Genomic DNA, 56922 nt, shown 5'->3' with positions numbered 1-56922 from the left:
AGCCTGCGAGGCGCTGTTCAAGCAGCACGTCGGGCTCCTTCGAGACGACACGTACGGTGTACTTGTCCACCGGTTCAATGTGGCTGATGGTCAGCATGAAGCGCTTGGCGGCGCCGATCAGCGGGTCGTAGCCATGGCCGCGGCCGGCACTGAATGAAAAAACCACGTCATCCGAGGTCAGTTCCGAGCCGTCATGGAACTTGACGCCCTCGCGCAGTTTCAACTCGAGCGTCCGGTCGTCGATCCGGGTCCAACTTTCGGCCAGACCCGGCACGAGTTTGGATGCGCTTCCGGAACCGTCGGCGAGGAAATCGCGGCGGATCAGGCTGTCGAACATCGAGTAAGAGATCCGTACGGCAACATTGCCCATCTCCTCGATACCTTCCAAGCTGCCGGGAAGGTCATTGACGGCTACCGTAAGGTCGGGGCGCTCGTCCTGTGCCGCGACCGGAAGGGCCGCCGACAGCGAGACGAAAGCCGCTGCTAAATATGTCTTGAAGCTTTTCAGCATCGGGTTTCTCCGGGTTGTGGCTTGCGGCCGAGCCGCGCAACCCACGACTTTCATCCGAATGAATCTCCGACGTGTATGCGATGCGAACTTTTTGCGCAGGATTTGTCACAATATGACGACGCCCGATGTTCCGTCACGGGTCGAGTAATACAGGCGGTGTAGGGTCCGCGAGCAGGTCCAAGAGTAAATCCTGGAAGAGGCTGAGCCCTCCAACCTGGCAGTGGATAGGAGCCGAAACCGTGATCTCTTCCTTTTCAGAACAGTTTGCATGGCACGGCCAGGAAACCACTCGCACATCGAGATGAGAATGGTGCGGATCGTTCAACCATCGCTGCCATGCCGTTTGGAAGCGTTGCAAGATGCTTTGAAAACAGGGGGCAGATTGTAATCGCCCACGACACGGTGCATGACTGATCCGACTGCCAACAGGATCGCCAATGGCCCGGAAGAGCCTCAACAAGAAGAACCTCGTCGACCTCGGACCTGACGTCCTGGCCGACCTGCTGCTCGAGGCCGTCAAGGGAGACGCGGCGCGACAACGGCGGGTGCGCATGGCGCTGTCAGCCGAGCAGAGCCCGCGGGACGCGGCCGCGGACGTTCGCAAGCGATTTGCATCGATCCGCCGGTCCCGCAGCTACATCTCGCGACAGACGCAAAAGAAGGTCGCGACGGAGCTGTCCGACCTCACCGGACTGATCGAGACCCGGATCGCACCGGACAGCCCTGACATCGCCTTCGATCTCCTCTGGGACCTGCTACGCCTCGCACCCGGCATCCACGAGCGGACCGATGACAGCAACGGCCTGATCGGTGACGTCATGGACGAGGCAATGGACGTCATCGCACATCTCTCGCTGAAGATCACCAAAGACCCGGCGCAACTGGCAGAGATGATCTTCGACGCGCTGCAGGACAACGGATATGGCGAATTCGATCAAGTGGTGCCGGCCCTCGCCGACCCTCTCGGTCAGACAGGCCTCGAGCGTCTCAAGGACCTTGCCGAGGAGATGCGCACGGCACCGCTGAGCGACACGGACCTGGCAATCTATGACTTCGTCGATGAACCGGAACGGCAGCAGGCGCTTGCGCGGGATCGCCGAAACCTGACGGCCGAGATGATCCTGCAGGATGTCGCGGACCTTCAGGGCGATGTCGACGCCTGGCTCGCAAGATACTCGGCCGAGCAACTCACTTATCATATCATCGCTCCCGAGGCCGCCACCCGCCTGCTGAACGCCGGGCGTGCCGAGGAGGCGCTCCGGATCGTCAGGCAGGCGCTAAACCGCGACGCGCGCGACAGCTCATGGTTCGACACGCCTGAGCTCAACGAGGCGCATTTCGCCTGCCTCGAGGCTCTCGGACGCGAAGAAGAACTGCGGCACGCCCTTTGGGCCCGCTTCGAGCGCCGCCTCTGCCCAAATGCATTGAGGGGCCTTCTGAAACGTCTGCCCGACTTCGACGATATCGAGGCCGAGGATCGGGCCCGCGATGTGGTCCTGGCTTACACGCCCATCGAGGCCGGGCTCGCGTTCTGCCTGTCCTGGCCGGATACCGCATTGGCGTCCAGACTCGTGCACAGCCGATCCGACGAGCTTGACGGCAACGCCTACGAGAACCTCACGCCGGCTGCGGAGGCGCTGTGCAGCGAACACCCGCTAGCTGCGGTCCTGATCTGGCGCGCCATGATCACCTTCGCGCTCGAGCGCGGCAGGTCGAGCCGCTACGGGCACGCCGCCCGCCATCTCGCCTCCTGTGCGGCGGCGGATGCTTCGATTGCCGATTACCAGCGACACCCGGGCCATGATGCCTTCGTGGAGCATCTGCGGGCCGTTCACGGCCGCAAATCGGCATTCTGGGAGCGGACAGGAGGTGCTTAAGCCTTTCGCCAGTTCTTTGTGAACGTGCGCCAATCTTGGTCGCCAGGACGCGTGATGATGCCAGCGCCGCAGGCCGCGAGGTCGCGGTGCCACGTGACACCGCTTCCCCAAAGGTCCAAACGAAGGGCGAAGCCCATTAGTTTTGCACCACGACTGAAGTTATCTTCTTTCCGCTTATCCTGAGCGGCACCTTGGATGACATTACCTACATCCTTGAGTTCGCATATCCGGACGAATGGAGATTATGTACTTACAGCACACATCGGATACTCTTCGCGCAACGAATGTTGCTTGAAGTAGGGATTTGTCTCCCTTGGATCACAAGCACTCTCCCTGGTGCCCTCCTTGCCTCGTTTTGGTCGAGAGACCGCGGCGAGGTTCGGGTACTGCCCATCGAAGCGGCGAACAATCTCGCGCAGGGTTGCGCTTCTCGTTCGCGACACCGACAGGGGAACACGCGGCCGTCTCCGGTGGCGGCAGGGCTTAACGCCGCGCTGGGCGGAACATCCGCCAGCGTCCTCTGCCGACCCGGCCGCCGCAGCGATGTTCCGGGCCCCATTAACGTCCGCATGAATCTTCTTGCCGCAATGGCGGCAGTGGAATTTCTCTCCGTTGCGCTGGCGGCCATCGACGTAGCCGCAGCTGGAGCATGTCTTGCTGGTGTAGGCCGGATCCACTTCGTGGATCTCGATCCCGTGTCGATCCGTCAGATCCTTGAGCTTCTCGCGCACCACGCCGCGGCCACAGCTCGACAGGATCCGGTTCATTCGCTTGCTCAGGTTTGAGCCGCGAAAGTCGAGCCTCTCGACAGCGATCACGCGCGGCTTGTGCAGCTCGACGGCCAGATTGAGCGCGCGGTTCACCTCGGTCTCGATCAACCCCCGAATGCGCGTGATCGCATCCCGGTAGGCCGCGCAGTCGCGCGGCTTGCGGCCATTTCTTTGCTCCCTGGCGGCGATCCGGTCCGCGCGTTCGACGAGCGGCATGATGTTGCCCAGGTACCCCTGGCCCAGGAGATCGCCCTCGCTGGTCGCGAAGAGGGTGCGCAGGCCGAAGTCGAGGCCCAGCACGTCGATCTTCGGCTCATAGGCGTCCCGGGAAGCCGCGAATACCTCGGTCATGTCCCGGTCCAACGCGACACGCAGTGTTCCGTCCTCGTTGCCAACGAGGTTGATCGTCTTGCCGAGGGCCCCTTCGCGATTGGCGCCTTTGCCGGTCTTGTTCTTGCCGCGTCGCCAGCCGCGGACCGGCAGGGCGACGCGGCCGGAGGGTGTCTTGAGATTGATCCACCAGGTAAAAAGCCCGTCCTGTTCCGGCTCGAGCCACCGGTTACCGGCGCCCGCCCGGGAGTCGAGGCGCATGGCCATGTTGCGGAACTTCGGCCAGGACCGGCGGGCGGCAAGGCCGAGGAACATTTTCCGCGCGATCCACTGCGCCTTGGCCGAGACCGGTTGTCCGCCCTTTTTGCGCAGGATGGTGGCGTCAGGAGACACCATCCACATCTGCTGGTCATTGATGGCCCTGAGATCGGCCTTCAACTCGGCGAATTCGTCTTCGAGTGCGCGGCGTCCGTCGTCCGGCAGGGCTTCGAAGCGGCGCCGGGCCTTTCCGCGCCACCGCTTCGGGGTGTACCGCCGCTCGATCATCTCGGCGATTTCGTTCTCGCGGTTGCTGATCCAGCTCTTGATGGTGCCGACGGCCTGCGCACGCACCATCTGCTGCTCGGCCGCGCCGAGGCGGGCTTTCGACGCGACAATTTCGGGTTCGCGCGCTTCCTCGGCGGCGAGAAGCTTTTCCCGGAGGCCGCGTCCGCTCATCACGTCGCGCCGTGCAACCAGGGCCTCGGCGCGCAGACCTTTTTGCCAGTTGACCCAGAGCTGCTCGACCGCCTCGATCTTGCAGGCATTTGCCGGGACCTCGAACACATCGGCGCGTTTGATCTTGTCCTTTTTCTTCTTTGCCGGAACAGGTTCCGCGCCAGCCCACCCACCATCGCGGAGATCGCGACTCTCACGTCGGCTCGGTTCAATCCTGGAACGGGCGGTAGTGCACATTGAGGGTCATGTACAACAATCCAGAACAGATTGGAACCCGCTCAATGAACAAAACCCACAAGATCTTCGTATCTGAGCCTGCCTCGGGCGGACATCGCCGATGACAGCCAGGACAGTACGTCCGTTTCACGTCTCGATCTTCGAAACGAAATATCGGCGAGGTAGCGCGCCAGGTGTTTCCGGCTGATCCAGTGATGGACCCCCATCACCATGCGGCGCAGATCAGCGTGACAGCTCTCGGCGGTGTTCACGTGTACTTCAGTTCCGTCCGGATCGGTCCTGGCGTACTCCTTGGCCGAATGCGTCACCGAGCGCCGCGTCTCCGCGAGGTAGCCGTAGGCCGGGAGCGCATCCGTCATGACGGTGCCCGCGGCACCGATCATGGCCTCGGCCGCGGATTGGATGTCCTTGCGGCCATGGCTGGCGATCACGCGGAATCGGGCCTCGCCACCACGCGCGGCCGCCGTCAATACCAGCGGTCGGCGTGGCCCTCGACCGGACGCCACGCCGGTGGGCTGTCCGCCCTGTCGCCGGCGTGGCGGCGCGCCGGCATAGACTTCGTCCATCTCGACAATCTCGCCGGAGATGGGCGGGCTCACGACCCGGGCCATCATCGCGCGGACGCGGTGGGCGAGGAACCAGGCCGACCTTTGCTGGATGCCCAGCATCTCGCCGAGTTTCGTCGACGAGATGCCTCTTGTGGAGGAGAGGATGAGCCACATGGCGCGCATCCAGAGGGACGCCGGCAGGCGAGAGCACTCCATGGGTGTCCCGGTGCGGATAGAGAACTGCCTGCGGCAGTTCCGACACCGGTACCGGCCCGGTCTGCCTGCAATCCTGGAGATGTCCTGAGACTCGCACCTGTGGCAGGTAATCCGGTCTCCCCAGCGGAGACGTTCCGCGAACGCGATGGCCTGCTCTTCTGTTCCGGTCTGCCTCACGATCTCTGAGAAGGAAAACTTCGACTTTGGCATGCCGTCCAAATTGGCATGAACTGCGACAGTGCAAGCCCCCGTGTGCAATAACTACATAAGCCCGGGAGGAATTAGCGAGCTGAAATGTACACGCGGAACATATACGCACAACATCCCCCCGTAAGCAAAAACCTATCGCTGGGAATGACATTTCCCGGGTCTGATCAGCTGGCGCATATCCCGCGCCAGCCGCCCTCAGTACAAAGTCAGCATAGGCAGATACGAAATCAGCAGCAACACCAGCATAGACACCAAGTAAAACGGCAGCAGTGCTTTCACAGTTGCCCCGACACCCACGCGCGCGATTGCCGATGAGATGAACAGTGTCGTCCCAACGGGTGGCGTGTAAAGTCCGATCGAAAGGTTGACGACCATCATCAGCCCCAGTTGCACCGGATCCAGCCCGATTGCTTGACCGATGCCGACAAAGATCGGACCCAGCAGCAGAACAGCGGCCGGAAGGTCAAGCACGGTCCCTACGAGCAGCATCACCACATTGAGGGCCATGATGACCATCCACGGTTGCGAGAAGGTCAGACTGACCCATTCCGCCAAATGCTGCGGCACCCGTTCAAGCGTTAGCACCCACTGCATCGTTGAGGAGGCCATGATGATGATCATCACTGCCCCCGTCATCATCACCGTGGCGACCGAGGATTCCCACAGTACGCGCCACGACAGGTCACGGTAGAGAAACCCGCTGACGGCCATCGCGTAAGCCACAGCCATGACACTGACTTCCGTGGGCGTGGCGATGCCGAAGCGAAGCGTGCCGATCACGAAAACAGGCATTAACATGGCGGGCAGAGCAATGAGCAGTTGCCCCTTGAAGGCAGAAAAACCTCCTTCCAGTGGAGCGCGCGGCAGGCTGCGCCGGTTGCCGACCAGTGCCACCGTCCCCATCATGCCCACCGCCAGCAGCACCCCCGGCAGGATGCCAGCGACGAAGAGGTCGACGATCGAGACGTTGGCGATCAGCCCGTAGAGGATCAATGGGATCGACGGCGGGATCAGCACCGAGACGGTGGAGGAGGAGGCGTTGACCGCTGCCGAAAAGGCGGGGGGATAGCCGCTTTGCTTCTGAACGGGGATCAGCGCGTTGCCGAGCGCCGTGGCGTCGGCCACGGCCGAGCCGGAGACGCCGCCGAACATCACCGAGCCAAGCACCGACACCTGCCCCATGCCGCCCTTGAAGCGGCCCACCAGAAGGCGTGCGGTGTTGACGAGATACGTGCCGAACTTGCCGGACATCATCAGGTTGCCGGCAAGGATGAAGAAGGGGATCGCCAGCATGGGGAAGCTCTGCGTCGGGGAATAGAGCCGCTGCGCCAGTACGGCCATCGACTTTCCGTCGAGCCAGAGCGCGCCGGCAACGCCACCGAGGATGGCAAAGCCCACCGGGACGGCGCCGAGCAGCAGCAATACGAACATCCAGATCATTGTCGCAGACATGGTCGAGGCTTTCCTGTCAGGGTCTGATCAACTCAGACTCGTGGGCGTTGCGAGACTCTCTTCCAGGGTCTCGTCCCGCAGGATGAGGCGCAGCAGGTCGCATGTAGCGATCACGCTTACGCAGGCGAAGGAATATGGCAGGCTTGCGTAGCCCCAGACCTGCTTGATCCCCAGCGTCGACAACGACTGGAAGGTCGAGGCGCGCAGGATCGGCTGGCCACTCCATAGGATTGAGACGGCGATCAGCAGCATGAGAGCTTGCACCATGATGAGGATGAGGCGCCGCATCGCGGTGGGCACGAGGTCGGGCAGCAAGGTCACAGCGATGTTGCAGTTCTTCGCTGAGGCCACGACCAGCCCACCAGCCACTAGCCACGGTAACAGCACCGCATGGACCTCATAGGCCATGGGGATGCCAGTCGTGAAGATGTAGCGCAACACGACGTTCATCAGCAGCAAGGTAAACATGATGGCCATGGCCGCGACCGCAATCACGCGTGCGCTGATGTCGAGCCCGCGGGTCAGCACTCGGCACAGTGTCAGGAATCTATGGACAAGGGGGCGCTGCCGCCCCCCTGTCGCTTCCGAAGAAGACTGGCTCATTGCCCTTGCGCTGCCTCGCGCAGGGCCGCGACCAGATCCGGATACGTTTCCGCATACTTGTCATAGACAGAGGCAGTCGCCTCGACGAAGGCTTCGCGGTTGGCGGTCGCGAAGACCGCCCCTTCCTCTTCCATCGTGGCCTGAAGTTGCTCGTTACCTTCCTTATTCAGCTGGCGCTGCAGTGTGCCGGCTTGGCGTGTGGCATCAGTAACGCAAGTCTGGGTCGCTTCGTCCAGGCCTTCCCACCATGCCAGGCCGACGACGACCGGCGAAGCCTCGTACATGTGGCCAGTCAGAGTAATGTAAGGCGTGATCTCGTGAAGCTTGGCGAAGTATATGTTGGTCAGGGGATTTTCCTGTCCTTCAAATACGCCCGACTGAAGCGCCGAAGGCACCTCGGACCACGCCAAAGGAGCCGGTGACGCACCGAGCGCCTCGAAGATGTCGACGGTCATCTCCGCCGGAGGGGTGCGGATACGCATGCCTGCAAGGTCTGCCGGTTCCAGCATATGCTTGGACAGGTGCGTGATATGGCGGATCCCATTGTCCCAGTAGCCGACGACCTTCAAGCCGGACGAATGCGCTTTTTCGTCGATCATCTTCCCAACCTCACCATCGACGGTTGCCCATGCAGTTTCGAGGTCGGGGAACAGGAAGGGAAGACCCAAAAGACCGATCTCGGGCACGATCTGGCTGAAGGAACCCTGGGAATTGGCGGTGATCTGGATGATGCCAGCGCCAACCGAGGTCAGCATTTCCACGTCGTCTCCCATGGTCGCCGAAGGGGCGACGTTCACCGAGGATCCGGTGCATTCCGAGTAGAGCTCGGCCCATTTCTCCGCAGCAATGTAGCGCGGGTTGCCCGGGTTTTCGCCATGCGCGAAGATGACGTCCTCGGCCTGTACAGCTCCCGCCAGCAGGATGGTCCCCGCCGCGATTGCAGTCATTCTGGTAGCCATGTCTCACTCCTCCGTTATGTTTGACATTCACCATGTAAGGTCTTCAGGATCTGCCGGATAAGGTGCCTGTGATCCTGACAGGTCTTCCGGGCCCGCTCGCAGTCGCCTGCCGTGATTGCAGCAACGATGAGCCTATGCTCCTTCACCGAATTCGCCCGGTCGACATGGACGGGGCTGATGAAGGACAGCACCGACCGCATCTGGTTTCTCGCCGACTTGTAGCCGTTGGCGAGCAGCGGATTGTCCGCCATCTCAAAAATTGCCCCATGGAACTGCCTGTCCAGGTCCGCCCAGGTCCGGACCTGATCGCGAGACAGATTCCGTTCCATCTCATCCACGAGCGGGGTCAGAAGCGCATCGATTTTTCCGCCCTCGATTTCGCCTGCCTTCACCTTCTCGGCCACCAGGTAGCCGGCCATGCCATCCAGTCCCTCGACCAGCTCATATCCCTTGATCAGGTCCTCGATCGTGTAGTGGCGCACGAACGTTCCCGAGCGTGGAAGCACCTCGACCAGGCCGTCGGCCTCGAGCTTCTTGATCGCATCCCTGACGGGCGTGATGCTCATCTCCAACTCCGCCGCGATGCGATGGGTGTCGAGAGGCGTTCCTGCCCTGAGCGCGCCGGTCATGATCTGGTCCTGAAGAATTTCGTACGCCTTCCGCGAAAAGTTCTGAGCCATACGCCCCCTCTGAGATGCCAGTTCGGTCACATGAGGTCGGTGTATACCGCTGCGATGTCCTTGTCCGAAAGGGGGACGTAATTGTTTACAAGTAGCCGCTGCTGGGTCTCGATGACCTTTGCCGCGTAGGGACGGCGGTCGCCCTCGGTCATGCCGTATTCGTCCAGGCGCTTGGTCGGAACGACCTTCGCCAAAAGCGAGTCCAGCGCGTCGAAGGGGTTCGTACCGTCCTGCGGCACCTTGAGAATTTCCGTGATCAATTGAGCGATCTCGGTGATCTTTCCCTCGGGCGCCTTGCGGTAGTAGATCTTGAATACGGGCGGCAGGAAGAGCCGCGTCGCCTCTCCGTGAGGCACGTGATGAACGCTGCCGAAGTGCATCGCGATGGCGTGAACGCCCCCCGCAAGCACGTTGGCCAAGGCGATCCCGGCCATGTTGCTTGCGATAAGGTAGGCTCGCGCGTCCTGCTGGATGGATTCGCGCCCGTGTTCGACGATACGCATGTAGCCCTCAAGGATCGATTTGATCGCGGCCATGCAGAACATGTCTGTGTAGGGGGTGGCCTTGGGCGCGAGGTAGATCTCCATCGCGTGAACCAGCGCATCGGCCGAGGAGGTGGCGAAAACGGGGTAGGGAATCTTCGACAGGAACTCGTCCACGAGAACCGCGTGATCCGCGAAACCGGCGTCAAAGGCCTTGCCAATCTTGCTACCGATGGAAGGGAAGTCGAAGACGGAAACGCAGGTTACCTCGCAGCCCGTGCCGCAGGTGGTTGGGACGAGGATCAGCCCCGCCTTGCGGCTCGGCTGCACGCCTGCCTCGAAGAGCCCCGCGACATCGACCTCGGAATCCAGTGCCAGCACCTTGGCGCTGTCTAGGATGGATCCACCGCCGATCGCGACGAGCCGGTCGAAATCCATTTTGCGGATAGCCGTCAACATCTCGTCCACGGCGACGTCCGTCGGCTCGCCATCACAAAAGTCGTCGTAGAAAAGGACCTGAGCGGCGCTGTCCTGCATGAACGTCTTGTGAAGGATGCGCTGAGTGAAGATCAGGTCCCGCGCGCCAAGGGTCTGCGCCTCGGCGAACGCTGCAAAAGTTTCATGGCCGTGGAGCTGTGGCCGCAGGGCAAAATGCATAGTGTCAGGCCTCCGCGCCGATGCGCATGGCGGCGATCCGGTCAAGAAGCGCGCCGTAGATCGCCTGGTCGTCGGGCACCGGGTGGCCAAGCGGCTCAGCGATGCGGGTCGTGTTGTAGTAGTGCTTCTGCGTCACGTTCTCGGAGATCGAGTTGCCGCCCCAGCTTCCGCAGCCAAGCGAGAAAGTCTTGGCAAGGCCGTTCGCCCAGCTTCCTGAGTTCGCCACACCGTGTGGCTGGCGTACGATGACCCGCGAGGTGCGCGTCTCGAGGCCGAGGCGCAGGATGCGATCGGCGTCGTTGGAATGGATGCCGCAGGAATGGCCCGACCCCGAGTACTCCGTGATGGCATTCACTAGACCGATGGCCTCGTCGAAGTTGTCGTACTTGTAACAGGTCAGGACGAGACTCAGCTTCTCGCCCGAGAAGGGATGATCCGCGCCGGTGCCGGTTTCTTCCACCACGAAGAAGCGCGTGCCCGGCTTCAATTCAATCCCGGCGACGGCGGCGATCTCCTCCACGGGACGGGCCACGACCTTTCGCGAGACATGGCCATTTTCCCAGAGCACCGCGCGCAGCTTGGCCTTTTCCTCGTCGGAGGCGATGTGCGCCCCCTCGGCTTCAAGAGCCGTCAGGAAACCGTCATAGATGCTGGACTGCACGATGATCGAGTTTTCCGCCGAACAGCCCGAGGCATTGTCGCCGGTCTTGCCGATGCGAATCTTCTCTGCCGTCTCTGCATGGTCGACCGTCTCGTCGACGATGACGGCGGCGTTGCCGACCCCCACGCCGTAGGCGGGCTTGCCCGCCGAATAGGCCGCGTGGACCATGTCGCCGGAGCCTGTCGCCATGCTGACGTCGCATTGTGCCATCAGTTCTCCAGCCAGCGCTTTCGAGGGGGTCTCGATGCAGAGTACAAGGTCCTCGGGCGCGTTCATGGCGCGCAGCACCTGCCGGATGACCTCGACCACGTAAAGAGTCGTTTTCTTGCTGGCCGGATGCGGAGCGCAGATCACGGCATTGCGGGCGCGGATGCCCAGGACCGCCTTGAAGATCGGCGTTGCCTCGCAGTTCGTGCTGGGCACGAGGGCGGCGATCACGCCGTAGGGCTTCGCGATGGTGGTGATCCCGTTCGCCGTGTCGCGGTCGATGACGCCGACGGTCGGCTCCTTGCGGATGTCGTGGAAGATCGCTGGCATCTTTTGCGCCAGCTTGGCGCGCTTGCTCTCGACTAGCCCCATGCCGGTCTCTTCAAAGGCCATTTCGGCGATGTGTGAAGCCATTTTTGGCTGCGACAGGTGATAGACGATGGCGCCTGTTATCAGGTCCACTTGATCCTGCGTATAGCTGTTCAGCACTGCCTGAGCATGGCGTGCACGCGCCACGAGTTCTGCGATCTGTTTTGCCGGTTCGGTCATAGGCCCTCCGCATCGCATCACCGCTCTCTCCAAGGCCTGTGATGCATCAGAAAATACATCAGATTCGGTTTCAAGCGTCAAGCTGCCAGCTGCGCCCTGCCCTGTCAACTGATGCATCAGTTAAAATTTCTGTTGATGTGTCAAAGCGCGATTGCTTATGTTTCGTCGACCGTAATCGTAGGAACACGACCATGACTGCACAGCCGGAAAAGGTAGAGATCAACGAGGTCGTGCTGCGCGACGGCCTTCAGAACGAACCGGAATTCGTTGCGACCGAGGACAAGATCCGCCTTGCCGAAAGACTGTCGCGCACGGGCATCCGACGGCTGGAGGTCACCTCTTTCGTGTCACCCAGGGCGATCCCGAATCTCCGAGACGCTGCAGAAGTGCTGGCGGGCATCGAGCGCGTCCCCGGTGTTCGTTACACGGCGTTGGTGCCGAACGTGCGCGGGGCCGAGCGTGCCCTTCAAAGCAACATCGATGAAGTAAACCTCGTGATGTCCATAGGAGAGCAGCACAACCTCGCAAACATGCGCATGACCTGCGCGCAGTCGCTAGAACAATTCGCCGATATCATGCGCGTGATGGAGGGGTCCGGAGTTTTTGTGAACGGGACGTTGGCGACGACATTTGGTTGCCCCTTCGACGGGCGCCAGCCCTTGGACCGCATTCTCTGGGGGATCGAGGAATACCTCGCGCTGGGGATCGAAGGCATCACCATTGCTGACACGATCGGGGTAGCCAATCCGCGCCACGTCTCCGAGGTCGTATCCACCATCCTCAGCCACCACCCGACGTTGCCCTTGACGCTGCACCTTCATAACACGCGCGACATGGGCATCGCCAATGCGCTCGCAGCCTATGATGCCGGAATCCGCAGCTTCGATACTTCCTTGGGCGGAATCGGCGGCTGCCCTTACGCGCCAGGCGCTACGGGCAATGTTTGCACTGAAGACCTCGTGCACATGTTTCACCAGTGCGGAGTCCAAACGGGAAGCGACCTCGCATCGCTCGTCAAAATCTCAAAGGACTTGCCAGAAATACTCGGACACGACGTGCCGGGCTTCATCATGAAGGCTGGCACATCCGAACGCCTCTATCCCTTCCCGGGAAAACACGTTTAACAGGCTGCTTCCGTAATGGGCATTGGTTGGTCAAGTCCCGAGTGTCACACGTCGCCGGTTTCATGCTTCCGTTCGTGGTCGGCGCGCGGCCGCCACATCATGCCATCCAGGTGAACCCCGAGCGCCTATCTGAAAAGCGTGCTCCACGGCCGAGGACGTGTCACGAGCAACCTGCCGGCGTCATCGAGGTTCGCGTCCCGGCGACGGGACCTCTAAGAACCGGCAGCCCAGTGCCGGCTCAAACCTTTTCCGATGGGCTCAGCCGGTCCGGACGACCTCCTTGCCGAAGCGGAACGTCGAGCCGTCGATCCACATGCGATGGAGAACGGTGGCCAACTTCCGCGCCACGGCGACGATTGCCCGGTTTCGCCCTCGCCGCTGTGCAACTCGCAAGCCCCACGCCTTGAGCCGCGAGAAGCTCTGCGTCCGGGTCAGCATCGCCTGCGCCGCCTCGTAGAGCATCGAGCGCACCATTCCGTCGCCGGCCTTGGTGATTCCGCCGGTGATGTCCGTCTCGCCGGATTGGTGCTTCTTCGGGGTCAGACCGAAATGCGCTCCGACCCGTTTCGATGAGCGAAAGCGGCCAGGATCGTCCACCGCGGACATGAAGGTTAGCGCCGTCAGCGCGCCCACTCCCGGCACCGTCATCAGCCGGCGGCAGGTCGCTTCATCCCGCGCAAGATCGCGTGCGCGCTTGTCGAGCGCCGTCATCTCCGTCTGCAGCGCGTCGCGCGCGCGCAGCATCGCCGCTGACACTTGTTCGAGCATCGGATTGCCGTGCGCCAGCTCCCGCACCCGCCGGGCGAAGCGGCCCCTACTGATCTTGCCGATCCTGAGCCCGAAGCCCCTGAGCACACCACGGAGACCGAGCTCGATGTCGAGCATCTTCTTCTGGAGCTGCTTGCGCGCCGTCAGCAAAGCGCGCACCTCTTGAGCCGAGGCGGACTTGCAGTGCACCGGTCGGAACCATCCCATCCGCAAGAGCTGCGTGATCCCGCGAGCGTCGCGCCGGTCTGTTTTGATCGGCATCGCCGATAGTGCCGCCTTCACCTGCCGGGTCTCCATGAGAACCACCTCGACACCCGCCGCCGTCAAGCCGGCATGGAGCCACTGCGACAACGGCCCGGCTTCCATGCCGAGGAGCGTCACCGGATGGTCCAGGCGCCCCAGGAAGTACAGAAGCGCCTCCGGGTCGCTCGCTACCTTCGCCTCCCGCTGGATCTTGCCCGTGCGATCCATCACACAGACGCTCGACTCTTCCAGCGACACGTCGATGCCGACATACTGTTCCATGGCTGTCTCCCTTTGTGGCCCTTGGGGCCGCGTCTGCGGACCCCGTCACAGCTTCATACTGGGGGACAGCCACCGACCCCGCCAACCGGCGCGGCCCGCCCATTACGGCATCTGAAAAAGGCCGGCCTCGACGCGGTTTCGAGAACATGATTCACCCCTGTCACGGAGACGGAGGCGGGTGTGATGCGCGGAACGGACGAGGCAAGCGGGACGCTTTTCAGCTATGTGGACCTTGAGGAACGGGTTCCCGAGGGTCATCCGCTCCGCAAGATCCGGCAGATCGTGAACGACGCGCTGGCGAGCCTCGATGCCGAGTTCAACGCGCTCTACACGGATTTCGGCCGTCCCTCCATCGCGCCGGAGCGGCTGATCCGGGCGAGCCTTCTCCAGATCCTGTTCTCGATCCGCTCGGAGCGGCAGTTGATGGAGCAGATGGATTACAACCTGCTGTTCCGCTGGTTCGTCGGGCTTGGCATCGACGACCCGGTCTGGGTCCCAACGGTGTTCAGCAAGAACCGCGACCGTCTGCTGACGACCGACATGTCACGCAAGCTGATGGCCGCGATCCTTGCGCATCCGGAGGTCACACCGTTGCTGTCCGACGAGCACTTCTCGGTCGATGGCACCCTGATCAAGGCGTGGGCTTCCATGAAGAGCTTCCAGCCGAATGATCCCCCTCCGCCGCCGCATGACGATGATCCCGGCGGGCCACCACCGCCACCATCCGGCGCAACCTCCGCAGACCCCGACGGCCTAAAACAGACTGAGACCCAGCCGATGCCCGACACGCCCCGCCAGACCCGGAACGCAGAGGTGAACTTCCGGGGCGAAAAGCGCTCGAACGCGACGCATGCTTCAAGCACCGATCCCGATGCGCGGCTCTACAAGAAATCCCCGGGCGCGGCGGCCATGCTGTGCTTCATGGGGCATACGCTGATGGAGAACCGCAACGGCCTGGTCGTGCAGGCAGACCTGACCCATGCCGACGGCCGCGGTGAGCGCAGGGCGGCGCTCGAGATGATCAACCGGCATTCGCCCGGTTCAACCCGGCGCCTGACGCTTGGAGCTGACAAGGGCTATGACAGCGCCGACTTCGTCGCCGCGCTCAGACGGATGGTCGTGACCCCGCATGTCGCGCAGAAGGCCCGGTATTCCGCCATCGACGGGCGGACCACGCAGCATGCCGGCTACGCGTTGTCACAGCGGTGCCGGAAGAAGATCGAGGAGCCCTTTGGTTGGGCCAAGACGGTGGGCGGCATGGCTCAGACGCTCCACCGAGGTCTCGACCGGGTCCAAGCGCAGTTCACGATGACCATGGCCGCCTGCAACCTCGCCCGGTTGCCAAAGCTCTTGGCAGCCTGACTGCGGGACCGGCGGGGCTGGTGATCGCGTCCGTGTCGGGCTGCCTTCGACGCCATTCAGTCCGGAACAACGTCCTTTCACCCCGACTTCTTCAGATGCCGTAATGGGCGGGCCGCGCCGGTTGGCGGGGTCGGTGGCTGTCCCCCAGTATGAAGCTGTGACGGGGTCCGCAGACGCGGCCCCAAGGGCCACAAAGGGAGACAGCCATGGAACAGTATGTCGGCATCGACGTGTCGCTGGAAGAGTCGAGCGTCTGTGTGATGGATCGCACGGGCAAGATCCAGCGGGAGGCGAAGGTAGCGAGCGACCCGGAGGCGCTTCTGTACTTCCTGGGGCGCCTGGACCATCCGGTGACGCTCCTCGGCATGGAAGCCGGGCCGTTGTCGCAGTGGCTCCATGCCGGCTTGACGGCGGCGGGTGTCGAGGTGGTTCTCATGGAGACCCGGCAGGTGAAGGCGGCACTATCGGCGATGCCGATCAAAACAGACCGGCGCGACGCTCGCGGGATCACGCAGCTCTTGCGGATGGGATGGTTCCGACCGGTGCACTGCAAGTCCGCCTCGGCTCAAGAGGTGCGCGCTTTGCTGACGGCGCGCAAGCAGCTCCAGAAGAAGATGCTCGACATCGAGCTCGGTCTCCGTGGTGTGCTCAGGGGCTTCGGGCTCAGGATCGGCAAGATCAGTAGGGGCCGCTTCGCCCGGCGGGTGCGGGAGCTGGCGCACGGCAATCCGATGCTCGAACAAGTGTCAGCGGCGATGCTGCGCGCGCGCGACGCGCTGCAGACGGAGATGACGGCGCTCGACAAGCGCGCACGCGATCTTGCGCGGGATGAAGCGACCTGCCGCCGGCTGATGACGGTGCCGGGAGTGGGCGCGCTGACGGCGCTAACCTTCATGTCCGCGGTGGACGATCCTGGCCGCTTTCGCTCATCGAAACGGGTCGGAGCGCATTTCGGTCTGACCCCGAAGAAGCACCAATCCGGCGAGACGGACATCACCGGCGGAATCACCAAGGCCGGCGACGGAATGGTGCGCTCGATGCTCTACGAGGCGGCGCAGGCGATGCTGACCCGGACGCAGAGCTTCTCGCGGCTCAAGGCGTGGGGCTTGCGAGTTGCACAGCGGCGAGGGCGAAACCGGGCAATCGTCGCCGTGGCGCGGAAGTTGGCCACCGTTCTCCATCGCATGTGGATCGACGGCTCGACGTTCCGCTTCGGCAAGGAGGTCGTCCGGACCGGCTGAGCCCATCGGAAAAGGTTTGAGCCGGCACTGGGCTGCCGGTTCTTAGAGGTCCCGTCGCCGGGACGCGAACCTCGATGACGCCGGCAGGTTGCTCGTGACACGTCCTCGGCCGTGGAGCACGCTTTTCAGATAGGCGCTCGGGGTTCACCTGGATGGCATGATGTGGCGGCCGCGCGCCGACCACGAACGGAAGTATGAAACCGGCGACGTGTGACACTCGGGACTTGACCAACCAATGCCCATTACGGAAGCAGCCTGTTAACAACGTTTGTGGTTGCCGCCCGTGATGCAAGAAGTTACTGACGCTGTTTGCATGTGATCGAGTGCGTACTTTTGTCAAGCCTTCACGAGGCGGCATTTTCAAAAGCCGCAGGCCGGGATGGTGATCAGCGGATGAGGTCCAAATCTGAATTACGAGCTTGGGCTCGCAGTTGCTAGGCCGTGTTGACAAAAGGGATTCACAGCGCGCGGCAGGCGTGATTCAAGCTGGCAACTGCGATGGAGACTAGCTTGGCACGAGACCTGATGTCCGACGACGAGTGGGCGTTCTTTGAGCCGTTCATCTGCGCCGTCCGCGCCTCGAACGGGCGCAAACCGATCAACCACCGCCTTGTTCTCGATGGGATTTTCTGGATCGCCCGAACCGGAGCCCCGTGGCGGGACCTGCCCGAGGAGTTCGGCAAGTGGTCGAGTGTCTACCGGCAGTTCCGGCGCTGGACCCTGGCAGGAATCTGGGAGGACATCATGGAAGCGCTGAACCGCAGCGGGGCCGTGCCGGACGCGCTCCAGATGATCGACAGCACAGTGGTTCGCGCTCATCATCTGGCGGCGGGCTCAAAAAGGGGACTCCACGACCGGGTCTCGGCAGTTCTCGTGGTGGTTTCACGACCAAGATCCACCTTCTCGTCAACGCGCACGGCCTGCCCATGAGAACGGAGATCACGCCGGGCCAAACGTCGGACTATGTCGGCTTCGATCTGGTGATGGCCGACAACCTGCCCGCCCCGAGTGCCTTGCTCGCCGACCGGGCATACGACGCTGACAGTATTCGGAGAACCATAGAGCAGCGCAATGCCTTGCCAGTGATACCAATGCGGAAGTCCCGCAAGAGGCGCGTCGGCGTGGATCGCTCCCTCTACAGGCTGCGTAACCTGGTCGAACGCTGCTTCAACAGGCTCAAGAATGCCCGCCGGGTCGCCACCCGTTACGACAAGACTGCGGAGAGCTTCCTGGGCTTCATCGACATCACGTCAATCCGGCTTTGGCTCCGCCATTTGTCAACATGACCTAGAATTGCATGTGTGTAGCAACGACACTGTTGATAGAACAACGCAAAGGATGATTTGAAAATCCTCGTGTCATCCAGACACGCGCTCAAAAGGTCAGAGAAAATCCTTGCATCGAAGGGGGCATCCAAACATGGACGCCGATAGGGGATCAACATTGCGTGCCGATTAACAAAGGTCCTCGCTACGGATATCCTTCTTTCCCTCGGGGTCCCAAAGCGTCACGTCCGCATCCGCGCCGATCCGGATCGCGCCCTTGCACAAGCCATGTCGCATCATGCCCGAGTGCTCTGTCACAGTAACGGTTTGGGTCCTAGCGCAATCATGGACAGTCACGCTGTTCTTCCTAGTCATCGTTGACGGCAAACTTAGCAAGAGTTCCGCTTTTCCGGGATCACCTCACATGCTCCCGTATGCCCGACCGTTACCACGGTGCTCGGTTCAAGAGCTAGCCGTCTATCAGGACCGGCGGCACGCAATGAGGCCCAAAAGATCTCCCGAAAAGATCAAGGTTCTCCAGCCGTGCCATCGGGTCCTTGGCGTACGAAAACCTACTGGAACCTATCCCCGGGGTAGCGCAGGGGCGGTTTCAAGAGGCTCAAGAGTGGATTTCAGCCAGTCGATGAAGCGGCGCACCTTGCGCCTGTTCAGATGAGGGCTGGGGCAGACCAGCCAGAGCGATTGCTGCCAGACGTCCTTCAGGCCCGGCTTCATTGGGCAGATCAGTCGGCCGCTGGCAAGTTCTGCCGAGGCGGTGAGACGCGATTCCAGCACAATGCCGACGCCGCTTGCCGCCATGTCGATCGACATATGCGCCCGGTCAAACAAAGTTCGGCAAAGCGGCTTGGCAGGCTCAAAACCCTGTATCTCGAACCAATTTGCCCATTGCGTCACGTTCTTCACCGAGTGGATCAGCCGATAGTCCGGGAGGTCCTCGATATCGAGGCTTGCGGCAGCGGCGTAGTCCGGCGCGCATAGCACTTGCACCCGCTCATCGGCCAGACATTCCACGTACATGCCGCGCCAGTCTCCAGTCCCGTGGCGAATTTCGAGATCGATGTTCTCGCGCCCGAAATCCGGCGGGTCATTGGTGGCATCGAGACGCAGCTCGATGTCGGGGTGCTTTTCCATGAAATCCGGCAGGCGGGGCAGAATCCACTTGTTGGCGAAGGTAGGGGTCACGCGGATGTTCAGCACGGTGAAAGAGCTCAAGCCGCGCATTTGCTCGGTGGCCACGGTGATGCGCTCTATCTCGTCCCGGATCAGCTCGTAGTACCGCTCCCCTGCCTCGGTCAGCACCACCTTGCGGCCGGTGCGGCTGAACAGACGGACACCGATATGCGCTTCGATGGCCTGGATCTGCTGGCTGACGGCAGAAGCGGTCACCCCCAGCACTTCGGAAGCGCCCTGCATGCTGCCAGTTCTGGCGGTAGCGTGGAAAGCGGTTATGGCACGGAACGGAGGAGACATAACACTTAAGATAATCTAATGAGTTTCGTCTGAAAAGTCGTTTGAACTTCATCATTTCGGGAGCCTACGGTACCGGCATGCCGTCGATCTGCGCTTCGGAGGAGCGAGGCAATCGGGGGCAAATCGTAAGCGCCTGTTTTGGCGCCCTGGGAGGAAACCAATGAAATTCAATCACCTGGCGCTTTCTGCGCTGTCTCTGGTCGTGTCCGCCGTAGCAGTGGACGCACGCGAAATACGCCTTGGTCACGCATCCACGGAAGCAAACCCGCGCCACGATGCCGCTCTGTTCCTGGCCGACAAGGTCGAAGAGTTGTCGGGGGGCGAGCTGACCGTCTCGGTCGCGTCCAACGCCCAACTCGGCGACGATGCCGAGATGATGACCGCCCTGCGCCTTGGCACGCTCGACATGTCGATTTCTAGCCAAGGAGCCATGGCAAGTATCATCGAACAGGCCACTGTTGTCGGCCTTCCCTTCCTGTTCGACAGCGCTGATGCGGCCTGGGCCGTAATGGATGGCGAGGTCGGCGACATGCTGACTGAACGCGCTGAAGAAAAGGGGGTGATCGTTCTGGGTTACTGGGACAACGGCATCCGCCTTATCACCAACAACGCGCGCGCCATCGTCGAGCCTGCCGACCTCCAGGGCCTCAAGATCCGCATTCCGTCGGACCCGATGGCGAATGACATCTTTTCGACGCTCGGCGCGAACCCGGTGCCGATCCCCTTCGCGGAAACCTACGTGGCGCTCCAGCAAGGCGTCGCCGATGGCCAAGAGAACCCCGCCGTGAACATCGAAAGCCAGAAGTTCCAGGAAGTGCAGGACTATATCTCGCTGTCCTACCACAAGTGGGAGTTCCTGCCGCTGCTGGCCAGCAAGATGACTTGGGCGCAGCTCACCGAAGAAGAGAAGGGCTGGCTGTCCGAGGCCGCGGCCGCCGCGACCGAGTACCAGCGCAACAATGCCAACGAAGCCAACGAGAGATCGCTCGAGATCATCTCCGAAGCCGCGGAGGTGAACGAGATCGACACTGAGGCGTTCCGCGAAGCGACCGCGCCAGTCTATGACAAGTGGCGCGAGAAATACGGCGATTTCGTCGATGCCCTGATCAGCCAGTCGCAGGCCCATTCGTCCGAGGCCGTGTCGCAATGACCGACCGCAGCGCGACCTGTCGCGACGCGCAGGATCCGGGCATAGCCCGGATCGGCTGGCGCCTCGCCGAGGGAACGGACGCGATCATCACGCGCCTATCCCAGATCACCGGTATCCTCTCCCTGGTCGGACTGTTCGTGGCCATCCTCGCCGGGGTCGCGCTGCGCTATCTGACCGAACAGGGGGCGGGCTGGGTGAACGAGATCCCCTATCTCCTATTTCCCTGGCTCTGCGCGAGCGCCTTCGTGCTCGCGGCCCAGGCTGGCGGCCATATCTGCGTCGAGGCGCTGCAGTCGTCTTTGCCGCACCGCCCCGCCGCGCTCATGTCCCTGCTTGTCCACGCGACCGCCATGCTCCTCTTTGCTTGGCTGACCCGCACGGGCTTGACGGTGATCGAGGTGACCATGTCCGAGTTCTACCCCATCCTGCGCATCCCCACCGCATGGGGCTATGGCGGGCTTACCATGGCATGCGCGCTTCTCTCCCTCACTTCCCTGACCGGCATCCTACGAACCCTCCTGACCGGTGAGGATGCCAGCCAGCAACGCCGCGGCATTGCCGCCGGCACCGAAACGGAGGTGACGCTGTGAGCATTGCCCTCCTCGTTGCCTTCGGGCTTCTCATGCTGACCGGCCTACCTATCGGTTTTTCTCTGATCCTTGCTGCCGCCATCGCCCTTGTCGGGTTCGGCGGCCTGCCGGATACCATCGTCATGCTGCGCTTCTACCAGCCGACGCAGAATTTCGTGATGATCGCCATTCCGTTCTTCATCCTCTCGGGGATGCTGTTGATGACCGGTGCGCTCGGCCAGCGACTGATCGACTTCGCCACGCGGCTGGTTGGGCGTTTCCGCGGCGGGCTCGGGCAGGTCAACGTCATGGGTTCGACCCTATTCGGCGGAGTCTCTGGCTCGGCGGTGGCGGATGCCTCGGCCATGGGCGGGATGATGATCCCCTGGATGACCCGCGAAGGCTATCCGGCCGCGTTCTCGGCGGCGATTACTGCTTCGTCCTCGATCATCGCCGTGCTGATCCCGCCCTCTATCCCGCTGATCCTATTTGCCACCGTCTCAAACGAATCCGTGGCCGACCTGTTCACCGCCGGGGTCGCGCCCGCGCTGGCGCTATCCTTCGGCCTTATGTTCACCTGCTGGCTGATCGCCAGGCGCCGGGGTTTCCAGGTCTTCGAGGGCGGCGCCGGCGGCCCAGCCATCGGGCGGGTGATCCTCGCGGCGCTTCCCGCGATCTCGCTGCCGGTGCTGATCGTGGTCTCGCTTCGCTTCGGCATCGCCACTCCGACCGAGGTCAGCGTCTTGGCGACTGGCTATGCCTTGCTGTTGCGCGCGGCTCTCTACCGCGACCTGACGTGGGCCTCGATCGCGGCGGCGCTGATCGGCACGGTGATCACCACGGGTGTCGTCATGCTGGTGATCGCGGCCTCGAACTTGGTAAGCTTCGTGCTGGCATTCGACAACGTGCCGGGCCAGGTCGCCGATTGGGCAACCAGTAACTTCAGCGAACCCTGGCAGATCATCCTGCTGATGAACGTCTCAATGCTTGTCGTGGGCATGTTCATCGACCTTTCGGCAGCCATGCTGCTCATGGCGCCCCTCTTCGTCGCACTGGCCAATGCCATCGGTCTAAATCTAACGCAGTTGGGCGTGATGATGACCATCAACCTCGGCGTGGGCCTGTTCACGCCGCCCGTGGGCACCACGCTGTTCATCTCGTCCGCGATCGCGCGCGTTCCGGTCGGATCCGTCGCCCGCGAGATGTGGCCCTTCTACCTGATCGCGGCCTCGGTTCTTGGCCTGACCGCCTTCGTCCCTGCCTTCACCGTCTTCTGAGGAGAATAGACATGAACCTTTATGCCAAACTGATGCAGCGTCAGAACGACGGAAAGCCCGTGCGCGTTGGCCTGATCGGATCGGGCAAGTTCGGCTCGATGTTCCTGAGCCAGGTGCGGCACATTCCCGGCATGCACCTGGTCGGCATTGCTGACCTTTCGGCCGAGCGTGCCCGAAAGGCTATGCTCAACACCGGCTGGGATGCGGATGCCGCCACCACGACCGATCTTGGCGATGCCATGAACACCGGCAAGACGTGCCTAACCGAAGACAGTGCCGCGCTGATCGCGACACCCGGTCTCGACGTGGTGGTCGACGCTACCGGCAACCCCGCCGCGGGCATCCGTCATGCGCTCCTGGCCGCAGAGAACGGCTGCCACATGGTCATGGTCAACGTCGAGGCCGACGTCCTGGCCGGCGCCTACCTCGTGCAGGAGTTCGACGAGGCAGGCCTCGTCTACTCGATGGCCTATGGCGACCAGCCGGCGCTGGTCTGCGAGCAGATTGACTGGGCGCGCACCTGCGGCTTCAAGGTCGTCGCGGCGGGCAAAGGCACCAAGTATCTGCCCAAGTTCGCCACCTCTACCCCCGACACCGTGTGGGACTACTATGGCCTGACGCCGGAGGAGGCGGCCGAGGGCGGGATGAATCCGCAGATGTTCAACTCCTTCCTCGACGGCACAAAATCTGCGCTGGAGATGGCGGCAATCTCGAACGCGACGGGCCTGCTCGCGCCGCGCGACGGGCTGCTCTTCCCGCCGGTCGGCACTCATGACCTGCCCGAGGTGCTCAAGCCTAGGGCACATGGCGGCGTGCTCGAAGAGTCGGGCATGGTCGAGGTGGTCTCGAGCCTTGAGCGCGATGGCCGACAGGTCGTCGGTGATCTGCGCTGGGGCGTCTACGTGACGCTGGAGGCGAGCGACGAAAGCGGACTTGGTGCCGATTACGTGCGCCGCTGCTTCAAAGAATACGGCGTGACCATCGACAGCTCAGGTCGTTATGCCACGCTCTATCGTCCGTCCCACCTGATCGGGCTCGAGCTTGGCGTCAGTGTCGCCAGCGCCGCGCTGCGCAACGAGCCGACGGGCCGCACCAACGACCTGACCTCGGACGTGGTGGCGGTGGCCAAGAAGGCACTGAAGCCCGGCGAAATGCTCGACGGCGAGGGCGGCTTCACCGTCTGGGGCCGGATCGCCCGTGCAGAGGACTCTCTGGAGAACCACGGTCTACCCATCGGTCTGGCCCACGGCATGAAACTCAAGCGCGATGTTGCGGAAGGCGCCATGCTGACCTGGGACGATATCGAAGCCACGGACAGCCAAGCCGTAACTGTACGCCGTGCCATGGAAGACATGTTCCGGGCACGCCTGAAGAGCGCCGCCTGATCCCTGTGTCCGGCATCCGTGACGCGGCTGCCGGCCCCACCCTCGGAGACTTCCCATGATCTACCTCGTTGCCATGCACCGGGCCCGTTCCGGCTGTGAAGACAGGCTACGCAAGTCGTTGAAGGACCTCATCGAACCGACCCGGAGCGAGGCTGGCTGCGTGCAATACGACCTGCATGAATCCAGCGTCGAGCCAGGGAGTTTCCTGTTCTACGAGATCTGGGAAACTCAGACTCATCTCGACGCCCACGCTGCATCGGATCACCTGACCTCTCATGTTGAGGAAAGTCGTGACTGGGTCGCGCAGACAAAACTACTACCGCTCGACCTGATCGGCTGAGAAAGGAGAGACCGATGCTTCTGGGATGCATTGCCGATGATTTCACCGGGGCAAGCGACCTTGGCAATACACTGAAATACACTGACCCGTGTCGGTCTTCGCACCACGCTGATGACCAGGATGCCCGCAAGCCAAGATGCCTTGGATTGCGAAGCGGCCATCATCGCGCTCAAGACCCGCTCGATCCCTGTGGAGGAGGCGGTAGCACAATCGCTCGTCGCGCTCGATTGGCTGCGCTCGCAGGGAGCAACGCAGTTCCTCTTCAAGTACTGCTCGACCTTCGACAGCACCGCAGAGGGCAACATCGGCCCGGTGGCGGAGGCATTGATGCAGGCGCTCGGCACCGACCGAACCGTGTTCGTCCCAACATTTCCGGGCACAGGGCGGCGGTGTTCATGGGGCATCTTTTCGTCAGTGACATGCTGCTGAACGAATGCGGAATGCAGAACCACGGTAGTGCCCCCGAGAGATGGTGTAAGAGCGCCGACCTTCGGAGAGGTCCAAGGCTGATCAGGTCGCCACGGCGGACAGCCTAACGGTTGTAGTGTCGGTGATCCGCCCACTCTCCCGCACTTTCACGTAGGTCGCGTCAAGCCAGAGTTAGGGCCAAGCGCCTTCGAGCGGCCGGGAGAGGAATGCATTCACCCGCTCGTCGATTTCGACACAAAGGCGACTGACTTGGCTCTTCGACATGCCGCCAGCGCCCATCGCCTTCACCAGATCGTCTACGGAGCGCGTGGAGACCCCATGGACGTAAGCCTCTTGGATCAACGCCACCAACGCCTTGTGTGGATGCCGCGCGGAGTGCAAGGACAGATTGAACCTCGTGAGACTGTGATCGAGTGCGTGCTTGAGTCAGGCCTCTGATTGCGGCTCTTCACATGCGCCGCGGGCCGGGATGGTGGTTCGCGGGCCGGGTCCAATACTTCTCACCGGGCTTGAAGCCCTTACGCATTATCTGGTTTTCCCTGCCCCGATCCGGTCGATCAGTTGTCCATTCAGCTCGTGCCTTCCTCACATCCCCGATATCCGGCGGACCGGCAGCAACCTGTTAGGTCATCGCCAGTGCCGGATCCCGGTAACTTTCACCCTTCGTGATCATCGCCCAGATGCGCCGTGCCATTTTGTTGGCCAGCGCGATGGCCGCGAGCATGCGGGGCTTTCTAAGCATCAGCTGTCCCAACCATGTGTTTTCGGAGATTCCACGCCTGGAAGCCCCCACTATTGCGGACATGGCGCCCACTATCAGCAATCTCCGGATATCGTGTTGCCCGGCCTTCGAGACCTTGCCCAACCGCGCCTTGCCGCCGGACGAGTTCTGTCGTGGCACGAGACCCAGCCACGCGGCAAAGTCGCGGCCGCGCTTGAAGCTCTCCATGGGCGGTGCGAAGGCCTCGATGGCCATGGCGGTAATCGGGCCGACCCCTGACATAGTCTGCACAAGTTCGGCGCAGTGGCTTTCCTTAGACAGTTCCGCGATTTGCGCATCGAGCGCGCGAATCTCGTGATCGAGGCTCTCAATCTGGCGTAGGATCGCTCGACAGGCGGGGCGTGCGGGCCCGGGCAGATTGCTTCGCTCGTCCTCGACCATCGCAATCAGCTTCGGCAGATGCCGCACGCCGACTGGCGCGATGTAGCCGAACTCGTATAGATGCGAGCGTAGCGCGTTCACCAGCTCGGTCCGTTGCGCGATGGCCATCTGACGGACACGGAAAACCACGGCACGGCTCTGCTGGTCGGCAGACTTCGGTTCTACGAAACGCATGTGCGGCCGGGTGGCAGCCTCGGCAATCGCTTCGGCGTCAGCTGCATCGTTCTTCTGCCGCTTGACGTAGGGCGTGACATAGTGAGGCGAGATCATCTTTACGGTATGGCCCAGCCGCTCCATCTCCCGCGCCCAGTAGTGTGCGCCTGGGCAGGCCTCCATCGCCACCGTGCAGGCCGGATGCGCAGCCATGAAGCGCTGGAACTGCGGACGCGTGAGCTTCCTTCGGAATACAGGCTGCCCTTCCGCCGTGGCGCCGTGTAGCTGGAACACGTTCTTTGCCAGATCGATCCCGATCATAGTAACCTCTTCCATGGATGCCGTCTCCTATTCTGTCTTGTGCTTTGACATCACAAGCATGGCACATCGCGATGCCGTTAGGGGAGCGCGGCATCCACCCCATCTTCTCAGCTGTCCGTCGCGGCTCCAGGAAGCTGGCCAAGTAGCTCCCCATTCTCAGCCGCGGGATTGCAAGCGCGATCCGCCCGGCACGAGTGTCCCAGTCGCGGTCCCGGTAACCGTTCCGCTGAACCTCCCGCAGGGGAGAGCGAACGCCCTTCCCGGCACCGGTTCGCGCCTCGACCTCCGCTTCCATGATCCGCTCGGCCGCGAAGGCCAGCATCGCGCGGACGAGGTCGCCATCCGCCTGCTTCTCAACCAGCTCAATCAGCGCCATTCTGTCATCGGTCATCGTCAGCTCCGTTCTTGGTTCAAGGTCTCGCAACCCGAACCTTCTCGAAGATCGACGGTGGCCGCCAGCGTCACACCCGGCCGCGCGCTGCGCTACGCCGGGGGCTCCGCGCGCGGCCTCCTACACCAAGCGTTGGGGTACTACCCGCCGAGGTCTTGGCCCGCCCCAGGTGCAGAACCTTGGAGTGCCTCAAATTCAACGAGTATCGCACGACCCGGAGAGGGGATCTTGCCTCTAAGATTGACGGTCGGCTTCTATAGGTTCAATCGGACCTCAACCGTGCCAAGGCTTTGGCCAAACGCTTGCTGCGATCTTCATCGGCGTATGGCGTTGCCTCCATATACTCGGCGACCGAGAAGTCAGGGGTTAGCGCACTGGCGGCCGCCAATACCGACTGGGCGCGTTCCGGTTCCCCCAATTCGGAGTAGGTCGCGGCCAACGTTACGAAGGCAGGCACAAACCCCGGCGACGTCTCGACCATGAGTTCCAATAGTGACCGGGCAGCACCGGCATCCCCGATCTGGAACCGGATGTGGCCCTCGATCCAGTGATAGCTTGCAGGATGATGCGGATGCAGACGCTTGGCATGCCGGATCGCCTCCAGCGCCTCGTCCAGATCACCACCATAGACCCCTGCTTCGGCTAGGATGGCGTAACCATCGGCGAAGTTCCGGTTGAGACGGATGGAATGCCGCGCGGCGGCAAGCGCCTTGTCGTGCTGTCCAATGGCGAGGTTCAGGATCGCAAGAGCGAGATACGCGTTGGGCAGGTCCGGCTCGAGCCGTATCGCCGTGATCGCCGCCTCGAGTCCCGTCTGAACGGAACTGCGCCCGTGTCCGCCTGAATAGGCGAAGAGCGTGTCGCGCCCGTGAGCAACAGCAATGTATGCATGGGCGCGCGCATAATCCGGGTCGAGTTCGAGCGCGCGTTCGAAATACTCGCGCGCAAGGCGGTTCCCGGCGACAGTGTTTTCCCGCAAGGGCTCGAGCCCGCGCAGCAGCATGAAATAGGCGTCAGGCGAAACGCGCGAGGGGGCATCTTCCGCCTCGAGCGTCAGCGAAAGCGCGTCGACCACGGCGCGTGTGACGTCCTCCTGGACGTCGAAGGGATCCTGCCTGACGCGGTCAAAGCGCTCAGCCCAGACATTGACGCCCTTGTAGGGGTCGATCAGCGAAACGTTGATGCGCACGCGCGCGCCGGAATGGCGCACGGTTCCGCGAACGAGATAGCGCACACCGAGATCCTGCGCGATATCCCTGAACCCCGCCTCGGCATCGGTAAAGTCGCCGCTCGAGGCAAACGAGATAACGGTCAGGTCCGAGACCTTGGCAAGGTCGGTGGTCAGGTCCTCGCTGAGCCCGTCGCCGAAATACTGCAGGGCCTCGCCACCGCCGAGATTCACGAAGGGCAGGACGGCGAGTGTCTTGTCTGGAACGATGTCGGGCGTGACGATGGTGGCGTCTGCGGTGCCGGGAGCGGACCCGGACCAGCCCCGCCAGAGGCTCGCCCCAGTGGCCAGCAACGCGATCGCCGCCACGATCGCCATGACGCGCGGAAGGCGCGTCCAGGCCGCAACCCGGGGCGCCTCCGGGGTCGCGGTCGCCACCAGCCGGTAGCCGATCTTTGGATGGGTCTCCACCGCATCCTTGCCGAGCGCGCGGCGGATGTCGGCGATACACTGGATGAGTGAGTCGTCTGTGGTCGCGACGCCCTTCCAGACGGCGTCGATGAGCCGCTCGCGGCCGACCACCTCGCCCGCATGCGCGGCCAGCACCGAGAGGACCTCCGCGGACTGCCGCCGCAATCGCACCGGATTGCCATCCGCCCCGACAAGCGCACCCGAGTCGAGATCGTAGCGATATACTCCGATCAGCAAGCTACCGGATTTCGTGACAATATCGGGTTTCATTCAGGACATCCCGGCACTCTTTCCGGCAAGAGTTTAAAGGGTTTCTGGCGGCATAGCCACGGAAGCCGGAACACTCCAACCTCATCATGGGAGGCCAACATGTCCCACTCATCCCTGATCCGCAGCGGCCTTGCCGCCCTGTGTCTCACCCCGGTCGCAGCGATGGCCGGACAATACGTCGTTGAACTCGAGGCACCTTTCGAGACGCCGCCGAAGGCGCTTTTGCGGGAGCACGGGTTGACCGTTGACGAAACCCTGTCGGCCGGCGCCGACAGCTATGTGGTGCTCAGCGCCGACGACGAGGCGAACGTGCATGCCCTGCTGCGGGATGCATCCGTAACATCCGAAAAGATCTCCGAGGTCCTGTTCGTCAACTCGCCGACTGTTGGCGGCGGTCGACCCGCCGGACCCGAACCGCGTGCGGGTCACCAGGTTTACGTCATCGAGCGCCCGATCCCCGGAGTCGGCTTCTTCGGCCTGGAAAAGAAACAGAAGATCTCGGCAGGATCGAACGCGGCCATCGCGAAGCTCGGCGACATCATCGAGTGGGACCACTCCTATCTCACCGGCGATGGGACCTATTGCGTCTATCGCGCCGACAGTCCGGACACGCTGCGTGAGCATGGCGCGCTCGCCGGAGCCCCTATCGGCAAGATCACTCCCGTGATGCAGGAATAATTCGACGAGCCCTCGCCTGGTATGGCGATAAACTGTCCGACACCTGCTCGTTGCGGTTTCTTCGCTCCAGGCCGGTACCGGCGCGGCGATGACGGCAGCGCGTCGCGCCGCCGTGCGTGGTCTGATCGGTTCGACGATCGCCCTCCCCGTCGCATCGCGAGGTCAAGGCCGCGCTTCGCGGATGAGATTGAACGACGTCTCGGCCGAAGCAGCCGAAGCCCGCCTTGCGTAAGATGTCGGACAGCCGCGCCTCACCGGCCTGCGCGCCAGGAACGTGATTGCCCTCCTGCGAGATTGCATGCGCGCAGCAGAGCATGATGGAGACGGCGTAGTAGAGCCGCCCGATAGGGGTCAAGTTGTCCTCAAGCCGGTCCTGGGCGTAGGGCTCAACCTGCATCACCGTGCCGTCTACGAGCGCTGCCCGGGCAGCCTCGGCCGCGGCTACTGAATCTCCGCGCAGCGCCTTTGGTGGGCCTGGCGAGCGCTGTCACCACTGGCCTGGCTGCATGAAGACGGGCGTGGTTTCGTTATTGCTTCGGCGAAGCCAAGATCCTCAGCGCTGAGGCCGGTGTCATTGAGCAGTTGCTCGGACATCTGCGGATCGTTGATCCAGTGGGGCATCGGGCCGCAGCGCGGGGGCGTTGTACGGCCGCGCAAACCGATCAGGTGGAAAATGCGGAAGATGGCGGGGCGGGTCCAGGTTGCGGTGATCATCTGGGTCTTCCTTCCTGTCTGGTTTGAACGGGTCGTGCACCCACCTTGCCGAAGGTCCACAGGCGCTGCTTGAACACCGCATCAGGAATCCTTGGTGATTGCATGGGGATTGGGTAACCTTGCCCTCATGGAATACGTGTTTGGGGAATACATCCTCGACGTGACGAGGGGAGAGCTGCAGGGGCCCGACGGGCTCGTGCCATTGGAGCCGCGCGCCTTCACCCTGCTGGCACACATGCTTGAGCAATCCGGCCGCCTAGTCGACAAGGACGAGTTGATCGCTGCGGTCTGGGCGGACGGATCGTCTCGGATGCCGCGATCTCGACCGCGATAAAGGCCGTGCGGCGTGCGCTTTGCGACGACGCGGCCAACCCGACGTGGCTGATCACACTGCGTGGTCGCGGCTTCCGCTTCGACGGAGAGGTTCAGCGTAGCCAGACCTCAATGCCGGATGCTCCAATTGCTCCCAAGACACCGTCTATGGCGATCTTCGACCGACCTTCCGTGCTGGTGGTCGGTTTCGAATGCGCTGGTCAGGGCGGGCGCGACACGACCCTCGCTCTCGGGCTTGCGCAAGAGGTGCGCCTGAACCTATCTCATTGGCGCTGGTTCCCGGTCATAGGCCCAGAAGCTCTAGGCTATCGGACCGTTCGAGACATCGACATCCGGGATGTTGGGCGCGAGCTTGGAGCGGCCTTTGCGCTCACTGGGTCCGTGCGATCCATGGGCGACCGCGTCCGGGTGAATGTGACACTGACCGAAACCGAGGACGGACGCTCGCTCTGGTCCCGGCATTTCGACGGTTCGCTCGAGAACCTGTTCGACTTCGAAGAAGAAGTAAGCCGGGCAATCGTCGCCCAAATTGAACCTGAATTATCTCGCGCCAACTCGCAGCGGCTGATGCAGTCGCCGCCGACCGACTTGTCCGCATGGGAACTCCTGCTGGCGGCCAGCCAGTCGCAGAGACGCGGCGGCGACGGGTATGGCACTCCGGAAGCAAATGACGAGCAGAAGCAGCTGGTCACGCAGGCGCTGGACAAGGACCCGCAGATGGCGCGCGCCTGGGCCTGGCTGGCGAAATGCTATTGGCGCGAGACGCTTATGGGCTGGACCACCGACCGCGAGGCTGGAATGAGCAAGACGCTCGACGCCTCGCAGACCGCAATGGAAATCAACCCGGCCAACTGGGAGGCGCGCTGCTACCGGGCCCTGGCCCTGCTTTTCGGGCGGCATGAGTTCGTGGAAGCCGAGTTTCATGCCCGCGAAGCAGTCCGACTGAATCCTTCGGATGCGCAGGCGCGACACATCCTCGGCTGCGTGCTCGAGAATGTCGACCCCACGGAAGAAGCGCTGGAGCATCTGCAGACGGTCTTCGTCCTGAACCCCACTCACCCAAATTCCGGAGTTCTCGGGGATCTCGCGACCTGCCACATGTTGTTGGGCCACGACTCGGAAGCTATCGACGTGGCCTTGCGATTGATCACGCTAGCCCCGAACTATTCGCGCGGCCTGCAAAGAGCGGTCGCCGCACTGGCCAACGCGGGCGAGATCGAGCGAGCCCGGGACGCCGCGCGGCACCTTCTGACCCTTCAGCCCGACTTCAACGAGAGCTACGTGCGCTCGACCTACCCGTTCCGAGAGACGGAGATGATGGAAACCTACATTTCCAGTCTGGCCCGGGCTGGGGCCTTCATCAGACTGGACTGACGCCGGCCACACATCCGCCTGAAAAGCACGGTTTAGGCGTTGGCGTAGAACGCAGCAAGGCGCTGACGGCAGCCTTGGGAGCAGCGAGAGCCCTAGCGCCCTCAGCGGCCAGCACAGCGCCCCTGCTGACTCATTGGCACCTAGGCCACCATAACCGTCTCGGCGCGCCACGGACCGAAACGCGCGAACGGGCGGCGACGTGAGCCAGAAACACTGTTCCACCATCATGCCGGCAGGTCCAGCTTCGGCAGTCCCCGAACGATCTTTATTGTCTCGAGGCTCACGGTGATCACGCGGCGGAAGAGGTCCAAGGGATAGGCCGGGTCGCCCATGGTGTCATTGGCGTAGTCGTTGGCGTCGTTGACGATGCCGCTGGCCCTGTCGGTCTTGACCACCTGACGCTCCATCACCCATTCCAGCGCCGGCTTGCCGTTGACGACGTAGTCGTAGGCCTCGAGCGGGATGTCGGTCATGGTGATGTTGGCGTTGTAGATCACCGTAGTCTTGTCCTTGTCGCGCGCCTTGCCGCCGAACTTCATCTTGTTGACGCGGTAAAAGGCCTTGGGATCACCCACATTCCAAAGTGCGGCCGTGCCCTGCTTGTAGGTGACGGGGTATGGCTCCACCGTCTCGTAGTTCACATGTAGATCGCCAAGGCGGCGCCCCGCATCGGAGAAGGCACGGAAATCGGCGTAGGTCTTCACGCAGGGGATGCGGGGCAGTTCCTTGGTCAGGTTGTCGCCGTAGCGGTCGTGGTAGTCGAGCGAATGCAGCAAGCCGTAAACGTAATAGAAGATGTCCTTCTTGGTGATCTCCTCGCCCGGATAGGCCGCCTGAAAATGCGCCAGCCCGGCATCGGTGATCGCGTCACGGCGCTGAAGGCCGGAGGACTGGCCTTCGAAGAGGCCACCGGGGTCTTCGTCCTGCTAGTCATAGAGGTAGAGGGGAAAGCACTGGGTGCCGCCATCAGTCTGAAGCTCAGGCAGCACATCCATCAAGAGCGCGAGATTGCCGTCACCCGACCAGCGTTGCTTCAGCATGATTATCCGCTCGCCGCGCTGGCCGAGATCGCCGGGTGTTTCGCCATCTGGGCCTGGTGGCGTGGCGCCTCGACACTCTGGCTGCTGCCGGACCTGACGAGCCTCGCCTTGTTCGGCTGGCTGCTCGCCCAGGTCGAGGCCGGTTTCGCCGGTCGCGCCTTCGCCGCCTATGGCGGCATCTACATCGTCGCCTCTCTGCTATGGATGTGGGCCGCGGAGGGGCAGCGACCCGACCTATGGGATCTCGCGGGCGCAGGCCTGTGCCTGATCGGTGCCGCCGTGATCCTCGCCGCCCCGCGCGCGGGGTGATTTCGATGTTGGAGCCAGTGTGGCCCCGCAATTGCGGTCGAGCGCCCTCGGCGAGCCACTGGTGATGCAAACCGATGCCGGGCACTCTACGGCCCCGACACGGCAATGACGGGCCAGCGGTCCTCGAGAGGCACCCCAGGCACAGCGGGGTTATATTCAAAAGGCTCCCACTGGACATGAACAGCTTGGGCGTCGCCAGGGAAGCCTTCGACCCTTCGTTCGCGGCGGAGCCTGAGTGCATCCCGGGCGAGGCAGCTCGCCATTCCCAAGCCTTCGCGTTCCCCTCCCCATCCATGCCGCTGTCGAACCTCAGGCAGCGACCGTTGCTCAGCCGCAGCTCGACCGGAACCGACCGAGACGGCGCGGGGGCGCTTGCCGGCTCCGGGCACGAACCGAAATCCACCGGCAGGAAAACAGCACCGCGATCCGGCGACCATAGGCCCTTCTTCTTCAGGTCACGCCGCCAGCCGTAAATCTGGGAGCGCGTGATCTCGTGGCGCTGTGCGACCTGTGTCACCGAAGCACCGCAGACACCCACCTCAGACAGGATCTCGAGCTTCTCGTCCTCGCTCCACCGCCGGCGCCGCTCAACGCCCAGAACCTCGCCCAGCATGGCTCCTCCGAATAAGACACGTGCATAACGACATCGTTATGCACGTGTCTTAGCTAGGAACCCCGCCGTCAGGCAGGCGGCTCCAATCGGTCGGTTACCTCTTAACCTTGTCTTCGACCGGATCGAGGACCTTCTGCTTGAAGAGATCGATCAGCCCTGTCGCGCCGACGAGCCCGAGAGCGCCGAGGCCCGCCAAGCCGCCGGACAGACCCGCATCGAGAGCCAAACTTGGGACCGCAACGAGCATGAGCGCCGGCAAGTGCGCGACGAGTGACGCCCCCGATGTGCAGATCTTATCGCGGAGCAGCCGGCCGCGCGACATCGAGCTCAGATCGGCACCCTTCGTGTTGCATCCGACAAACAGTGATCCGCGAAACTTATCCGGATAGTCTTTGCTCTCGAGTGCGTCGTATCCCTTCCGCTCGAGCTCGAAGTTCGTCGTGTCGCGCAGCGTGTCTTTCAGAGATGCACCGGAAAAATCGGTTCTCGTCACAGCAGCACGCCCCCAGTCTGCATTGTCGAGAACCGCGCCGGAGAAGTCACTTCGCGTGATCCGCGTGTGCGTGAAGACAGCGTCCGTCCATTCGGTTTTCCGATTGCCGAATGTCGTTGCACTGACCTCTTTCAATGCCGCGCCGCGGAAGTTCGGCGCCGTCAGAACCGATGCCGTGAAGTTTGTCCGGAAAGCCGAGGACCCGCAGAACAACGTCTGCTTAGACGCTGTCGTCAGACCGAGACCTGTCCGATGCAGCTTGCACTTCGAAAAGTTCGATCCGCCGACTTCGCTCCCGGTCAAGTCAGCGTCCGTCAGATCAGAACCCTTAAAATCGAAGTTCGAAAGATCTTGTTCGCTTAGATCGAGCCCGGAAAGATCGAGATTTCGCCAATCACGGAGCTCGATATTGTCCCGCGCGTTATCGACGATCTCACGCAAGAGCTCCGTTCGTGTCTTCCCGCGGCCGCTCTTCCGAAATCGCACGTTGCCGTTCAAGTCATGTATCTCGAGCTCGACAAGTGGCTCGTGCACCGCTTCACCGGACGACCGGAACCCTTTCTTCATTGCGTGGTGAACACTGCGCGGCGTTCGCGCAGCGCGCATTTGTCGGCTTTCCATGATGTCCTCGACGTTGAGAAATGTTTCGAACTCGCCTCGAGAAGTAGTCATGAGAACGAAAACGAGAGCGCTGCGCCGAAGCCGAAATCGTGCAAAATTTCCCCTTGCATCGAAAGACAATAATTTGTTAACTTCCCTTAAACCCCTTGTTTGTATGATCATTTTCGGCAGCTGGAAAAAGATCCTCCGAGGGTGCAGGCTGTCAAACGCTCTTTGAAAACATGGATTTGCAAGGCAAACGGAAGACCTTTCCGCCGAGTAGGCGGCTTAGAAGAGGGTCGAAGCCATGACTGATATCATCCGCACCCTTTCCGCCGAGTAGGCGGCTTAGAAGTTCAACCATTTCCTCGATGAAGCTTGGCTCATCCTTTCCGCCGAGTAGGCGGCTTAGAAGCGCAAGCGGGTGCGGGCCGCACCACTCCTCTCCTTTCCGCCGAGTAGGCGGCTTAGAAGTACAACATCGGCGACGGCAACGAGCGCAGATCCCTTTCCGCCGAGTAGGCGGCTTAGAAGAGTAAGGTCAGTTGACCTACCATTTCCGCCGGATAGGCGGCCTAGAAAAAGCAGCTCAGGCTGCTTGCTCGCTTTCGACGACATCGTTCAGAAGACTGACAACGAGACTCCGGACTTTCGTGTCCGTGTTGTCGTCTTCGAACATCGTCTCGATCTGCTCTCGAATGACTGTGCCGTCATCTGTTTTCGAGAAGTCTTCGCTGTCTTCGACTTGAATGAGCTGCACGAAGACGCTTTCGAGCGACTGTTCTTCGTCTTCACTGTCTTCAGTGATGCTCGAAATCAGTCGACCAGTCAGATCGAAGACGTCTTTGCGATGCGTGAGTTCGAACGGCTCGATCCGGCCATTCTGATCGAAGCCCCAGACACGCGGCGTATGTTCGATTGCGTCAACGGCTTGACGCGTGATGTTTCCGGGATTGAACCATGTCGTCTCGCCTTCCTTCCGGATTTTCTTCATCAAATGCATGTGCCCGTTGACCGCGAGCTTGCAGCCTTTGATTTCGTGCAGCGGCCGCGATCCGGGATACGCACCTTCGAAAGCAAGGTCGTGATGCGTGATCCAGACGACGCTCTTGCAGTCTCCCGGGAACATGTCCGAGACATCATCTGGAATGTCTTCGCCGTAGGGCGTCCCACCGAGACCGATCCGGGTCCCTTCGAAATCAAACACGCCGTAGGGACCACTTTCTCGGATCAAATCGAACGCACCCGAATTTTCAAGAAGCGGCAGCGTATCATCGTCAGACAGCTTCGCATGCGTGCGTTCATGATTGCCGAGCAAGTTCACGACTTTGAAGCGTGCCGATTTCAGAATCCGGATGAGCCGGTTCTTCAAGCTTTCGCTGCCGGGTACCGGCTCGTCGAGCAGATCACCGAGGATCACGACAACATAGTTGTGCTCGTTCGCGATCCGGACGGCTTCCGCGAGCTTGTTCAAGATCGTCGTCTGATAGTCGTCGTCCTTGCGACGGCCCGGCCGTCGCGTGCTGACGTGCGGATCTCCGACGAAGAGGAATCCGGACGCGCGGTCTTCGAAGACCAGCTCACGCGTCGCGTCGTTTTCATCGAAATGATCGGTGTCAGAGGATGTCATGTGCGTGCTCGATGTTGTTTTTGCAAAGCGGACAGACGTTGCCCGCAGAAGCGAGCGCCGCGTCAAGCTTTTCAGCTGTCACGCGGAGATCGGCGTCGATCTTCGAAGACGACGTGTGTGCTGCAGAGATCGCATTTTCAGTCTTTTCGAGCTTTTCGATCAGTGCGTCGATGCTCGACAGATCAGACGACACCGGCGGCTCGGGCAGTTCATCGGGCAGCGCCGATTTCGTTGCTTCCGCGCGCTTCAAGCGTGTCTCGATGTCTGCAAATGCGCGGCCGATCCGCGAGATCTCTTCGCGCTTCTCGGTATTCTCTCTGATCGACGGAACGTCATCCGGGATGACTTCGAGGACTTCCAAGATCGGCTGCGTCGCATCGATCTGTCTGTCCGCAGCTTCGAGTCGCTGCACAAGCCGCCCTGCGTCTACAGTTCGTGCGTGTGCTTCACGGAATGTGCTCAGCTCACCGTCAATGTCACGAAGATCCCCGGCGATCTCGGTGAACGCGTGCAGTTTCTGCAGTTGTTCTTGAATTTGTGCGACTTCTGTTTCCCCGCGCTTGATCAGATCGGCATCCGAGCGGCTTTTCTGGCGCTGCCGCTCGATCATTTTCTGAACGTAGCCTGACTCCCGGCCAATCGAGAGCACGCTCGCGCGCGTGGACGGCTTCTCTCCGAGCAAGAATACCGGGAACTTCTGATGCGAGAGTTGGTGCTCGAGACCTTCGAATTTTTGGATGCCCGAAATGACACCGACCCAGTCTGGCGCGGAACGGCCCCCGCTCCGATATTCTGTCCGTGTGTCGGCATCCGTCAAGATATTGCCTTCGAGATCTTCGAGCGTCCATTCATTTACAGGGTTGCGGCCGGGCTGACGTGTCAGCCGGATCACGCGACCGTTCTCGATCTCGATCTCGACAGCAACTTTCTTGCATCCGTGCTGAATGTCCGCGTCCGAGATCTCACCGTATGTCACCGCACGCAGCGCTCTGATGACGCATGACTTACCAATGTGATTGTCGCCGATGATCGCAGTTGCTCCAGGCGCGAGCCGGACGTCTGTATCTTCGTGACTCATGAAATTCAGCATCCGGATCCGACGGATGCCGGCTTGCTCGTCTGACCACGTATCGGCTGTCGGATCGTTTTGACAGATGATGCGATCACCGTCCTTGTAGAGCTTCGAGATCGCGAAACCCTCGGGCATCAACTCGAGCGCGTGGTGACTGATGAGCAGCGACTGCATGTCGAGCTTCTCACCGACATCATCGATCACGCCGTAGAAATTTGGCACCTTCGACGGTGCGATCCAGCAGTCCGGTTCGTCGAGTGCGACGAACTTGCGCATGCCCGAGCGCACGGTCGCGATCATGCGCAGACCGAGCGAGACGACATTCGTCATCGATCCACCGCAGCCGTCGATGATGTTTTCGCGGTGCTCGCCGGATTTCACGAAGATATCGAGCGCGGGAAGGCCGCGTTCAGTGTATAGATCGAGACCAATTTCATCGTCGGTCTTCAGAACGTCGTACGCGAGCGCAGTCAGCAACCGCTCGTAACTGCCGACGGACTTCTTGTGCAACGATGCTTGCAGATCTTGCAGAAAATCGTCGACGTCAGTCTTGAGCAGCTCGCGCCCCTTTGCTTTGCCAACGTCGTCGTTGAGCTGCGCGAGCCGGCGCTCGAGCGTTTCCCGCTGGCCGTCGGATTTCGCAACGGCTTGCCGCGCGTTCGAGAGCTTTTTGTCGATTTCAGACAGCGCGTCGGAGATTCCACGAACGGCCTCGTCTGCCGCCGGAGCAGATGTCGAAGCCGGACCAGCAGGTGCCCCGCGGAGCCGGCCGGTGCGTGGACGAAGCTTGTTCATGCGGCCTCCAGCGAAGCAAGGCGTTCAGAGATGCCGTTGATCTGCTCGCGGAACGCAGCAACTTTCGCATTGTCTTCTTCGAGCAGCTTCTCGTACAGCGCACGGAGATCGTCGACGTTGTCGACGCCGAACTTCTCCTTCATCTCGGATACCAGCTCGGCGCGCGCACGCTCGTGCTGCGTGATCTCTGCGTCGGCCGCCATCTTCTTCCGCTCGAGCTCTTTGTGCTTCGCTTTCAGCTGTTCGAGCTCTTTGACGTTCGTGTCTGCTGTCATCTATCCGTCCTTTCGCCCAACATTATTCTATCCAAGCACCCCATGTCAACAATAGAGAAAACTTTCGGAAAAGCTTCTCGCGCACATAGTTGTTGAGTAAGAACTGGTGTCCAATGTTCAAGAACAAGAAAACAAGCGAAGTGCTGACAAGCGCAATCGGAAGCTTCTTCGTCATGATCCTCTCGGCGCTCCCCGTGGCGGCCCAGGACGGCGGTGACGGGATTGGCGGAGCATGCACCGGCGATACCCTCGGCGGCATGTTCTGCACGCTGCAAGAGTCGTCTGTTGCTCAGTTGATCGCACTCTTGCTTGCCGCGTGTTTCGTGATCGGCTTGTTCTTGTTCTATCGAGCGCTCACGACGCTGATGAAAGTCGGCGACAATCAAGCTCAACCAGGTATTCTGAGCAACGGCTTGCTGACGCTTGCCGCGGCGACGTTCCTCGTCGCGCTTCCGTCGACGATCATGGTTGGCTTGACGACAGTCGGCTTCGGCGGCGCCTGGGATTTCGGTATCCAAGATGACGTCGGCGGCGCTGACGGAACACTCGGCTCCGACAACTTCATCAGCATGATGGGCAACTTCGCGCTGAACGCGGCGGGACCGCTGTCGACGCTCGTCATGGCGATTGCCGTACTCGTCGGGATCTTCCTCGTCGCGAGCTCGATGATCGGCGTCGCGAACATGAACAACCCGCAGTCCGGCCGACAGCAGTCCTTCGGTTCAATCGGCACGAAGTTCGTCGTCGGCATCGCGCTGGTCAATATTTTCCTTGTTATGGAAGTCATTGGCGCGTCGTTCGGACTTCCGAGCGCAGACACGGGGCACTTCACCGGCATCACTCAGACAGCGAGTGAATACGCGCATGTTGCGAACTCCGATGGCATCTCAGTGCAAGAGCGCTTCGACACGGTTCTCGAGATCGCGTTTCTTGCACTCGTTCCCTTCGGTCTGATCGCGTTCGTGCGCGGACTGCTGATCCTCAAGGACACGACGGATCAAGGGAAGCAAGCGAGCCTCGGCATGGGCGCAACGCACATCGTCGGCGGGGTCGCCCTCGTCAACGCGAAGCCGGTGTCATGTGCCGTGATGGCGACCCTCGTCGGGAGCGGCGCGGGCTTCTGTTCGTGATTTTGAGTGCGTTCAGTGTTCGGCGTGTGTCGACACGATGTTCGAAAAAGCTGTTTTTCTTCGAAACCCGGCCCTTCGCTTCCGTCTTCAAGCCGCTCTTGGAATTCGCAAGTCTCTGCGCACTTCGCGAAATAACCACGATTTTAAAGAAGACGGTCCAGGTCCTTCTGGACTGCGAAGGATTTCGACATGGCTGGCGAACACAGTGACACAAAGAGCTACGTGAAGACGGAAGCGCAAGACTTCGTCAAGGAAGGTGTTCTTGGATCGCGTGAATGGAAACAGTCAAAACTCTGGTATCTGACTGGACTCGGCTCGATCTACTCCGGCGCGAAACGCGGGCTTTCCGGTGTCGGATCGGCAGGAACACGGACGGTGTCGCTGCTGCGAAGTGCATTCCGCGCTGAGCGTGAAGCACCACTCAACTGCGACAGCAACGACCCGGCAACCCGGTTCCGCGCTGCAATGGCTCGCTACGGCCTCGATGACGCCGACGTCCAGGACATCCAGCGCAGCTCGACGATGCTGAGCTACGTGTGGATGTTGATCGTTGTCGCGCTGACCGCCTGGGGCGTCTACTATGCCGGCAATGCAGACAGCGCGGCCGGCGGCCTCTTCGGATTCGTCGCTCATATTTTCGCGGTCCCGATGATGATCCGGCAGCTCTTCTGGAACTACCAGATCCGCCGGCGGTCGCTCGACTCGTTCGGTGCCTTCCTGAAATCCGGTGACTGGCTGCCGTCTGCGAAGCCGTCGACGGTGCAATCATTGCTCATCGCACTGTTCGGAGCCGCGGCAGTGACCCTCGTGCCGGACGCAGCACTTGCTCAAGACGCCCCGCTCGACTTTCTGACAGACGGCGCATCTCAGCCGGGAACGCTGTACTACGAGCTTCTGCAAGTTCTCGCGCCAGTCGGTCCGGTCGAACCTGGCGTCATGCAGTCGCCGTGGGCCGGACCGCTCAGCAACGCGATGAAGGTGTTCAACACGACCCTCCTTGCCGTCGGCGGCGCAATGCTCGGCTGGCATACTCTTTCGGGCATGATCGCGACAGCTCATGAAGGCAAGATGCTGGGCCAGAAGTGGCACCAGGTCTGGGCACCGGTGCGTGTCACGGCGGGCGTCGGCTTGCTTGTTCCCGCGGCCGGCGGCTTCGCTGCCGTGCAGCTGCTTGTTCTGCAAGTCGCCCTTTGGGGCAGCGCGTTCGCTGATACAGTTTGGGACGCTTACACTGACTCGTTCCGTGATCGTGCGTACATGACGAACTTGCTGGATGTCGGAGAAGATTACCGTGACGAGGACGGAAATGTCGTCCCGCGCAGGAACCTCGATGCGTCTCTAAAGGGGTTCATTGACAGCTCGGCCGCCCAGCAGTTCGTTTTCGGGATCCTCGAGAGACAGGCGTGTCTGCGCGGCGTCGAAGGCGCGCTCGAGAAGACCGCCGGGAGCTACAACAACATCTACGGGGACTCCCTGCCTCAAGACATCTCCGGGCTCTCGGGCAGCGAGCAGGAGAACCTGATGTCGATGTTCCGAGAACGCGCTCCGGACCTTGCTCAAGGCATAACCGAAGATGGATCGAGCGGGACTCTTCCGTATCTCCATGCATTCACGCAACGTCCGGAACACGCTGTGGGCATTTCTACGGACAACGGCGTACTTCTCAGTGAAAACGGTAGACCTGTCGGTGGCGAAAGCACCCAGCACCTTATCCGCGAGGGCGGCACGGCGGCCGTGAATTGGAATTTCGGGCCCTGCGGCAGCATGACCGTCAACCCGTTCTCGATTGAAGATCTCGAACAGATCTTGTCCGTCGATCCGGACAGCTACAAGACATTCCGCCAGCTTGGTCCGATGACCCAAGAAGAGGAATTCGATGACGAAGCGCTCGCTGACGACCTCGCTCGCCACCGGGTCGCGTACGACCTGATCATGAATTCCGCGGAGAACATCGGCGCACGCGTTGACTCGGAGGTTCTACCGCTGCTCGCTCCCGTCGCAGAAGTGATCTACGCTGCTTCGTCCGCGGATCCCGGAACGATGCCCATGGCTGACGCACGCAAGACGCTTGCCGGGAAGGACACTCAGGTCATGGCGTCCGTCGCCGCCGCCTACCAAGCGTGGAAAGACATCCTTGCGGATGAGCGGGCATCAGTCGGTGACAACGTGTACGACCTCGTCGACACGACAGACATGGATCCGTACATCGACCTTGCCCAGGAGAAAGGCTGGGCAGCTTCAGGTGCGTTCTACATGGTTCTCGCGCGCACGGTCGAGAACGACTACAACCTCGATGAGCTCTCCGCGAGTTTTGAAGGTGGGTTTCTGACCTGGGAATCGATCTCGGCACAGGACTCCATTCAGGAAATCTTTTACGGTGATCCGGGCCGTCTTGGTCTGATTCCGGTGTTCGAAGCATATTCGAAAACGACATTCCAGTCTGTCGCTGATCATGCCGACTCGATTGCGGAAGAGTTCGCTCAGGATGAAATCGACGAGCCTGGCTTCCTTGAAGACATGGTGGAAGGAAACCCGACCGCAAAACTCCTGGTCCCGGACGAAACGATCAATGCAATCGGGGATGCGCTGAGAGAAATCGGGAACATGCTCGGCAACTTCGTGCTCAATCTTATCCTTAGCACCGAGCCAGATCCTTACTTCGCTCTCACGGATATCGTCGATATGGGGCTCACGATCATCAATATCGCCGCCGTCATTCTGGGCATTTCACTATTTGGCTCGGTTCTCGCGTCAGGCGTCAAGAGTACAATTATATCGAAGCTCTCAGGAGGTGTCGTCGGGAAAGTAGCAATGGGCATTGCCGGAATCGGTCAGATGGTGGGTACGATCATTCTGATCCTGGGGGTGGTGCACGCGTATATCATCCCGATGGTCCCCTACATCATGTTCACGATGTTCGTGCTCGGCATGGTTATCTTGATCGCGGAAGCAATGGTCGCGGCGCCAATCTGGGCGCTTATGCACGTCCGCATGGACGGCACCGAATTCGTCGATCAGATGCAGCGGCCGGGCTACATGATCGTTTTCAACCTGTTCCTCCGTCCCACACTGGCGATCCTGGGCCTGATCCTGAGCTTCAGTGTGTTTTCAGCAGGGATCTGGTTCATGGATGAGACATTCAAGATCGCTGCGCGCAGCACGATGTCAACCGGTGTCGGCGTCATCGGGGCGCTACTGATGCTCGCGATCATGACGTACATGCACTACCAGATGGCGATCCGCGCATTCGGACTCATCACAGAAGTTCCTGATCGCGTGACGCGCTGGTTCGGCCAAGGCGGTGAGCAACTCGGCGAGGCAGACGAAGCGAAACGCACCGTTGGGCTCTTTGTTGGCCAAGCTGAGCATAGGTTCCAACAATTTGGCGGCGTTGCCAATGGTGGACGTAACCCTGCTGGGGGGGAGCCGAAATCCGGAGGTAGCGATGAGAAGGATGGAGCCGGAAAAGAATCAGGAGGAAAACCCTTGAAACCAGGTGGCAAATAAGAAAGGGGCTAATGCCCCTTTCTTAGTCAAATATCCGCGAGCCACGTATGAGGTCCCACCAGTCAGACCATTGCTTGAAGCGGGTCTGAGCAAGCTCACGAACCTTCTTTAAGTATACGACATCGCGCTTCTGGAGGCGCTGTCCCTTCCGTGCCCCGTTCGGTATTCGAAGCTCTTCATTCGTGAGTTCTCGCGCTGGATTCTTGTTGGCGCCACCGCACCTATCGTCCAAAACAGTTAGCAAGTAGTCGCGCTCAGCCTCCAAGCCAAGATAATGCATGTTCCAAGCGTCGATTTGATCCTTTTGACCTCGGATAGTGTTCTCGAGATCTGCGCAGTGCGCTTTCCAGCGCTCGACATTGTCCAAGGCTTTTTCCGCCAAGGCTTTGTTATAATACATCGCGTAGCTCATATCAGCCATCGTCCTTTCTGTTTCTGTCGCGGGCTTCTGTAACCGGTCGGGCCCCATTCCGGGAGCCTCGCCTCCGGAATTGAAGACAGAAACCCACGCGTCTGTAGTTGAGTATATAGGGCCAATCTATCCTTTGTCAACATTCTATCCATACCCAATGCCTTCGATGAGTAGGCTGGCGCCACCTGTTCTTCCGCGCCCTCCGTACGCCAATCCGCAGGCCTCGGCAGCCAAGCCTTCCCTTGGACCTCGACAAGAATAGATGGGCGCCGCCGCCCCTGCTTCCAGACACGCAGAAAGGAGCGGGAAGCCGACTTGGCCTCCCGCGTGCGTATGCCGGTCGATAGCCCGGCTGTATTCTCATGTCCTCACCGTTACGGCGAGCGCCCCGTATGCACATTTCACGTCTCCATAACGCGGAGCTTACACATGAGGCACGGAGAGCATCAAGAGGCCTAACAATGCGCCATCTATCCTACGCTACACCTATTCTTTTCGCCATGGCAACTTCGGCAGCGGCGCAACAAACCTTCGAGTCAGGTCGTATCGACGTCGTGCGCCCGATTTTCGAAGAAGTGACCAGGAAGCCGGCTCGTGCGGACAGTCTGGATCACCTCGTTTTCGACCTCGATGGCGACAACAGAAACGAGGTGATTTTTCTCGACAGGCGGTCGTGCACAGACGTCGTCATCTGTGAGATCACCATCGCGAGGCACGATCCGGAGACCTCCCGGTGGCTGAAAATCGGGCGGTCGTCAGGCAGCCGGATCTCAGTCAGAACTCCGGCAACAGGGGACGCTTTCGCGCCGATCACGGTCTACCAGGGAAATGGCTACACGGCTGACGACGTCGAGCTCACCTGGAGTGCCGGCATGTATCGGATCGATGTCGGTCAGTTCGGAGATCTGGTGCCATTCTCAGATGATCTGAACAGCCAGCCTGACCGGTTGTCGGAGATCTTGCGTCCCTCGTTTTCGGCTGAGCGAAACGCACTGATCGAGACCATGGCCTCGGATGGTGACAGGGCCCTCTTCGGCGGCGCGGATCTCAATCACGATGGGCAGCCGGAGTACATGGTTTTTCTCGACTACGAGTATCTGTGCAATGATGCCGCCGGCTGTCCGCTGTTGCTGTACTCGTCGCTCGACACCGGGCCTTTTGCACGGTTGCGGTCTGCTGCTGAAGAGGTAGCGGTTCCTGGTGACGCAGAAGACGGGAAACTGAAGTCGATCTACACGGCCGGCCCCGACGGAGGCGTAGTTCACTGGAGCTGGGACGCCGAGGCGGCCCGATATGAAGAGGTCGGTAAATGATGTACCTGCTCGCAAAACTTCCGGCGTGGCAGTCGGTCTTAAAAACGATGCTGAAGGGTGTCTTCGTTCTCGCGCTGTGCATGACCTGCATTCAGGTTCTCTTCGGTATGATCTCGGCCAAGCCGCGGAAGTTCGCGGATCAGACGGCCGCGCTGTTCGTGTTTCTTGTCGGCATTTTGATCTCGGTGCCGGTCATGATCGGGATGCTGGAGCCCTTTGTGGCAGTTTTCGACGACGTGTCAGTCTCTGACGTCGACATGCTGCGTGCCGCGACATTCCAAGTTGTCGCGGTTTTCGCGGGATACCTGATCGTGATTTTTGGTCGCCGTCTTGAGGGAAGCATCGCCGTGAAGGGGCTCCGGATATCAATGTCACGTCTCGTGATCGTGCTGTCTGCGACCATCTTCGTGGCGTTCTGGATATTGGTCGATGCCGAGCGCGGAAGTGTCTGGTCTGTCACCGGACAGATCGCCAAGGCGGTCCAGACGGCCGATACCGAGGAAAGAGACGAGCTTCGTTCGCTTGTTGAGCAAATGGTCGACAGTAAGTGAATTGCGGTTTGCCTCGGTCCGGACAGTTCTCTCGAAAATACTCAGGAGTACGAGATGGATTCTTTGAACGATGAGCAACAGCACAAGCCCATTACGATGGATTCCTTGACCGAAGAACAAAGGAAGGGCGTCCACAACCCGTTTGAGGAGGCTTGGGAGCTATCGCAGCAGATGCGCGAGGAAGACGAAGAAAAGGAGAAACAGAAGGCCCGCGAGGCTGAAGAGCCGCCGGCCGACAAGTACGGTGAAAACGACGACGATGCCTCTGCGCCGGAACATGCCCCAGGGACATTTCGGTTGGACGGCTCTCAGGAGATCAGCGACCCAGACCAACCCAGCCCCTCAGCCGGTCAAGGGCAACAGATGATGGCGCCTCAACGGTCGAGCGGTACAATCGGTGACGCGCTCGCCGGTGTCATTATCGGCACCGGTACGTTGGTCGGGAATACCGCAAAAGCCGGGGTGAAAGGCACGGTCAAAGGCGTTCAGGGTGCGGCGAAGGGTGTCGAGTACACCGGGAAAGGTGCAAATTACGCGGTCTCGGGCTTCCAGGATCGAATGCGGAAGAAGCAGCAGGAACAGTTCACTCGACACATCAACGCTCTCGAGAATACTGAGGAACGCCTTGTGAAGAAGGTGGATGCGCACAACCAGTCTTACGAGCCCTTTGCACAGCGAGTTCGTGAGCTGGAGGCATCGGATACGTTCAGGCAGCGCTTCACTGACGAGAAGGAGCGCCGGGAGAAGGCGATGTCGCGAGCGTTCGATGACATGCCCGAGTTCGCGACGGACAAGGCGATGGACGGGTACCAAAAATCGTGGAACGACATCGAGACGCTCGCGAACGATCATATGTCGGCGCTCCACGCATCGCAGGGGTTCGAAAAGGCACTTCAAGTCGCGCCCGAAGACGCCCAAGAACGTTTCAAGAATGCGATGACCCGCAGTACCGACGTCAACGGCGCGCTCGACAAGGTGAGCCAGGCCGCGACGATGAGCGATGACGACGAGACGATCCGCGAACGCATCAAAGAGTCCGTCGAGCGGATCCGCGAAGCGATCATGAACTTCATCAACAAGTTCCTGCCCGGCTCGATGAGCCTGGGTCGCTGAGGGTCGCTTCGACATCTGCAAACAAAGAGGGGGCGCCGCCGGCGCCCCTTTCCGTTCTGTGCCGGCGCGATGTTCGTGAGCGTCAGGCGGCGAACTGCATGTGTTGGCGCACGTAGGTTGGCAGCAGGCGTTCGAGCAGTTTGAGTTCGTTTTCGTCGAGCTGCACTTCGGCGGCGTTCCAGGCGTCCTGGATGCGCTCTTCGATTGCGCCCAGCGCGCTGTTTGCTTTTTCGATCCGGGCGCGGACACGCTCGATCTCTTCGGAGCCCAGTCCGGCGAACTTGAGCTCGATGTCGTCAGCGAGTGCGGGATCGTTGATGAAGGGCAGCGTCTGGTCTTCGCAGGCTTCGAGCTCCTCGAGAACCTCGCGAGCGCTCTCGACCCAGCGTTCCATCGCCGTCTTTTCGCATTCGAGGTCGAGAATGCCGGCCTGGATGTAGGCTTTCTTGCGGGAGAGCTCGAGGGAGGCGATCATCCGCAGGGCGTCGCTTTTCTGCTGCAGCATGTCTGCGGCGGAGGATTGCTGGTGTTCCGCATCGCGGCGCGCGTCTTTCTGGAAGACGGGGATGGAGATCACTCCGCTGATCGCGTGTTGGACGACGTCTTTCTCGAGACGGCTGATGAGTTCGTCTACTCGGAGGAGCTTAATACTCGACTGCATTCCTGAAGCTTGCCTTTTGTTCCTGCCCCCCCTTACTATCCTTCCAATTAGATAGTGTCAACATCTTCACGCGCTCTATTCATCATGAATTCACCGCTGTGCTTCATGTCGAGTGCATGGTGCGCCGTCGAACACAGAACAGGATGCGCAGGAAGCCGCGCAAGAGGGTGAAGAGGTCATCTCGGCGTAGCAGCCAGCGCGGCTACGTCTATGTTCTGACGAACCCGGCGATGCCCGGCATGGTGAAAATCGGATGCACGACGCGCACGCCGCGGGAACGGGCGAGGGAACTTTCTTCGACGTCGGGCGTTCCCGCACCGTTCGAGGTGAGCTTCTGTCTGAAGGTGGCGGACGCGTATCTGGTCGAGAAAGGGGTGCATGCGATTCTGGCGAAACACCGGTTTCGGAGGAACCGCGAATTTTTTTGTGTGCCGAATCGGCTCGCAAGAGATAGAATTGTAAGGATTGCAAAGCGTGACCAATCCAACAAAATCTGGCCAGTTCTTGGCATACTCGGCCTGATTGTAGCCAAAATCGCTCTGATTGCACCTCTGGCAGTCTCCTGAAAATCCGCCGCTTTCCTCCTTGAGTTGAAGAAATCGCGAAGGATATTCGCGCCTAGGTTGTGCGTCTCGCCAAGGAGAATTGTGGCGTTATTGCTATGAATCTGCCACCGTCGCCAGAGAAATTCTTACAATTCGGCGATTTCCCGCTGCCGTCTGAGGCGTTACTCAGTCGGCACGTAATCCAACGACGACGGAAGACACTATGGAACGCAGCACATTCAAACATCTCCTGTGGAGCAACGACATCCAGTTCGCCGGCCCGGCTTACAAATCGCGCGCCGGGCGGATGTTCTCGGTAATCATGCCGATTCCGTTGATTCGGCTCGCGTCTAAGGACGCGAAAAACTGGGTCTCGCTTCACGAGGCGCACGAGGTTGAACGCCTTCTGCCTGCCGGCGACATGGTAGACGAAGAACTCGACATTGATGTCCCGCAAGAGAGCCTTGTCGTGGTGGAGAACCCCAAGGTCACTGAACGCGCGACCGCGTCGAATGCGTCGTACCAGGTTGGCCACATGGTTGCGCAGGTGCTGAACCGCCTGGTTAGCATCGGTGACTTCGGCGTCACGCGCGAGACGACTGCGCTCTACGGACTGGCAACATACTTCGTGAACAAGTCGCGTTGTGATTTTTGCGAGGATGTCGGCATCAAGCCTAACGACTTCTGCATGGGTATGGCGAGCGAGCTGGCTCGGACATGGTCGGGAGCGAAATCCGTCTCGCAGGATCCGAGTGGTTTCTTCTTGCGGCCGAACTTCTTGGAGACATCGGATTTCTGCGAGTACCTCAGCGAGGTCGACCCGAGTTTCGTGAAACTCCACAACTTGCAGTACCCTGAGTCCAGGCTCGGTGAGCAAGACACCCAAAGCGGGGTTCGCTGGACAAGGAAGATGATCGAGCTCGTCCGGCACGACCTGGACACGTACCTCGGAAAAGAGAACAGCACGGTCAATCTTCCGCGTAGCCTACGTTTTAATCGGTGAGAAAATTGGCGGAGCTAGACTACCCGCGTCATACCCGGAAAGGGAAGAATGATCGCTCCAGTCGCGCGAACGCTCCTTACCGTCAACGACGGCGAAGCAGTGTGCGACCTTGTTTGGGCCGGTCTTGGCATTGGCATGTTCCCAGGCTTCATCGCGCTTCCGAATAATGAATGCGGCGATCTGACGGTCGTGCTGCCATACTGGGAGACGAGTGCACTTCCCATCGCGGCAGCGTGGCCACCCATTCGCCCGATGCCTGCAAAGGTTCGTGGCCTAATCGATTTATTGTCGATCGAGCTGGCGGAAGTAGCGCTATGGAGAACCTGCTGAGCTGTACGGAAACTCAACCGAATTTGGACGAGTGGGGTCCTGTTGCCAGTCGCTGAAGAACGAGTCCATTTGGGAACAAATCGCCCCATCGTGAAGTCAATTCCACGGAAGAAGGAGGCGTTGCTGTCCCTTAAACTCTGCTCTGAAAATAGCAACGAGGGCGTGATGCGCTGAATGCAAGATTACGTGCCAGACCGTGTTCTCGGCGGGTTTCTTCGCCTTGTCAGAAATTTTAACGCCCACGGCGAACTGCGGGAATGCCCGCACCCCAGTCATCCAACTGATTAGGATGATACGCAGCATTCGCACGGCTGTTCCGGGGAAGCCGTGTCGCAGGATCTGTCGAGCGGCCAACGGCCGCAAAAGTCCGTTTTATTTTAAGTACGGGCTACCGAGTTTAGGAGCGTGTGTCGATTTGATCGAGTAGGGATTTGTAATCATCTCGTCAGCGCGCATCTCTCATAGTCATTCAAGAAGCGGTGCAAGTCCCACCAACCGGTCTATTGGCGCGAAATCATCTGTCAGGGGCTGGGCATCCAATCGGGTGATGATTTGCTCGATATAGGTCGGGTCCAGCACCGCAAAGCGTTTTGGGTCGGGTGTCAGGGTCTCGATCTGTGAAACCGGGCTTTCTGCGCTACCTGCCAGCAGGACAAAGACGCGGCGCTCTCCGGGTTCCGGGGGGAGCGCTTCGGTCCAGACCTCGACGCTAGGAAAGACTTCCTGCAAGGTCACGACCAAGGCGGCCAGCGCCTGCATCCGGTCCACATAGTCGATAGCATTCATGGCAAAGACGCCGCCAGGCAGCAGCTTGTCGGCCACCAGCGAGAAGAACTCTGCTGTGACCAAATGCGCAGGCACGGCGATGTCAGTGAAGGCATCGCCCACGATCACATCGAACTTGCGCAGGCTTTCGTGCAGCGCAGCGCGACCATCGCGGTGGATCACCTCGGCGCTGCCCGGGTCGAACCAGAAGTCCCGTACAGCCGCTTCGGTCACGGCGGGATCGACCTCGCTCACCACAATCGTAGAAGCCCCGCGGTCGGACCAAGCGCGCGGCACCGAGTAGGAGCCGCCACCGATATGGAAGGACGAAAAATCGTCGCGTCCCATTCGCATCCGCGGCAGCGCGTCGAGCATTGCAGTGTGGTCGGTCAGCATAATACGAGGTTCGTCGCGAGCGCTGATGCCATGAGCCAGGTGATCGAGAACCATCACGTTGACGGGGTCCGGCGCACCGGAGAGCGCGACGGTTCTGATGCAGTAATAGTTGCTCTCATCGTCGCAGATCTTGGGAAAGTTCAGCACCCAACCGCCCATCACAATCGGCAGTGCGAGCGCCACTGCCGCGCGTCGTCGTGCTTTGCCTGAAAGACCGCCGAGATAGAAACACAGCATCGCACTGACCCCATAGATCAGCGCCATGAGCAATAGTGTTCCGACCGATCCCACCCATGAGATGAAGACAAAGCCCGCGAGAAGCGTCCCCAAGATCGCGCCCACGGCGCCGGCGGCAAACATGGCGCCCAGAACGCGTTCGGACTGAGTTGCACCGCGCATAGCGACGACGGCCAGCACCGGCGAGGGCACGCCCGCAAAGAGCGACGGCAGAAAAAAACCAGCGCCGTGAGTACCCAGATCGCCAGCAAAGGCTCTGCCACGGTGAGCAGGACATGCGTCGCCGTCCAGCGCAGCACAAGCGATGCAGAAGCGGTGACAAGTGCGGCCATTGCCAGGATCCAACCGGTGGCAGTCAAAGCCTCCGCACTCGCCCGCGCGGCCAGCCGGCCGCCCCACCAATGCCCGATGCTGAACCCGGTCAGAACCACTGCGATGATCGCAGTCCAAGTGTAAAGGCTCATCCCGACGTACGGTGCAATCATCCGGCCTGCGACGATCTCCACGACCAGTCCACCGGCGGAAATCGCCGCCTGAAGCCCGATCAAAAGCCACAAAGGACCGGTGCTCTGATGCGCATCATTCATATGCCCATTAGGCCGAGTTTCCCTCGCCCGTCAATTGGCAGGCAGCGCAGCAGTTGGCCTGTCGGCGGCCCCCGTTCTCGTGCCATTTTCGCGCGCGATTGGTCGTTACGCGCGACTGGCCAAGAACGACCGCTCCTGAAGATCGGTCCCGCAAGCATTGCATCTGAGAAAGAAGCTGGACGCCTCCGGAAACCTCTGGCTGATGTGCAGCGGTCGTGATTCACTTCCGATGACGGGTGGAGGGTTACATGGCCAAGCAAGCAGGGTTCTGGAGGCGTCCACCTGCAAAGCGTTATCGCCCTCACTCAACGACGACCGGAGCCCTGCGTTCAAGCACTTGACGTGCAGGAGTTGGGTCAGCACGCCGGATTCGGGCGGTCGGGAGCCATACCGCGACATTCATGCGTGCCGGATAAGTTGATCGTCGCTTCGTCCGTCGTCAGCACGAAGCGGTCATTCCGCCCGCATCTCCTATGCGCGGGCGCAACTGCAAGAAGGGCGGGGAGCGGACCTTCTCTGCGCGTGCGAATGCGACCTCGCCCGAAGGCGTAAGCGGACATTCAGTCGGGTATGTCCTGCCGGGCCGTGGTGATCGACAGGGAGGGCGGGGAGCTGACTTTCGCTGCGTCCCGCACGAACGGCCGCGATGCGTAGAGAGTTCTCTTTGTGCTCTCGCTCGTTTGCCATCTCGTCCCAAGTGGAGCATGCTTCCAATGATTACGAACTGTTTGTGAGGGTCACTCGTGAAAATTTCGGTTGATGAATTCTCGGCACGGCTGGCGGATATGTTTCAAAATTACCGGAAACTGGATGAGAGTTTCCATTTGGGTGTTCATGAACCTGAAGTTCACCCAACACACCTACACTACGCTTTTGACGACGATATCCCATTTCTGGAGGCATTGTTGCCGACAGCTGATACCTTCTCTGGGAAATACGTTGGACGTCGGAAGAAGTTTTTGGCACGCGGGCATACTGATGCCGAGCGATATTCACTCACCCCCACGATTTTCCGGCGTCCGCAAGGCGAACATGCAGGAAAGCAGTTCGACGGCTTCATGAATGGCTACATCCATGGGGTGACCATAGACTACGAGACCAGCATTTTTTCCTCGTTTTTGTCCGGTTTGAACGATAGTTCGGCACTTCTTTCAAGGGAAAGTATCGCGTTGCTCCAGTCGCATGAAAACAGGGCGGCAACAGAAGTTGCGAATTTCCTTGGGCCACCATTGCCTTTTTTCCATGTGAAGAACTTTCCAAACGAAAACCTTCTCCACGAACTAGCTATCGCCCAGCACCACGGCGTCCCAACCCGCTTGCTTGACTGGTCGACGAACCCGCTCAAAGCACTTTTCTTTGCCTGTGCAGGAATTGGCCCCCTCCCAAAAGAAGAAGAGAAGCGGATCGGCGTTTGGCTCTTCCCTCTCGACTATCTTGAAATGTGCGAGCTGCTAGGCGTCGTTAAAGTGGTCAGGGCCGCGAGTTTTCAGAACACCTATATCGCTCGGCAGAATGGGGTCTTCACGCTGCACAACATGAGATATCAATCAGAGGATATGTGGAACGATGTGAATGAAGTTACCAAGACCGTGTTGCCTCTTGATGACTATCTGACGAACAACCCAGACGGCAAAGACTATATCAAACCTTTAATTGAGCACATTGGCAAACCCATCCTCATGACGTTACCCCACCGTGACGCGGTACGAATTCCTGACCGGCTCAGAGAGTTCGATATCAGCTATGCTACGCTTATGCCGGGCCCGCATGGAGCGGCGTGCGATGCGCTTCAACGCCTCAAGCACTTTGGGATCACCTATGGCTGAAAGTGATGCCCTAGGGGGTGTTGTATCGGCGAGCCGGTCAAGTTGCGACAGATAATGGTCGACTATTCGATCAAATGTCAGGTTTTTCGGTACGTGTGATCTCCATCTATCCAAATTTGCTGCAGGGTGTTGCGAAGGGCCGGTTAGGGGAAGTAGCACCGCAGTGATGAGCGACAGCCGAATGGCCGGTCAGGGCCGTCAGCGCCCGCAGGCCTGGCGCGCCAGGGCGAGGGTCCTGCCGCGCCGCCGCAGGTCCGCTTCGAGCCCAATTTGACCAATGCCGCGGCCAGTTCCAATGTCCGCTAGCAGACACAGCCAGTGAAACTAGGTGTCCAGTCCCGGCATCTGGTGGATCGGGGTGGGCCATGCCGACATACCTATTGTCCGCGAACCACGCCGAGACGATCCGCGATTTCGTCGTGGATGCGTGCACGCTCGGCGGGTTCTGTGTCGCACAGGGAGACAACGCCGCCGTCCTCTGCCAGAACATGTTTGCCCTTTGGCGTGCAGATGGGAAAGGCGTCGTAGCGTTTCGCGGACTCGATCACCGCCTGCGGCAGGCCGGCGGTGGAGAACCGGCCGCGATCCGGGGCGCCCAGCCAGATCACCCGAATATCGGCCTCTTGCGCCCTCAGGCTCGCGGCAAGGAAGACATCCGCATATTCCGGATCGATGGCAATGGCGGTGCCGATCCGGGGATCGCGATGTGTGCGTTCCAATGCCCCGGCATCAACGGAGGCCAACGATACACCGTGTGCGTTATACCATCCGCAGTCAGGACCGCCTTCGTTGGTCTCACACGAGCTCGCGAAAACGTCGGTGTCGAACGCACCGCCCGCCAGGGCCAGGGCGGCAGTGCCGCCAAGCGCATATCCTGCCACGGCAATCCGGCTGTGATCCACGGCATTAGACCAGACCGGGTCCCGAAGAATCCGATCAAGCACGTGCGAGACATCCTGCGGCCGCCGCCAGATCTCGTCCACGGCATCTACTGCGCTCTCCGGACGCGGGCCGTTCACTTCGACCACAACGAAGCCCTCTTCTGCCAGCCGGCCACTCAGCCAAGCCCCGGAATCCGCCGCTGATCGCAATCCGCCGTGCGAGAGCAGGACAAGGGGATACGGTCCCGGTGCCATCGCGGCATCGCGATAGGCAGGTTGTCCGACGAAGACCGCGTTGCCACCAACATCTTCCAGCGATCTGCCTTCCTGCGCAGGATACCAAATCGAAAGCGAAAGGTGACGCAGGTCGTCCTCGCCATGCGTGGTCATGGTGTGAACCCCGATACGGGGCTCCGCGATACCGGGTTCGGCACAAAGACATGCCACCAGAAGGATCGAAATGGATTTCAGCATGGGTCTTCCTGTTCAGCGAGATCTTCTGTCGTGAGGGCTTATGTCCGGCGTTTGGTTGCCGTGCGGGCGGCGAACTCCATCAGGCGTTTGAACTTCGGACAGTCCATGTGGCTTTCGGCTGGGCAATCCGCTACGTGACGCAGGGCGTCGCGCAGCCGCGTGAGACCCCGGATCTGCTCGTCGAGCGCATTGGCGCGCAGCTGCAACTCGGCACGCGGCAACTGGGGCGTACCGTCCTTGGCGAACATGCCCTTGATGTCTTCCAGTGAGAACCCGGCCATCTTGCCCAGCGAGATCAGCGCAAGTTGGGTGACCGCTTGCGCATCGAACTGCCGCCGCAACCCGTGCCGCCCGACCGATTGGATCAGTCCGATCTCCTCGTAGTAGCGCAGCGTCGAGGAGGAGACGCCACTCTTTTCCGACAGAATCCCGATATCGAGAAGTTTCACGGTTGACCTCAAGTTGGCTTGAAGTGGGAAGATAGCTTCCACTGATCATCAACGCTAGTGAACTTACCATGAAAAAACCGAACGAGGCGCGCGCGCCGCTTCCCATCCTGACGGCGCTGGCCGCCGCCACCCTGACCGCTTCGCTGGGGCTCAGCGTCGCCTCAGTGCTGCTGCCCACCCTGACACGCAGTTTCGATGTGACCGTGTCGGACGCCCAGTGGGTCGTGCTGGCCTATCTCATGGCGGTGACGGTCGCCATCGTCTCGGCCGGGCGGCTTGGCGATCTGTTCGGCCACCGCCGGGTCATGGTTTCCGGCTAGGTCGTCTTCATGGCCGCGTCGCTCCTCAGCGCTATGGCACCGAGTCTCGGCGTGTTGATCCTGGGGCGCGCGCTTCAGGGAGTTGGCGGGGCGATCCTGATCGCGCTCCCGATGTCGATCGCCCGGGACATGGTGCCTCAAGGGCAGCTCGGCACCGCCATGGGCCTGCTAGGAACCACCTCCGCCGCCGGGACCGCGCTCGGGCCCTCGCTTGGCGGTTTCGTGCTGGCCTGGAGCGACTGGCGTATGACCTTTTGGCTCCTCGCCGGGTTTGCCACGCTGGCACTGTTTCTTGTTGTCCTCTTCATCCAGCATGAGAGTCAGCGGTCTCGGGCACGGTTCAAGTCGCTGGATATCCCGGGAACCGTTGTGCTGATCGTTGCCCTTGCGGCCTATTCACTCGGCACGAGCGGTGGCGCCTCAGGCGTTCCGGTTTCGCCGGCGGTGCTTATGGCAGGCGCGCTGTTCGCGGCTGCAATCTTCGTGGCCGTCGAGACCCGCGTGAGCACGCCACTGGTGCCAATGACTGTCCTTATGGACAGGATGACGGCAGCAGGGTTTGCCATGAACATCCTGGTCGGCACCATCATGATGGCGACGCTGGTCGTCGGCCCATTCTTCCTGACGTTCCCCCTTGGACTGGACGAGGCAATCGTCGGCCTGGTGCTGGCCATTGGACCGGTTGTCGCCGCGCTGTCCGGCGTGCCCGCGGGGCGGTTGACGGATCGGTTCGGCGCGCGGCGCGTGATGCTTGCCGGGCTTCTTCAGACCATGCTCGGTCTGCTCTGCCTTGCCCTTCTGCCGCGCTATTTCGGCGTCGGCGGGTATATCGCGGCGCTGATCACACTGACTCCGGCCTTTCAGATGTTCCTGGCGGCCAACAACACCGCAGTCATGTCCGGGGCTTCGAAGGAGCAGTGCGGGCGGCTTTCCGGTCTGCTCGGCCTGTCTCGCAACCTTGGATTGATGACAGGTGCTTCCGCGATGTCCACCCTGTTCGTCGCAGCAATGGGCACAGGTGACGCGGCAAAGGCGACAATAGCGGACGTCTCCTATGCCTTTACGATGACATTCTTCTTCGCCGCCGCTCTGGCCATGATCGCCCTTGGCGTCGCGATCTGGAGCAATCCCAGGCGCAGACAAGTTGCGCCGGAGCCAGTGTGAAGCTCAAACAAAATTCGCGCGCCCTGAGGCATGGACCCGTTTCCTTCACAACTGCGGCCATAGGTCATTGGGCATTGGGCATTGGGCATTGGGCATTGGGCATTGGGCATTGGAAAGGTTCGGTTGGTATTGGAGGGAAACCCACCTGTTCTGCACAGGCCAGATTCGGAGCGCAAATGATGACCTACGCTCTATCATGATCACGGTCGAACCCCAAAAATGGCTGCGGACGTGGAGAACGAAGCCCATGAGAGGGGCGGCCCCATCGGCGACCAATGTGCGAAAGCGAACATCGAATCTCAACGTTTGACCGGCAGGTTCGTCCGCACTGCCGACCTCGGGTCGTTGGAAATGCTACGGCGGGGATGGATGGCCGCTTCGGCGACGCTGCGCTGCGACACCGGCGGTCGCTTCGAACGGCCGGATTGGGCCGCCTCCGCCGGGCAGGCCGTCTCAACAGAGCGAGTTGGCCGCTGCGGTGGCGCGGGTCCGCTTCGAACCCGGCTGAGGGTCCAGATCAGCAGCAATGATCTTTCAGTTCCTGTCGTCTGCCGCTCATGAGGATCGCGCTGCACGCGATCAGGGCGATCCCGAGGGCTTCCCGGGCCGTGGGAATGTCTCCGAAAAAGACGGCGCCACAGACGGCCGCGAAGCCCAGGTAGGCGGTATCGAAGACACCGACAACCGGCGTCGGGGCCACCCGGTAGGCCGTCGCGACCGCCGTGGCGATCACCGCCAAGAGGCATCCGAGCACGAACGCGAGGCTCCAGTCCGCGAGCGTGAGCCTTGGCCAGAGCGCCAGAA

At 60.9% G+C, this 56922-nt stretch carries 49 protein-coding genes, 6 pseudogenes and 1 CRISPR repeat array (1 of these 56 only partly in view); of the genes and pseudogenes, 25 read left to right on the top strand and 30 right to left on the bottom strand.

The window, feature by feature from the left end; translation table 11 throughout:
• Window positions 1-511, bottom strand: partial view of an ABC transporter substrate-binding protein gene (locus SALMUC_RS08205; RefSeq protein WP_020042045.1) — the start only. It extends 1070 nt beyond the left edge of the window; only the first 511 of its 1581 coding nucleotides appear in the window; it begins with the start codon at window positions 509-511; the stop codon falls past the left edge of the window.
• Between the two features lie 437 nt (window positions 512-948).
• On the opposite strand from SALMUC_RS08205, the gene SALMUC_RS08200 reads away from it, so the two are divergent.
• A complete protein-coding gene (locus SALMUC_RS08200; protein ID WP_020042046.1) occupies window positions 949-2388 on the top strand; it encodes a DUF6880 family protein in 1440 nt (479 codons plus the stop codon).
• Window positions 2389-2630: 242 nt separating this feature from the next.
• Here the strand turns inward: SALMUC_RS08200 and SALMUC_RS08195 are convergent, their stop codons facing one another.
• From SALMUC_RS08195 to SALMUC_RS08160, 8 genes are all read right to left on the bottom strand, one after another.
• Entirely contained in the window at window positions 2631-4442 is a 1812-nt protein-coding gene (locus SALMUC_RS08195; RefSeq protein WP_084513942.1) for an RNA-guided endonuclease TnpB family protein, read from the bottom strand.
• A gap of 41 nt (window positions 4443-4483) precedes the next feature.
• Window positions 4484-5416, bottom strand: a complete 933-nt coding sequence (locus tag SALMUC_RS08190; RefSeq protein ID WP_084513941.1) for an IS1595 family transposase — start codon at window positions 5414-5416, stop codon at window positions 4484-4486.
• A gap of 195 nt (window positions 5417-5611) precedes the next feature.
• Window positions 5612-6868 carry a TRAP transporter large permease gene (locus tag SALMUC_RS08185; protein WP_020042050.1) on the bottom strand — a complete coding sequence of 419 codons (1257 nt, stop codon included), beginning with the start codon at window positions 6866-6868 and terminating at the stop codon, window positions 5612-5614.
• A gap of 27 nt (window positions 6869-6895) precedes the next feature.
• The gene (locus tag SALMUC_RS08180) at window positions 6896-7396 is read right to left on the bottom strand and encodes a TRAP transporter small permease (protein WP_020042051.1); all 501 of its coding nucleotides are present in this window, start codon (window positions 7394-7396) and stop codon (window positions 6896-6898) included.
• Between the two features lie 71 nt (window positions 7397-7467).
• Entirely contained in the window at window positions 7468-8430 is a 963-nt protein-coding gene (locus SALMUC_RS08175; RefSeq protein WP_020042052.1) for a TRAP transporter substrate-binding protein, read from the bottom strand.
• Between the two features lie 14 nt (window positions 8431-8444).
• Entirely contained in the window at window positions 8445-9110 is a 666-nt protein-coding gene (locus SALMUC_RS08170) for a GntR family transcriptional regulator (protein WP_156883435.1), read from the bottom strand.
• Window positions 9111-9136: 26 nt separating this feature from the next.
• Window positions 9137-10249, bottom strand: a complete 1113-nt coding sequence (locus SALMUC_RS08165) for an iron-containing alcohol dehydrogenase (RefSeq protein WP_020042054.1) — start codon at window positions 10247-10249, stop codon at window positions 9137-9139.
• Between the two features lie 4 nt (window positions 10250-10253).
• The gene (locus SALMUC_RS08160; RefSeq protein WP_198014544.1) at window positions 10254-11774 is read right to left on the bottom strand and encodes an aldehyde dehydrogenase family protein; all 1521 of its coding nucleotides are present in this window, start codon (window positions 11772-11774) and stop codon (window positions 10254-10256) included.
• An 83-nt stretch (window positions 11775-11857) separates the two neighbouring features.
• Between SALMUC_RS08160 and SALMUC_RS08155 the strand changes: the two genes are divergently transcribed.
• A complete protein-coding gene (locus SALMUC_RS08155) occupies window positions 11858-12790 on the top strand; it encodes a hydroxymethylglutaryl-CoA lyase (protein WP_020042056.1) in 933 nt (310 codons plus the stop codon).
• A gap of 258 nt (window positions 12791-13048) precedes the next feature.
• On the opposite strand, the gene SALMUC_RS08150 is transcribed toward SALMUC_RS08155, so the two are convergent.
• Window positions 13049-14083 (bottom strand): IS110 family RNA-guided transposase, encoded by a 1035-nt coding sequence (locus tag SALMUC_RS08150; RefSeq protein ID WP_020041264.1) that lies wholly within the window; start codon window positions 14081-14083, stop codon window positions 13049-13051.
• 183 nt (window positions 14084-14266) lie between these two features.
• On the opposite strand from SALMUC_RS08150, the gene SALMUC_RS08145 reads away from it, so the two are divergent.
• The 3 genes from SALMUC_RS08145 (at window position 14267) to SALMUC_RS28830 (ending at window position 17972) form a co-directional block, all read left to right on the top strand.
• On the top strand, window positions 14267-15445 hold the full coding sequence (locus SALMUC_RS08145) for an IS5 family transposase (protein WP_020042057.1): 1179 nt from the start codon (window positions 14267-14269) through the stop codon (window positions 15443-15445).
• 206 nt (window positions 15446-15651) lie between these two features.
• Entirely contained in the window at window positions 15652-16686 is a 1035-nt protein-coding gene (locus SALMUC_RS08140) for an IS110 family RNA-guided transposase (RefSeq protein WP_020041264.1), read from the top strand.
• A gap of 498 nt (window positions 16687-17184) precedes the next feature.
• A protein-coding gene (locus SALMUC_RS28830; RefSeq protein WP_156883434.1) for an IS5 family transposase occupies window positions 17185-17972 on the top strand; the annotation gives its coding sequence in 2 pieces (ribosomal slippage) (window positions 17185-17521 and window positions 17521-17972; 789 coding nt in all).
• A 561-nt stretch (window positions 17973-18533) separates the two neighbouring features.
• Here the strand turns inward: SALMUC_RS28830 and SALMUC_RS08125 are convergent.
• A complete protein-coding gene (locus SALMUC_RS08125) occupies window positions 18534-19442 on the bottom strand; it encodes a LysR substrate-binding domain-containing protein (RefSeq protein WP_037371358.1) in 909 nt (302 codons plus the stop codon).
• A gap of 160 nt (window positions 19443-19602) precedes the next feature.
• Between SALMUC_RS08125 and SALMUC_RS08120 the strand changes: the two genes are divergently transcribed.
• The 6 genes from SALMUC_RS08120 (at window position 19603) to SALMUC_RS30990 (ending at window position 24592) form a co-directional block, all read left to right on the top strand.
• Entirely contained in the window at window positions 19603-20592 is a 990-nt protein-coding gene (locus SALMUC_RS08120; protein ID WP_020041269.1) for a TRAP transporter substrate-binding protein, read from the top strand.
• Entirely contained in the window at window positions 20589-21182 is a 594-nt protein-coding gene (locus SALMUC_RS08115) for a TRAP transporter small permease (RefSeq protein WP_020041270.1), read from the top strand. The genes SALMUC_RS08120 and SALMUC_RS08115 overlap by 4 nt, the downstream gene beginning before the upstream one ends.
• Window positions 21179-22438 (top strand): TRAP transporter large permease, encoded by a 1260-nt coding sequence (locus tag SALMUC_RS08110; RefSeq protein ID WP_020041271.1) that lies wholly within the window; start codon window positions 21179-21181, stop codon window positions 22436-22438. The genes SALMUC_RS08115 and SALMUC_RS08110 overlap by 4 nt, the downstream gene beginning before the upstream one ends.
• A gap of 11 nt (window positions 22439-22449) precedes the next feature.
• Window positions 22450-23823, top strand: coding sequence for an NAD(P)H-dependent oxidoreductase (locus tag SALMUC_RS08105; RefSeq protein WP_020041272.1), 1374 nt, complete (start codon window positions 22450-22452; stop codon window positions 23821-23823).
• A gap of 55 nt (window positions 23824-23878) precedes the next feature.
• Window positions 23879-24163, top strand: a complete 285-nt coding sequence (locus SALMUC_RS08100) for a putative quinol monooxygenase (RefSeq protein WP_020041273.1) — start codon at window positions 23879-23881, stop codon at window positions 24161-24163.
• A gap of 111 nt (window positions 24164-24274) precedes the next feature.
• On the top strand, window positions 24275-24592 hold the full coding sequence (locus SALMUC_RS30990; RefSeq protein WP_245584682.1) for a four-carbon acid sugar kinase family protein: 318 nt from the start codon (window positions 24275-24277) through the stop codon (window positions 24590-24592).
• Window positions 24593-24676: 84 nt separating this feature from the next.
• On the opposite strand, the pseudogene SALMUC_RS31790 reads toward SALMUC_RS30990, so the two are convergent.
• From SALMUC_RS31790 to SALMUC_RS28125, 4 genes and pseudogenes are all read right to left on the bottom strand, one after another.
• Window positions 24677-24973: pseudogene (locus SALMUC_RS31790) on the bottom strand (transposase); the annotation flags it as partial.
• Window positions 24974-25214: 241 nt separating this feature from the next.
• Window positions 25215-26243 (bottom strand): IS110 family RNA-guided transposase, encoded by a 1029-nt coding sequence (locus SALMUC_RS08090; RefSeq protein ID WP_037371356.1) that lies wholly within the window; start codon window positions 26241-26243, stop codon window positions 25215-25217.
• 88 nt (window positions 26244-26331) lie between these two features.
• Window positions 26332-26619: pseudogene (locus SALMUC_RS28815) on the bottom strand (transposase); the annotation flags it as partial.
• A gap of 262 nt (window positions 26620-26881) precedes the next feature.
• Window positions 26882-28528, bottom strand: a complete 1647-nt coding sequence (locus tag SALMUC_RS28125) for a winged helix-turn-helix domain-containing protein (protein WP_021120057.1) — start codon at window positions 28526-28528, stop codon at window positions 26882-26884.
• Between the two features lie 99 nt (window positions 28529-28627).
• Here SALMUC_RS28125 and SALMUC_RS28810 point away from each other — a divergent pair, with 99 nt between their 5' ends.
• Window positions 28628-29206, top strand: coding sequence for a nickel-binding protein (locus SALMUC_RS28810; RefSeq protein ID WP_198014542.1), 579 nt, complete (start codon window positions 28628-28630; stop codon window positions 29204-29206).
• Here the strand turns inward: SALMUC_RS28810 and SALMUC_RS28805 are convergent.
• Window positions 29184-29603 carry a hypothetical protein gene (locus tag SALMUC_RS28805; RefSeq protein WP_084513940.1) on the bottom strand — a complete coding sequence of 140 codons (420 nt, stop codon included), beginning with the start codon at window positions 29601-29603 and terminating at the stop codon, window positions 29184-29186. The two genes, SALMUC_RS28810 and SALMUC_RS28805, sit on opposite strands and share 23 nt — an antisense overlap.
• 44 nt (window positions 29604-29647) lie before the next feature.
• Window positions 29648-29920: a hypothetical protein gene (locus SALMUC_RS08075; protein ID WP_020041278.1), complete on the bottom strand. Its 273-nt coding sequence runs from the start codon at window positions 29918-29920 to the stop codon at window positions 29648-29650.
• A gap of 127 nt (window positions 29921-30047) precedes the next feature.
• Here SALMUC_RS08075 and SALMUC_RS08070 point away from each other — a divergent pair, with 127 nt between their 5' ends.
• Both SALMUC_RS08070 and SALMUC_RS08065 read left to right on the top strand, forming a co-directional pair.
• Window positions 30048-30254, top strand: a complete 207-nt coding sequence (locus SALMUC_RS08070; RefSeq protein ID WP_156883433.1) for a winged helix-turn-helix domain-containing protein — start codon at window positions 30048-30050, stop codon at window positions 30252-30254.
• Window positions 30255-30400: 146 nt separating this feature from the next.
• On the top strand, window positions 30401-31627 hold the full coding sequence (locus SALMUC_RS08065) for a hypothetical protein (protein WP_020041279.1): 1227 nt from the start codon (window positions 30401-30403) through the stop codon (window positions 31625-31627).
• A 224-nt stretch (window positions 31628-31851) separates the two neighbouring features.
• Here the strand turns inward: SALMUC_RS08065 and SALMUC_RS08060 are convergent, their stop codons facing one another.
• Complete coding sequence (locus SALMUC_RS08060; RefSeq protein ID WP_245584691.1) at window positions 31852-32475, bottom strand: type ISP restriction/modification enzyme; 624 nt, start codon at window positions 32473-32475, stop codon at window positions 31852-31854.
• A gap of 180 nt (window positions 32476-32655) precedes the next feature.
• Here SALMUC_RS08060 and SALMUC_RS08055 point away from each other — a divergent pair, with 180 nt between their 5' ends.
• Window positions 32656-32976, top strand: coding sequence for a YnfA family protein (locus tag SALMUC_RS08055; protein ID WP_156883460.1), 321 nt, complete (start codon window positions 32656-32658; stop codon window positions 32974-32976).
• A gap of 298 nt (window positions 32977-33274) precedes the next feature.
• Here the strand turns inward: SALMUC_RS08055 and tnpA are convergent.
• The 5 genes and pseudogenes from tnpA to SALMUC_RS08035 all read right to left on the bottom strand — a co-directional run.
• Window positions 33275-33589 (bottom strand): annotated as a pseudogene (gene tnpA, locus SALMUC_RS31785) (IS66-like element accessory protein TnpA); the annotation flags it as partial.
• A gap of 94 nt (window positions 33590-33683) precedes the next feature.
• Window positions 33684-34703 carry a pentapeptide repeat-containing protein gene (locus tag SALMUC_RS08050; RefSeq protein WP_198014540.1) on the bottom strand — a complete coding sequence of 340 codons (1020 nt, stop codon included), beginning with the start codon at window positions 34701-34703 and terminating at the stop codon, window positions 33684-33686.
• 246 nt (window positions 34704-34949) lie between these two features.
• Window positions 34950-35264: a CRISPR direct-repeat array (repeat unit 28 nt; unit sequence CCTTTCCGCCGAGTAGGCGGCTTAGAAG).
• 7 nt (window positions 35265-35271) lie between these two features.
• The gene (locus tag SALMUC_RS08045) at window positions 35272-36312 is read right to left on the bottom strand and encodes a metallophosphoesterase family protein (protein ID WP_020041284.1); all 1041 of its coding nucleotides are present in this window, start codon (window positions 36310-36312) and stop codon (window positions 35272-35274) included.
• Window positions 36299-38179, bottom strand: coding sequence for an ATP-binding protein (locus SALMUC_RS28120; protein ID WP_020041285.1), 1881 nt, complete (start codon window positions 38177-38179; stop codon window positions 36299-36301). The genes SALMUC_RS08045 and SALMUC_RS28120 overlap by 14 nt, the downstream gene beginning before the upstream one ends.
• Window positions 38176-38454 carry a hypothetical protein gene (locus tag SALMUC_RS08035; protein WP_020041286.1) on the bottom strand — a complete coding sequence of 93 codons (279 nt, stop codon included), beginning with the start codon at window positions 38452-38454 and terminating at the stop codon, window positions 38176-38178. Before SALMUC_RS08035 ends, SALMUC_RS28120 begins: the two co-directional genes overlap by 4 nt.
• Before the next feature lie 113 nt (window positions 38455-38567).
• Between SALMUC_RS08035 and SALMUC_RS08030 the strand changes: the two genes are divergently transcribed.
• Together SALMUC_RS08030 and SALMUC_RS08025 are read left to right on the top strand one after the other, a co-directional pair.
• Window positions 38568-39584 (top strand): hypothetical protein, encoded by a 1017-nt coding sequence (locus SALMUC_RS08030; protein ID WP_020041287.1) that lies wholly within the window; start codon window positions 38568-38570, stop codon window positions 39582-39584.
• 189 nt (window positions 39585-39773) lie between these two features.
• Window positions 39774-43091, top strand: coding sequence for a DotA/TraY family protein (locus tag SALMUC_RS08025; protein ID WP_021120053.1), 3318 nt, complete (start codon window positions 39774-39776; stop codon window positions 43089-43091).
• 22 nt (window positions 43092-43113) lie between these two features.
• Here SALMUC_RS08025 and SALMUC_RS08020 read toward each other — a convergent pair whose 3' ends face one another.
• Complete coding sequence (locus SALMUC_RS08020; RefSeq protein ID WP_217626328.1) at window positions 43114-43512, bottom strand: hypothetical protein; 399 nt, start codon at window positions 43510-43512, stop codon at window positions 43114-43116.
• A 452-nt stretch (window positions 43513-43964) separates the two neighbouring features.
• Here SALMUC_RS08020 and SALMUC_RS08015 point away from each other — a divergent pair, with 452 nt between their 5' ends.
• Genes SALMUC_RS08015 through SALMUC_RS08005 form a run of 3 tightly spaced genes read left to right on the top strand, consistent with a single transcriptional unit; the run spans window position 43965 to window position 46480 of the window.
• Entirely contained in the window at window positions 43965-44816 is an 852-nt protein-coding gene (locus SALMUC_RS08015; RefSeq protein WP_020041290.1) for a hypothetical protein, read from the top strand.
• Window positions 44813-45367, top strand: a complete 555-nt coding sequence (locus SALMUC_RS08010) for a hypothetical protein (RefSeq protein WP_020041291.1) — start codon at window positions 44813-44815, stop codon at window positions 45365-45367. The genes SALMUC_RS08015 and SALMUC_RS08010 overlap by 4 nt, the downstream gene beginning before the upstream one ends.
• A 54-nt stretch (window positions 45368-45421) precedes the next feature.
• A complete protein-coding gene (locus SALMUC_RS08005; RefSeq protein WP_020041292.1) occupies window positions 45422-46480 on the top strand; it encodes a hypothetical protein in 1059 nt (352 codons plus the stop codon).
• Window positions 46481-46562: 82 nt separating this feature from the next.
• Here the strand turns inward: SALMUC_RS08005 and SALMUC_RS08000 are convergent, their stop codons facing one another.
• Window positions 46563-47141 (bottom strand): hypothetical protein, encoded by a 579-nt coding sequence (locus tag SALMUC_RS08000; RefSeq protein WP_156883432.1) that lies wholly within the window; start codon window positions 47139-47141, stop codon window positions 46563-46565.
• A 230-nt stretch (window positions 47142-47371) separates the two neighbouring features.
• On the opposite strand from SALMUC_RS08000, the gene SALMUC_RS28795 reads away from it, so the two are divergent.
• The 3 genes from SALMUC_RS28795 to SALMUC_RS28790 all read left to right on the top strand — a co-directional run bounded on the left by SALMUC_RS28795 (window position 47372) and on the right by SALMUC_RS28790 (window position 49019).
• Window positions 47372-47707 carry a GIY-YIG nuclease family protein gene (locus tag SALMUC_RS28795; protein ID WP_245584681.1) on the top strand — a complete coding sequence of 112 codons (336 nt, stop codon included), beginning with the start codon at window positions 47372-47374 and terminating at the stop codon, window positions 47705-47707.
• Between the two features lie 202 nt (window positions 47708-47909).
• Window positions 47910-48689 carry a hypothetical protein gene (locus SALMUC_RS07995; RefSeq protein ID WP_020041294.1) on the top strand — a complete coding sequence of 260 codons (780 nt, stop codon included), beginning with the start codon at window positions 47910-47912 and terminating at the stop codon, window positions 48687-48689.
• Window positions 48690-48737: 48 nt separating this feature from the next.
• Window positions 48738-49019 (top strand): LysR substrate-binding domain-containing protein, encoded by a 282-nt coding sequence (locus tag SALMUC_RS28790; RefSeq protein WP_084513937.1) that lies wholly within the window; start codon window positions 48738-48740, stop codon window positions 49017-49019.
• A gap of 96 nt (window positions 49020-49115) precedes the next feature.
• Here SALMUC_RS28790 and SALMUC_RS07990 read toward each other — a convergent pair whose 3' ends face one another.
• Together SALMUC_RS07990 and SALMUC_RS07985 are read right to left on the bottom strand one after the other, a co-directional pair.
• Window positions 49116-49322 (bottom strand): hypothetical protein, encoded by a 207-nt coding sequence (locus SALMUC_RS07990; protein ID WP_020041295.1) that lies wholly within the window; start codon window positions 49320-49322, stop codon window positions 49116-49118.
• A 162-nt stretch (window positions 49323-49484) separates the two neighbouring features.
• Window positions 49485-50881 (bottom strand): annotated as a pseudogene (locus SALMUC_RS07985) (fused MFS/spermidine synthase).
• Window positions 50882-51747: 866 nt separating this feature from the next.
• On the opposite strand from SALMUC_RS07985, the gene SALMUC_RS07980 reads away from it, so the two are divergent.
• A complete protein-coding gene (locus tag SALMUC_RS07980) occupies window positions 51748-52830 on the top strand; it encodes an FRG domain-containing protein (protein ID WP_021120049.1) in 1083 nt (360 codons plus the stop codon).
• Between the two features lie 377 nt (window positions 52831-53207).
• On the opposite strand, the gene SALMUC_RS07975 is transcribed toward SALMUC_RS07980, so the two are convergent.
• Together SALMUC_RS07975 and SALMUC_RS07970 are read right to left on the bottom strand one after the other, a co-directional pair.
• The gene (locus SALMUC_RS07975; protein ID WP_020041298.1) at window positions 53208-54185 is read right to left on the bottom strand and encodes an alpha/beta hydrolase family protein; all 978 of its coding nucleotides are present in this window, start codon (window positions 54183-54185) and stop codon (window positions 53208-53210) included.
• 38 nt (window positions 54186-54223) lie between these two features.
• Window positions 54224-54634 carry a helix-turn-helix domain-containing protein gene (locus tag SALMUC_RS07970; protein ID WP_020041299.1) on the bottom strand — a complete coding sequence of 137 codons (411 nt, stop codon included), beginning with the start codon at window positions 54632-54634 and terminating at the stop codon, window positions 54224-54226.
• A gap of 68 nt (window positions 54635-54702) precedes the next feature.
• Between SALMUC_RS07970 and SALMUC_RS31780 the strand changes: the two are divergent.
• Window positions 54703-56118, top strand: a pseudogene (locus SALMUC_RS31780) (MFS transporter).
• 517 nt (window positions 56119-56635) lie between these two features.
• On the opposite strand, the pseudogene SALMUC_RS07960 reads toward SALMUC_RS31780, so the two are convergent.
• Window positions 56636-56922 (bottom strand): annotated as a pseudogene (locus tag SALMUC_RS07960) (DMT family transporter); the annotation flags it as partial.

The organism is Salipiger mucosus DSM 16094, from assembly GCF_000442255.1.
Lineage (GTDB): Bacteria > Pseudomonadota > Alphaproteobacteria > Rhodobacterales > Rhodobacteraceae > Salipiger > Salipiger mucosus.
This window is presented reverse-complemented; position numbering and strand designations above follow the sequence as displayed.

Bases quoted from the DNA above. Each gene is read 5' to 3' on its own strand.
- SALMUC_RS08200 (WP_020042046.1), top strand. From the start codon at position 949: ATGGCCCGGAAGAGCCTCAACAAGAAGAACCTCGTCGACCTCGGACCT.
- SALMUC_RS08195 (WP_084513942.1), bottom strand. From the start codon at position 4,442: ATGTGCACTACCGCCCGTTCCAGGATTGAACCGAGCCGACGTGAGAGT.
- SALMUC_RS08190 (WP_084513941.1), bottom strand. From the start codon at position 5,416: ATGCCAAAGTCGAAGTTTTCCTTCTCAGAGATCGTGAGGCAGACCGGA.
- SALMUC_RS08185 (WP_020042050.1), bottom strand. From the start codon at position 6,868: ATGTCTGCGACAATGATCTGGATGTTCGTATTGCTGCTGCTCGGCGCC.
- SALMUC_RS08175 (WP_020042052.1), bottom strand. From the start codon at position 8,430: ATGGCTACCAGAATGACTGCAATCGCGGCGGGGACCATCCTGCTGGCG.
- SALMUC_RS08170 (WP_156883435.1), bottom strand. From the start codon at position 9,110: ATGGCTCAGAACTTTTCGCGGAAGGCGTACGAAATTCTTCAGGACCAG.
- SALMUC_RS08165 (WP_020042054.1), bottom strand. From the start codon at position 10,249: ATGCATTTTGCCCTGCGGCCACAGCTCCACGGCCATGAAACTTTTGCA.
- SALMUC_RS08155 (WP_020042056.1), top strand. From the start codon at position 11,858: ATGACTGCACAGCCGGAAAAGGTAGAGATCAACGAGGTCGTGCTGCGC.
- SALMUC_RS08150 (WP_020041264.1), bottom strand. From the start codon at position 14,083: ATGGAACAGTATGTCGGCATCGACGTGTCGCTGGAAGAGTCGAGCGTC.
- SALMUC_RS08145 (WP_020042057.1), top strand. From the start codon at position 14,267: ATGCGCGGAACGGACGAGGCAAGCGGGACGCTTTTCAGCTATGTGGAC.
- SALMUC_RS08140 (WP_020041264.1), top strand. From the start codon at position 15,652: ATGGAACAGTATGTCGGCATCGACGTGTCGCTGGAAGAGTCGAGCGTC.
- SALMUC_RS08125 (WP_037371358.1), bottom strand. From the start codon at position 19,442: ATGTCTCCTCCGTTCCGTGCCATAACCGCTTTCCACGCTACCGCCAGA.
- SALMUC_RS08120 (WP_020041269.1), top strand. From the start codon at position 19,603: ATGAAATTCAATCACCTGGCGCTTTCTGCGCTGTCTCTGGTCGTGTCC.
- SALMUC_RS08115 (WP_020041270.1), top strand. From the start codon at position 20,589: ATGACCGACCGCAGCGCGACCTGTCGCGACGCGCAGGATCCGGGCATA.
- SALMUC_RS08105 (WP_020041272.1), top strand. From the start codon at position 22,450: ATGAACCTTTATGCCAAACTGATGCAGCGTCAGAACGACGGAAAGCCC.
- SALMUC_RS08100 (WP_020041273.1), top strand. From the start codon at position 23,879: ATGATCTACCTCGTTGCCATGCACCGGGCCCGTTCCGGCTGTGAAGAC.
- SALMUC_RS30990 (WP_245584682.1), top strand. From the start codon at position 24,275: ATGACCAGGATGCCCGCAAGCCAAGATGCCTTGGATTGCGAAGCGGCC.
- SALMUC_RS08090 (WP_037371356.1), bottom strand. From the start codon at position 26,243: ATGGAAGAGGTTACTATGATCGGGATCGATCTGGCAAAGAACGTGTTC.
- SALMUC_RS28125 (WP_021120057.1), bottom strand. From the start codon at position 28,528: ATGAAACCCGATATTGTCACGAAATCCGGTAGCTTGCTGATCGGAGTA.
- SALMUC_RS28810 (WP_198014542.1), top strand. From the start codon at position 28,628: ATGTCCCACTCATCCCTGATCCGCAGCGGCCTTGCCGCCCTGTGTCTC.
- SALMUC_RS28805 (WP_084513940.1), bottom strand. From the start codon at position 29,603: ATGCAGGTTGAGCCCTACGCCCAGGACCGGCTTGAGGACAACTTGACC.
- SALMUC_RS08075 (WP_020041278.1), bottom strand. From the start codon at position 29,920: ATGATCACCGCAACCTGGACCCGCCCCGCCATCTTCCGCATTTTCCAC.
- SALMUC_RS08070 (WP_156883433.1), top strand. From the start codon at position 30,048: ATGGAATACGTGTTTGGGGAATACATCCTCGACGTGACGAGGGGAGAG.
- SALMUC_RS08065 (WP_020041279.1), top strand. From the start codon at position 30,401: ATGGCGATCTTCGACCGACCTTCCGTGCTGGTGGTCGGTTTCGAATGC.
- SALMUC_RS08050 (WP_198014540.1), bottom strand. From the start codon at position 34,703: ATGGAAAGCCGACAAATGCGCGCTGCGCGAACGCCGCGCAGTGTTCAC.
- SALMUC_RS08045 (WP_020041284.1), bottom strand. From the start codon at position 36,312: ATGACATCCTCTGACACCGATCATTTCGATGAAAACGACGCGACGCGT.
- SALMUC_RS28120 (WP_020041285.1), bottom strand. From the start codon at position 38,179: ATGAACAAGCTTCGTCCACGCACCGGCCGGCTCCGCGGGGCACCTGCT.
- SALMUC_RS08035 (WP_020041286.1), bottom strand. From the start codon at position 38,454: ATGACAGCAGACACGAACGTCAAAGAGCTCGAACAGCTGAAAGCGAAG.
- SALMUC_RS08030 (WP_020041287.1), top strand. From the start codon at position 38,568: ATGTTCAAGAACAAGAAAACAAGCGAAGTGCTGACAAGCGCAATCGGA.
- SALMUC_RS08025 (WP_021120053.1), top strand. From the start codon at position 39,774: ATGGCTGGCGAACACAGTGACACAAAGAGCTACGTGAAGACGGAAGCG.
- SALMUC_RS08020 (WP_217626328.1), bottom strand. From the start codon at position 43,512: ATGGCTGATATGAGCTACGCGATGTATTATAACAAAGCCTTGGCGGAA.
- SALMUC_RS08015 (WP_020041290.1), top strand. From the start codon at position 43,965: ATGCGCCATCTATCCTACGCTACACCTATTCTTTTCGCCATGGCAACT.
- SALMUC_RS08010 (WP_020041291.1), top strand. From the start codon at position 44,813: ATGATGTACCTGCTCGCAAAACTTCCGGCGTGGCAGTCGGTCTTAAAA.
- SALMUC_RS08005 (WP_020041292.1), top strand. From the start codon at position 45,422: ATGGATTCTTTGAACGATGAGCAACAGCACAAGCCCATTACGATGGAT.
- SALMUC_RS08000 (WP_156883432.1), bottom strand. From the start codon at position 47,141: ATGCAGTCGAGTATTAAGCTCCTCCGAGTAGACGAACTCATCAGCCGT.
- SALMUC_RS28795 (WP_245584681.1), top strand. From the start codon at position 47,372: ATGCCCGGCATGGTGAAAATCGGATGCACGACGCGCACGCCGCGGGAA.
- SALMUC_RS07995 (WP_020041294.1), top strand. From the start codon at position 47,910: ATGGAACGCAGCACATTCAAACATCTCCTGTGGAGCAACGACATCCAG.
- SALMUC_RS28790 (WP_084513937.1), top strand. From the start codon at position 48,738: ATGATCGCTCCAGTCGCGCGAACGCTCCTTACCGTCAACGACGGCGAA.
- SALMUC_RS07990 (WP_020041295.1), bottom strand. From the start codon at position 49,322: ATGCTGCGTATCATCCTAATCAGTTGGATGACTGGGGTGCGGGCATTC.
- SALMUC_RS07975 (WP_020041298.1), bottom strand. From the start codon at position 54,185: ATGCTGAAATCCATTTCGATCCTTCTGGTGGCATGTCTTTGTGCCGAA.